We start from the raw sequence: 57671 nt of genomic DNA on the forward strand, positions 1-57671 counted from the left end.
TCTTTGGCGTTCGTGTTTGCGTCCTTGGGCTTAGTAAGCAAGAAATTTGCCACCTACACCTCGATTGCTAGCGCGTCGATTTTCCTAATCGGCGGAATTCCGGGTACCTTCCACCACCTCTATTTTGCGGGCACCACTACTCCGATAATGGCTGTGGGTGCGAGCTTCTCGGCGCTTGAGGTCGTGCCTTTGGTGCTTTTGGGTTCGGAAGCGTTTCATTACTACAAGCTTCAATTTGCGCAGGATTGGGCTAAGCGTCTAAAATGGCCGCTTTACTGCTTCATCGCCGTAGCGTTTTGGAATATGCTAGGCGCGGGCGTTTTCGGCTTTTTAATTAATCCGCCGCTTGCGTTATTTTACATCCAGGGCTTAAACACCACCGCGGTGCACGCACATACGGCGCTATTTGGCGTATACGGCTTTTTGGCGCTCGGCTTCGTATGGCTCGTGGCGCTGTATATCTACAGAGAAAAGAGCTTTGACGATACGCTGATGAAGATCGGCTTTTGGGCGCTTAACGCGGGTCTGCTTCTAATGGTGCTGATTTCGCTATTGCCTGTCGGAATTTTGCAGGCATTCGCGGCGATCGACGTGGGTATGTGGTACGCAAGAAGCGCGGAATTCTTGCAAAAAGACAGCCTCTACGGGCTTCGCTGGGCGCGCATCATCGGCGATACTATCTTTTTGGTAGGAAGCGTGTGCTTCTTGCTTCAAATCGTGCGAATGATATTCTCACGCGCTAAATAGAGCTTTCGCGAGCTCTTATCGCTTGTTTGCCTCGCAGGAATTTTATTCCTCGCGGGGCTTTTTAAATTTAGCGCACTTCGCGCGAGCTTTTTTCCGCAAAGGGGAGCTGCGCGCGAGTCTTTGCCGCAGACGGTACCTGCGGCTAGTTTTAAATTTAGCCGCAAATCGCGATCAATCTTTAAAATTTTAAAATTTCATCCCCTTAAATTTACCCGAGCCAAATTTTAAATTTGCTAAAATTACCGCCGAAATTTCAATCTAAAGGAGTGAAAAATGGGTGTGCGAGAGCAAATTTTAGAAGACATTAAAACGGCGATGAAAAGCGGCGATCACTTCCGCAGAGACAGCCTTAGGATGCTTAACGCCGCGCTTAAGCAGGTCGAGGTGGACGAGCGCATCAGCCTTAGCGACGAGCGCGTCTTTAGCATACTTCAAAGCGAGATCAAGCGCCGAAACGACTCCGCGGCGCAGTATCGCGCGGGCGGTCGCGACGATCTGGTGCAAAAAGAGCAGGGCGAGATCGAGATCATCGCGTCTTATCTGCCCGCGCAGCTAAGCGATACCGAGCTTGCCGCCGAGGTTAGCTCGCTAATCGCTAAGCTCGGCGCGAGCGGCGCAAAGGACATGGGGCGCGTGATGAAAGCCGCCAAAGAAGCGCTCGGCTCAAGCGTGGACGGCAAGCGGCTGAGCGAGGCAGTCAAAGCGGCACTGAAGTAGCCTGCGTTTGAGGCTAAATTTAAGTCCGGCTACGGCTAAATCGTATCGGCGCAAAATTTCGCTGCTGAAATTTTTTGAGATAGAGCTTTGGCTGCGGAATTTATACGCTAATTTAAAATTTTAAAGGATCATCATGAAAAAATTTATCGCGGTTTTACTAGCTGTCCTGCTTGTGGGGTGCCAGTGCAAACAAAACGTAGTGCCTGGGGCGAACGAAACGCCCGAAAAGATCACGGCATTTTTCATAAACGATGGCAAGGAATACATCGTAGGCGAGAAACTCAGCTATGTCCTAACGAACGGCTCGTCGCTTAAGAATATCTCGGAATTTTACGATGGCGGATACGCCAAAGGGCTTAAGCGCGAGTTTGTGCAGATCGAAGTAACCGATGCTAAAAACGGCGAGGCGCGCGGTAGTTTCAGCGCATTTTTGAATTCCGCAGCCGGTGCAGACGTCGCCAAAATCAAAGCTCTGGCGAACCGTATCGAAATCGATGAGAAAAAGGGCGAGATAGAAGCGATTTTCTACTTCGATGCGCGCGTCGTGCAGATCAAAAATCTGAGCGAAATAATGAAGCCAAGCGATAGGCTGCGCTCTCCGATCCCGGCAAATATCGAGGTTAAACCTGAACGCTGCGAGGGCAACGCCCTGCTGGATACGCTAGGCATCATCGTGGCTATACCAGTGGTAATCGTGGGCGTAGTGCTATTTCTGCCCGTCGGGGCGATGGAGGCACTGGCGATGCAGCATAGCTCGCGATAATAAAAGCCGTGAAATTGCGTATTTTGCAGCGAAACTTACAATGTAATGATCGATGAAGCTCGGCGAAATTTGGCATAACTTAGATCGTAAGTTCGATCTATTTATGATCGCATTTTATTTGGCGGCGATGTGGTACGGATTTCTTTTTAGCTTGAATCCTAAAAGCTTAGATGATCTGAAAATCGCAAATGGAATAATCATGGATGTCAGAAGCGATGATGGGCGCGAATATATGCAGATTTTTACGGATGAGCGCAAATTTATCAAAGTCTTTTTAAATGGCGATACGGATAACTTAACCTCTTTTTATAAAAATAAAATTTTGCTCAATGCAGCAATTGCTGAAGCTAATTTTAAGCGCTCAGGAGCGGACGAGTGGCAAGGTGTAAATATCAAGCCTTCTATCTCGCTAATCGCACACGAATGGCTGGAAGGCAAGCGAGTTAAAGCTTGGTATCAAAGCCGTCCGTTTCCGTTTCGGGGTCGCGGTACGGCATATCAGGTCTTATTTTTGGATTATAATGCGAGCGGCGATCCGCCGCAGCGCGAGTATCTGATGAAATTCAGATATGACAAATACGCTACGACGGATGATAAATTTACAGCTACGATATTTGGAGCTTTGACGCTCATTTTTCTTGCGATAATGGCGGGCAAATTTTATCAAGCATGGCGCCAACTGCAATAAACATTGCGCCGCGAAATTTTAATTAGCATCGGATAACCTGAAAACACGGCACGCAGTATTGATACGAAGCATTTTAAAAGGCGCTAGGCTTGCGGCGTGCATTTCATTGCGAATAGCGGCGCGAGCAGGATAAGCTTACGGCGATAAATTTAAATCGTCATCAAAAACAGATCGAAACGAGATTTAAAATTTTGATAAATAGCGTGCGCCGAGTTTTGAAATTTTGCGACTCTAGCTACCCCGGCTAGCGCTAAATTTTAAAATTTAAACTGCGCGAGATTTCAAAATTTCAAAATTTTAAATCTCGCGCTCGTTTAGCAGTATCCATAAATTCCAAACGCCAAATGGGAGCGAATGGGCTAAAATAGCCCATTTATCAGCCCTTTAATCGCGTCTGACTGCTCCTTTTTCGCGTCGTTTTTGCTGCTGTTATCGTCCTTTTTCACGCCGAAAAGCTTGTCGATGCCCTTGCCGATCTGTTTGTCGAGCTTGCCCTTTAGATAGTCTGATTGGATATTGTATTTCGGCTCTTTGATCGTGCCGGTGATGTTTATTTCAAGATCGGTTTTTTCGATGTTTGCCTTAACCGGCACCGAAATCGCGCCCGTTTTGCTATCCAGCGTGCCGCCTGTAACGTTTAGCTTGCTTTTTTGCGCGCTCATATCGGCGTTGAAATTGATTAAATTTTGCTTGATCGTGCCGTTTACTTTGGCGTCGTTATAGACCTCGCCGCCTAGATCGCGGCCTAAAATTTTGCCGATTTTATCGATCAATCCACCGCTAGGAAGGCGGCCGTTATTGATGATCGAGTCAAATTTTCCGCTGTGCGAGCTGGTATTATACGTAAGATTCGCATTGCCCGTGCCGTCGTAGACGTGATCGATATTTAAAAGCGTCGTAAGCTCTTTGACGATGAAATTTTGAATTTTAAAGCTTGCCTCATCGCCCGCGATCTGTCCGTTCAGCTCGCCGCCCGCGACCTTGGAATTTATGGTCGCAAACAGGCTCTTGCCGTCGTGCGAAAGCTCGCCGGTAGCGGCGATCTTGCCGTTTAGTCTGCGATTTAAGAAAAACTCCAGTCGCTGCAAGCTCGGGATCAGCAGCGCGTAGTTTGCCTTAAGCGCTTTGTTTTTAAGCTCGTAGGTGCCGTTTAGGCTCTGAAGCTGCGCCAGATCGGAGTTTACGCTAGCGCTAAAGGTCGCGACTGAGTTTTTGATATTTGTCTGCGCCTGCGCGTCCGCTTTTAGATCGCTCGGGAAGTTCTTGCCGCTCACGCCGTCTAAAAATTTCTTAAAAATCACGCCGTTAGCGAGCGAAATTTGCGCCGTGCCGTTAATGCCGTCCTTTAAGCTTAACTTCGCATCGCCGTTTATCGTGCCGTTTCCGATCGCGCTGCCGTAAAACAGAGCCGAAAGTACGACCAGATTTAGATTGCTCGCTTTAAGCTTAAGATCGCTTAAATTTCCGTTCGCATTCAGGTTGCCGCCCATCGCGTTTAGATTTAAGCTTAGATTTTTAAGCTCATTTTGCGCTAAAGCCGCGCTAAGCTCGCCGTTTGCCTTGCCTTGCAGCTTCACCCCCAGGACGTTTTGCAGCGCGGCTAGATCGTTTGCGTTTAGCTTCGCGGACAGCTCGCCGTTTTTGTTTTTAAGATCGTATTTAGCCTTCGCATCCGCTTTAAGCGCGTCTTTAAACGCCGAAATTTGCGAGTTTAAAAGCTCAAGCGTAGAAAAATCGGTCTTTAAATTTCCGTTTGCTTTAACGTCGCCAGAAATTTTGCGCCCGATAAGGCTTTCGAGTTTCGCTAAATCGGGCAAATTTAGATTAAAATCGGAATTTAAAGTTTTGTTTTTCAGATCAAATTCCGATTTTTCGGCGCTGATCTTGCCCAGCGTCGAATCGATCTTGCTTGCTGCTCGCAGGACGTCATTTTGCGCCGTGATGTCCGAGTTTAACGTGATCTGCACGCCCTTTGGGATGGAGATATTCATATCTTTAAACGCAGATTCGTTTAGGATCAAATTTGAGCTTTTGATGCTTGCGTTGCCCTCTGCGCCGCTACCACCGGCTTTGATATCCGAGAGCACGTCGATATTTCCTTTGGCGTATATCGGTAGCGAAGCCACGGCAAGGGCTTTTTCGACGTTTAGAGCTTTAGCGTCGATTTGTAGATCAAGCGGACTAAGGTCTTTTAAATTTGCTAAAAATTTTACGTTGCTATCAAAAATCCGCCCGCTGCCGTTGATGCCGAATTTGCTAAGATCGCCTAAAATTTGCCCTTTAAGGCTTAGCTCTTCGTCCATTTTTATGCCGAGCTTGGCTAGATCGTGCGCGTTTGCGTCGTAGCTAAGATCGAAGGAGCGCGCAAAAAGCGAGTATTTGCCCTTTACGTTTACGCTCGCAGCATCATTTACGTTGGCGCTAATATCCAAATCGCCGAAATTTAGATCGAATTTATCGAGCTTCACGTCAAGGCCGCTTTTTTCTTTGATCAAATTTTCTATGTAAGGCTTGGTGAGATTGTTGCCAAAATCGCTGAAAAATAGGCAGCCGGCGCCTACGATAAGCAGGATTAAAATTCCTGCGATTATGCCGAAAATTTTCATTTCGTCCCCTTAAAATTTAAAATTTGAAGGTATTATAGCCCTTAAAATTTAACGTTTGAAATCTCAATACTTGAGTTTAAATCACTAAAGTTTTATAAAAATTTTTCATAAACTATTGACAAGAATATAAATTTTGCATATAATCTTAGCACTCAAACACATTGAGTGCCAATTTTAGAAATCACAAATCAAAGAAAGGACTGAAATGAAATTTCAACCACTTGGCAAGCGCGTTCTAATAGAGCGCGAGGAGGAAACAAAAAAGACCGCTTCGGGCATCATCATCCCAGACAATGCTTCAAAAGAAAAGCCCTCAACTGGCAAAATCGTAGCCGTCGGCAGCGAATGTGAAGGCGTCAAAAATGGCGATATCGTAGCGTTTGCAAAATACGCAGGTAGCGAGATTAGCTTAGATGATAAGAAATTTCTTATCTTAAATTTAGAAGATGTTTTAGGCATAATTAAATAAAAAGGATTGAAAATGGCAAAAGAGATTATTTTTTCAGACGACGCAAGAAACAAGCTTTACGCGGGCGTTAGGAAGCTAAACGACGCTGTAAAAGTTACGATGGGACCTCGCGGTCGCAATGTCTTAATCCAAAAGAGCTTCGGTGCTCCGGCGATCACAAAAGACGGCGTAACCGTAGCTAAAGAGATCGAGCTAAAAGACACGCTAGAGAATATGGGCGCTTCTTTGGTGCGCGAAGTAGCGAGTAAAACCAACGATCAAGCAGGCGACGGCACTACGACTGCGACCGTGCTAGCTCACGCGATCTTTAAAGAGGGCCTACGCAACGTAACTGCGGGCGCAAATCCGATCGAAGTTAAGCGTGGTATGGATAAATTTAGCGCTGCGGTTATTGAGGAGCTAAAAAAATCCTCTAAAAAAGTAAGTGGCAAAAAAGAGATCGCTCAGGTCGCTACGATCTCTGCCAATAACGACAGCGCGGTGGGCGATCTGATCGCAGACGCTATGGAAAGAGTCGGCAAGGACGGCGTTATCACGGTAGAAGAGGCAAAATCTATTAACGATGAGTTAAACGTAGTCGAGGGAATGCAGTTTGACCGCGGCTATCTAAGCCCATATTTCATTACAAATGCCGAGAAGATGCTAGTCGAACTAGGCTCGCCGCTAGTTTTGCTATTCGATAAGAAAATTACAAATTTAAAAGACCTATTACCAGTTTTGGAGCAGGTTCAAAAAAGCGGCAAACCCCTTCTAATCATCGCCGAGGATATCGAGGGCGAGGCGCTTGCGACCTTGGTCGTAAATAAACTTCGCGGCGTGTTAAACATCTCTGCGGTCAAAGCCCCAGGATTTGGCGATCGCAGAAAGGCGATGCTTGAAGATATCGCGATTTTAACGGGCGGCACCGTCATCAGCGAGGAGCTTGGCAGAACGCTAGAAAGCGCTTCTATGGCTGATCTCGGACAAGCCGAGCGTATCGTGATCGACAAAGATAACACCACTATCGTAGGCGGCGCGGGCAAGAAAAAAGATATCGACGCGCGCGTTTCGCAGATCAAAGCTCAAATCGCCGAAACTACGAGCGATTACGACAAAGAGAAGCTTCAAGAGCGCATGGCTAAGCTTAGCGGCGGCGTTGCGGTCATCAAAGTGGGCGCTGCGACCGAAACCGAGATGAAAGAGAAAAAAGATCGCGTGGACGACGCCCTAAACGCAACCAAAGCAGCCGTAGACGAGGGTATCGTAATCGGCGGCGGCGCTGCGCTAATCAGAGCTGGACTTAGCGTAAAACTAGCTCTAAGCGGCGATGAGCTTATCGGTGCGGACATCGTTAAGCGCGCGCTTTTCGCTCCACTTCGCCAGATCGCAGAGAATGCGGGATTTGACGCGGGTGTCGTAGCAAATAAGGTCGAGCAGGGCTCAGACAAAAAATTTGGCTTCAACGCCGCAAACGGCGAGTATGTCAATATGTTTGAAGCAGGTATCATCGATCCGGTCAAAGTCGAGCGCATAGCGCTTCAAAATGCGGTCTCCGTCGCAAGCCTGCTTCTAACGACCGAAGCGACCGTCAGCGAGATTAAAGAGGAGAAACCTGCAATGCCTCCAATGCCTGATATGGGCGGAATGGGTGGCATGGGCGGAATGATGTAGTCCCATAGGAGCGTCATTCGGCGCTCCTATGCCATTACAACGGCGCTGTGAGATTTTGCAGCGCCGCGAAATGCTTTATGCGCGGCGATGCTTTTGCTGTGCGCCGTAAAATGCGATGTGCCGCGTTTTGGATATGTCTAAGGCGCGGCGATTTATTATGAATTAGCGATTAAGTGGTGTGATTTTTAGTCACTGCATGATCTCGCAAATTTCGTATCTCGCCGCAAATTTGCGGTCTTGCTGCATTATCCTTTAAAATTAAAAATTTTATCTGAGCTTGCTTTTTACCTTAAATTCTGACTTGCCGCTCAAAATCTAAGCGCAGAATTCTAAAACTTTAAAATTTTTCAGCTCTCCTTCTTAAACGCTTACAAGATAAAATTTTGCTGTGGCGTCATATTTTTAATGTGATAAAATTCTATTGCCAAACAGAATCCTAGCTGTGGAATTTTTACAGCTTAGCCTTTATCAATGTTTTTATTTGGCGATACGGCTTGGAATTAGAGCTGAAATTTCATAGCCTCACTCATTAAATTTAACGCGGCTTAATCTAAGCTTTGCTAAATTTCGCCTAAAATCCATGGAAAGGAAAACGATGAAAAATTTAGCTCGTATTTTTTTAATTGCGTTCATTTTGGCGAGTTTTTCTAGCGCTTTTGCCGCTCAGCAAAGCCATAAATCGCCCGCCGCGTTGCAAAACCATAAATATAAAATTTCATCTCAGAATTTACGAGCCAAAGATCATTCGAGCAAAAATATAGCGGCAAGATCCTCTGCCGAGCCGCATGCTAAAAAATCTGCAAATGCTAAAAGCCTTTCAAAATCCAAGCTCACAAAAAATACGCGTGCGTCTAGGAAATCCGCTAAAAATTTCACGCGAAAAAGTGCGAAAAATTTTACTAAAAATCCCGGGCAAAATTTCGCATCGCATTCTGCGAGAAATAAAGCATCTAGGCGCCCGACTAATCAATCAAGCAGCCAGAATGAAGCTAGCAAGAGTCTAGTTGCGACGCTGATGCGTTTGCCAAAGACCCGCATCTATGAGGACGAGGCGCCAAGCGCTCGCGATACGGAGCAAACTTACAGAGGCGCAGATATGCGGAGAAGCGTAAGCGCGCAAACTCACGGAGGCGCGGATGAGCAGACCGGCAAAACCGTAGACGCACAAGCTCGAAAATTAACGACGACTCGAATTGCACAGCCGCAAGCTCGCTACGGCTATAGTGCAACTCGTTCTGGCGCTATGGGGCATACAGCTGCATCTCATTCGAGCGCCACGAAGTATACGGCTCGTAAAAATGCCCGCGCGCCCTATCTTCCCACATCTGCTCGCTCTAGCCGTGCGATAGGGCGCTCTGGCGGTAGCGCGCTTGGTAGGATGCCGTCGCCAAAGCGGGGTAATGCGTTAGGACAAGGTGCTGCGATGCGTTATGATGAGCGTTGGGCGAAGCCCGCTCCACAGCCTTATGAGCCTGCGCCTGAGACTGAGAAAAAGCACGGGCTAATATTTTCGTCGCAGTGGGGCCCCGCCGCGACGAAAAGCAAGTGGCAGCAGCACGAAGCCCCGACGGATGATGCTTCGTCGCGCAATGAGTCGGTGATGGATATGCTGCAGGACAAGATGAGCAGGGTCAAGGTGAATATGGAGCTAGTGCGCTAGCCTAGGCGGCACGCTAGCGCAATTTATATGCATAGGCGGTTTAAATTTTGCTGCCTCTATAAGATCGCGATACTGGCGCGGTGTGCTAAACACGAACGGCTGACGTTTTTTCGGCTTTGCCGCCGTGCGAAACAATGCCCTAATGCTGCAATTAAAGATAGAATGTTCATATTTCATCTACTTGCTTTGAATTTCACGGCTGCATGCCGCGCTGCTAGGATAAACCATACTGCACTCGTTTTGTGCGAGTGAGCGCTGCGACGATACTGCGGTTAAAATTTCGCGGAAATTTCAAAAGCTTAATTTTGTAATTTTACGTCGCAGGACCTCGCTTACCTGCCAAGTTTGCGGAATTTTGCTTGGCTACGTGGTTTATTAAATTTCGCTTGCCATAAAATTTTGTATAGTTTTATTTGCTACCGGAATTTTTAGAATTTTATTAGATGGCGGAATTTTATAGAGCTCTATTCGCTAAAATTTCGCGGCGAAATGAAATTTTTCGTAAGTGCGAAAGCAAAATTTAGTGGGTAAAATCCTGCAGGCGAAATTCTACGGCGGCTAGCGAGTGCGAATTATTAAATTTTAACCCCGTTTTGAATAAAATAGCGCAAAAAATTCTAAAGGCTTAAATTTGAAAAATCGCTATCCGACCCGCCAAATCTCCGTCGGCTCCGTCAAAATCGGCGGCGGCGCGCCCATCTCCGTGCAGTCGATGAGCTTTTCTAAAACGAAGGACGTGGAGGGCACGCTAGAGCAGATAAACCGCCTGTATTTCGCGGGCTGCGACATCGTGCGCTGCGCCGTGCTCGATAAGGCGGACGCGGATGCGCTCGCACAGATCAAAAAAAGCTCGCCGCTTCCCATCGTAGCGGACATCCATTTTAATTTTCGCTTGGCGTTGCAGGTCGCGGAGTTTGTCGATGCCATCCGCATCAATCCCGGCAATATCGGCGGCAAGGAGCGTATTAAAGAGGTCGTGCGCGCATGTAAAGCTCGCAGCCTACCTATCCGCATCGGCGTAAATTTGGGCTCACTCGAGGAGCAGTTCGAGCAAAAGTACGGCCGCAGCGTGGAGGCGATGGTACAAAGCGCGCTGTATAACGCCGCGCTGCTGCAGGATGAGGACTTTAGCGACATCGCGATCTCGCTTAAGACCTCCGACGCGCCGAGCACGGTGGCTGCGTATCGCGCGCTGCGCCCGCTGTGCGAGTATCCTTTTCATCTGGGCGTGACTGAGGCGGGGACGAAATTTCACGCGAGCATCAAGAGCGCGATCGCGCTTGGTACGCTTCTAATGGAGGGGATCGGCGATACGATGCGCGTGAGTATCACGGGCGAGCTTGAGGAGGAGATCCGCGTCGCGCGTGCGATCCTGCAGGACGCGGGCGTGCAAAAAAGCGGCGTCAATATCATTTCGTGCCCTACCTGCGGGCGTTTGCAAAGCGATCTGCTAAGCGCGATCAAAATTGTCGAAGAAAAAACCGCGCATATCAAAACGCCGCTAAATATCAGCGTCATGGGCTGCGTCGTAAATGCGATCGGCGAGGCGAAGGGCGCGGACGTGGCGATCGCGTTCGGCAACGGGCGCGGCATCGTGATGCGCCACGGCGAGGTGGTCGCTAAACTCGATGAGAGCAAGCTTGTGGAGCGGTTTTTGCAAGAGGTCGAGGACGAGGTGCGGGCTCGCGAAGGAGCGTGAGAGCTGCGGAGCGTCTAGCCGGTTAAAGCGGTTAAAAGCCGCTACGGCGCGCGGCTCAGCCTCGCGGCTCGGCGTTTCAGCGCGCTGGACTCACTGCGGTTCGTTTAGGCTCATCAATACAGCGTGTCTTGGCGTAAAATTTTAAAATTTAATTCCGAGGCAGCGCTTTTAAATTTGAGTCTTTGGGAATGCGGCTTGGAATTCCGGATTTAAATTTTAACTCTGGAATTTTGTTTTTAAATTTTGGGTTTGAAATTTTAACTTTGCAATTCGCCGTGAAATTTTATTTTAAAATTTGAGCCTCGCGATTCGGTGCTAAATTTGCGGCGTGAAATTTCGATACGTAAAATTTTAAACCATAGAGCTCAGCGGCGTAAAATTTCAAGGCACGGCGCGGGAGTCGGGCCGCATTAAATTTAGCGTGACGGACGCACCGTTTGCGAAACAGCGAGCGAGCGTTAAATTTAAATGCCGCGGCATTTGGCTCATTGTTTAAGGCATTTGAAAAATTTCAGATCGCGACGCTCGGTTTAAGTTTAGAAAGGTTCGCTCGCCGCAGCTCGGGCGCAAAATTTAATGCCCGAGCCGGGGGCGCTAAATTTTAATAGGCGGGCTTAAAATTTTAAAAAATTCTAAGCCCTAGCGAAATTTCAAGCTCTATGAAATTTCAAAATTTTAAATCCGCCGCGGCAGCCTTTGGGCGCAGCCTTAAATCGCCGCAGTATATGCGGCATAAGAGCGTAGCGGCTTAAAATTGCGTGGCTTTTTGAAGCGCGAAATTTTCAAAGCTGCGATAGTTCTAAGGTCTCGCGACGAGCGTTCAAAGCCGCATCGCTTTTCAAAAGCGCGTACCGGGGCTGTGGATTAAAATTTACGATTTTATAGAGCTTAAAATTTAGACGCGCAAAAGCGCGCGAAACGAGGGGAAGCGATGGCAACGAAGCAGAATGTGCCTGCAAATTTATACGATCTGGATATGGAGCGCGCGATTTTAAGCTCGCTTTTGCAAAACGAGGACGCATACGGCGAGCTGAGCGAGATAATCTCGGTCGGCGATTTTTTCTACAAGCCGCACGCCGACATCTACGAGGCGATCGTCAAATGCTCCTCGCACAACGAGCCGATCGCGCCGAGCTTCGTTAAAAAATGGCTAGCCGAGCGCTACGACGATGGCGCATTTACCGAGGTCGTAGCCACCAGCGGCGTGGTCGATGCCCCAAAATACGCGCTCGAGCTGCGCGAAAAATCGATCAAGCGCTCACTAATCAAGGTCGCGCACGAGATCCCTTCGATGGTAAACGAAGCCGTGCGCAGCAAAGATACCGCCGATAAGATCAGCTCCAAAATTTACGAGCTCATCGACGAGGAGCGTCACGGCGGCATCAAAAAATCGCACGAGATCATCGCCGACGTGGTAGAGGAGCTGAAGCGCCAAAAGGCGCTCGCAGGCTCGGAGCTCGTGGGGCTGGATACCGGCTTTTGCTTCCTAAACGACTGCACGAAGGGGTTGAAACCGGGTGAGCTCATCATCATCGCCGCCCGCCCAGGTATGGGCAAGACCGCCTTTGCGCTAAATTTGATGATGAAAACGCTGCAAAGCGGCAAAGGCGTCGTATTTTTCTCGCTCGAGATGCCCTCCGTGCAGCTGATGTATCGCATACTAAGCGCGCTTAGCTCGATCCCGCTAAGCGACATAATGAGCGCCAAGCTTAGCGACGACGACTGGACGCGCTTCAACGACGCTTGCGACGCGGTGCTGAATATGCCGCTTTTCGTCTATGACAGCGGCTATGTAAACATCCACCAAGTCCGCACCCAGCTGCGCAAACTCAAATCCGCAGACGCCAACATCGAGCTTTGCGTGATCGATTATATCGGACTTATGACGAGCACGAGCAACTACTCCGAGCGCCACCTGCAAATCGCCGAAATTTCGCGCGGGCTCAAGCTTTTGGCGCGCGAGCTAAACATCCCGATCATCGCGCTGTCGCAGCTAAACCGCTCGCTCGAGGCGCGCTCGAACAAACGCCCGATGCTAAGCGATCTACGCGAAAGCGGCGCGATCGAGCAGGACGCCGACATCATACTTTTCGTCTATCGCGACGAGGTTTATAAAGAGCAGATGGAGCGCGAGCGCATTTCGCGGCTGGAGGCCGAGGGCAAGGACGCGGGCGAGCCCGTGTTTAGGCGTAATGACTATCAGGAAAAGGCCGAAATCATCGTCGGCAAAAACCGCTCGGGCGAGGCGGGCAGGACGATCGAGGTTGGCTTTCAGGGCAGATTTACCCGCTTTGTCGATACGAGCTTCGGCGGCGAGCCCAGCGAGAGCGCGATCTTTAACGAAAATGACAATCTCGACTACGTCTCGCAGCTGCAAGATCAGGGCTTTGAGGAGCCAGTTGGGCAGCATCCCGATACAGTGCAGAATTTGCAACAGAATTTAGCGCAAAGCTTTAACGGCGCGGAGAATTTTAACGAAGCGCAAAATAGCGGCGTAAATTTAAATACAAGCTCCGCTAGCGCTCGAAACCCCGGAGTAAATATCGATTTTGACGAGATGCCTAGCTTTGGCCAAAGCGGTGAGCAGGACAGCGAGGAGATAGACGGCGAGTCTAAGCTTAGCGCAGAGCAGGGCTTGGCAGAGGTACAGCGCGCGGCACAGAATGCACTGCAAAAACAAGAATTTGAGGAGCAAAATTTAGATGATACGAGAGCGGGCGGTATCGCACCTGAAATAGATGCGCATAAAAATTTAGCGGGCACTCCACGAGGCGTAAAAGACACATTGCGGGGCACGAAAGGTGCGCGGCAAGGTGCAGAGGGCGCATCGCAAGGCGCAGAGAACACGCAGCAAGAGAATGCTGCGTATTTTGAAAACGGCGATGGCGATGAGCCGCCTTTTGAAGCGCAAGAGGACGAGGCGAAATTTAAACCCGCGCCGCCTTTAAATATCGAAGAGATGGGCATTCCAAAGATCAATGAGGCAAACAGGCTCGATGACGACGACGCGCCGCTGGATCTGTGAAATAGCGCTTAGGCTAGCGCTGATCGTTAGCGTTTTTTGTTTCGCGCTTTACGCGCAGGATTTCAGTGACGCGGGCTTTTGCGCGCTGGCGACGTTTTGGGCTTATGCGCTATTTCGGGTGCTATTTAGCTTTTTTTACGAGGCGAAGCAGCGCGCCAATGCGGCGCTATTTCGCAGCAGCGGGACTTTGATTAAAATTTTTAGAGGCAGGCTCATAAGCGGGGTTTTAGCCTTCGCGGGCGCAGTCCTCTTGAGCGTCACTTTGGCGCTAGGCCTAGCGGATCTGCGCGGCGCGGAGCTATTCGTGACGCTCGCGGCGCTGCCTGCAGCTCTTGCTCTGATGCGCCTGGCGGTGCTGAAGCTCAGTCTAAAAGAGATTAAAAATCCTAGAATTTTATCGCTCAAACTTAGCATTTTGCTGCTCGCCGCGCTTGCCGTAGCGGTAAATTTCGCTATAAATTTAGCCTATTTGCAGCTTGCAGACGCTACGGGTTCAGCCGCACACTCTTTAAATTCCGCGATAAATTTTACTCCGCTTACCCGCACCGTTTCATTCGCCGAAGACTTCGCGAGGAATGACGCTTCCGCACCCGTCGGAAATTTAGCAGCAGATAATTCCGCTAAGAATTCCGCGGCGAACAACGCCGCCATGGTTGTGCGAAATTCCGAGACTGATAATGCCGTCAAGCCCGCGCCAGGTGCTGCCAAAAATCCTACCGCTTCGCCCGCAAATTTTAAAGCGGGCTCCGTCAGGGCGGTGCAGGTCTCGGCTGAAAATTCTAAGGCAGATCCCGCCGCTGCGCCGCAAATCAACGCTAAAAATTCTACGGCAAGCTCCGCCGCAGCGCAAAATTTAAATTTAGCTCCAACTCCCGCCACGCCGAACGCGTCCGCCGATAATTTGGCTGAAAAATCCGCGACAAGCTCCGCATCAATCCCTGAAATTTTTGAAATTTTAAAATCTACCGCGCCGCAAGCGCACTTCAGATCCGCTCTGCTAAATGAAATTTACGCTTTGAAATTTTACAAAAACGCGCTGTTTGATCTGGCGCTGTCGCAGAGCCCTAGCGCGCTAAAAATCGCTCTTTTGTTTCTGATCTGCGCGGGAGATTTCCTCTTTTACTGCGCGATTTTGCATCTTTGCGCCTTCGTGCTTTTTATGCCGCGAGCCACGTCCGCGCCCAAAATAGGGCGCTTTAGCGGCACGATCTTCGCGCTTGCCTACGTCACGCTGTGTTTGATCTGCGCCGCGCAGACGCGCACGGCAGGCAGCGGCTCGGAGAGTGTGTATCCTAAAAGCACGGTCGAGACGGGCGTACAGATCGTGCTGCAAAGCGGCGAACGGCTGATCTTAAGCGCGCGCGAGGCGGATGCGCTAAGAGGCGAGCTAAACGCCACGCGCTTCGCTGCGGAGGCAAATGCCGCATCCGCGCTAAATAGCTACATCGACGCCGTTTACGACGAGGGCGCGAGGCTTAGCGCACAGAAAATGGCCGATTTCAATTACTCGTTTCTGAGCGATTATCTGGTGCTGTGGCACGGCGTGTGGGACGATGACGCGGGGGCGTATCTGAATGAGAAATTTGCGGGCTTCGTAAGTGAAAGCTTCCCGAAAGATTTTGGCGAGAACATCGCTAAAATCGCTGCGGCAAACGTCAAAAATTATGAGAGCTCGCTAAATTTTACGCTCAAAAAATACGGCGCGAAAATCGATCTCAATGTCACGCAGAGCTTCAGCCTAAAAAGCAAGGCGTATCGCGCGAGCGGGACGGGGCTAGGGGCGCTGGGCGGCGTGCTGGGCGCAAAGCTGATAAGCAAGAGCCTCGCTAAAACTGCGGCTAAAACGGGCGCAAAGACTATTACCAAGGCGGGCGCCAGCGCGACTAGCGGTAGTGCGGGGCTCGTGTGCGGCCCGGGCGCGGTGGTATGCGTGCCTGCGTTTGCCGTGGCTACGTGGTTTGGGCTGGATTTTGCGTTTGCCAAGGGCGACGAGGCGCTCAATCGAGAGGAGTTTGAAGCTGCGATCGTGCGCGATATGATGGCGGCGAAAGAGGAGCTAAAGCGCGCGCTGGCGGAGGATTTCAACGCGACGATAGATGAAATTTCGAGTGAAATTTTAAATTTAGACGGGAAGTAGGGCGGCGTATTATGCCCGCGCAACTTAGATCCCTTGCGAGCGAAATTTAGCGGTGGATTATGGAGTTTTCGTGCGTAGCGGGCGGCGAAATTTTAAAATTTCATTTAAGTGTGGGCGGCGGGCGGGATTACGGCGCATTTATCGCGCCGCCGCGCTCCTTAAATTTAAGAGCTAACTAAAAATTTTTAAATATAATCGCCGCTTAAAACAAGGAGTGCTAATGAAAAAATTCTATCTTAAAATTTCGTTATTTACGTTTATAGCGGCATTTGCGGCGATCCCGGCTGCGGCAAAATTGATAAAGTTAGAGGATTTAAAGAACGAAGAACAAAGAGTGCTTTTTAAATCCTGCGATTACGGCGAAGGTAAATATAGCTCATGCAATAAACTCGTTGAAATTTTATCTAAAGAGTGCGAGGATGGTAATATGCGCTCATGTGCTACACAGAGTGAGCTTTTACTATCATTACGCCGAGTAGAGGAAGCTACGAAATATCTGATTAAGCTGTGTGATGCTGATAGTACATATCACTGTTTTATATTGGGTACGCTAATAAATATATATCTAAACGGTAATATGCAAGCAGCAATTAAAAGTCTTGAAAAAGTTTGTAATAGCGATCTTAAAGATAGAGATATAGTTTGCAAAAATATCGAGGAACTGAAAGCCTGCCTAAAAGACAAAGAGTGTAACCCTATAAAAAAAGGTAAAATTATTTTTGAAGGTGTCGAAAGGAAATTGTATGGGGAAAATTAATTTTGTATTTTATTCTATGATATTTTTAGCTTCTATCGTAATGGCTGGCAAGCCTACGGCTGAAGAGGAAAATCTTTATAACGAATGCGATAAAGGAAATGGCAAATATAGTTCGTGTACTAAACTAATAGAAATTTTATCTAAAAAATGCGATGGCGGAGATATGATCGGATGCTCGGATCTTGGTTATATATTAGGTCCTAAGCTTGGTATGCGTGAAGCTTCTATCACTCCTTATGAAAAATCTTGCAAGGCGGGTATTGCGGAGTCTTGTTTTGCTCTTGGAACACAAGACATAGGTTTAAGAGGCAACATTAAAAAGGCTGTTATAAATTACACTACGGCTTGTGAAAAATTTACCGATCAGAAAAAACTATTTAAACTAAGATCTTGCGCGTTGAAGACGGCTTTAGAAAACTGCTTACGAGATGAGGAGGAACACGATCCCGTAAAGTGTGCGCTAGAAGCATTTAAAGAAATAACTGATAAATACAACGCAAATTCAACAAAGGAGTAAAAGATGGCAAATCTGAAGGAGGCAAAGAGCGATAATGAAAGAATTTTATCCCGAGATTTCGACGCTTTTGATCTTAATGATGCCGGTCGCGGCAGAGTGCAATCAAAGTGTAGCCGCTAGTAAAAAGATAAAATTTACGTCGCCTGCCGATCTAAATTTAAATTTATATCATTCGTAAGGATTAAAATGAAAGCACTATTGTTTATACTCGCGTCGGTTCTGTTTTTAAAGGCTGAGAGCGTAAGCAAAATTTATTCTCTAGGGGTGCCTGCATGCGATACTTACGATTTAAATTTTAAGAAATGCAGTAGCGGCGACGGCAAAGCATGCTATTTGGCGGCTTTAATTCTAAATAATAGATCTTGCGCACAAAAAAACGACGATTTGGCATTGGAATTTTTTGAAAAATCATGCAGTTTGGGATATGCCAAAGGCTGCATTTTTATGGGACAAGCGTATTCGCTTACTTCTTTGGACGAAAAACACGCGAAAATCAAGACATATTACGAAAGAGCTTGCGAGCTGGACGCGAAATTTTGCGACGATTACGGGCTTTTATATTTTTACGGCGAGGGCGTAAAAAAGGATGAGCTTGCGGCAAAAGAGTATTTTAAAAAATCCTGCGATGCGGGAAATCCCGCAGGATGCGGGCACTTTGCCACATCGTTAAACAGAGAGAATGAGAATATAAATGAGGTTATGAAATTTTATGAAATCGGCTGCAACGGAGAGCATTACCCTTCGTGCTACGCTTACGGACTGCTGTTGTGGGCTAAAGTAGATAAAAATAAAGGCAAAAATTTTTGCAAGAAGGCTTGCGATAAGGGTAATATAAAGGAAGCGTGCAAATGGGTGCTTGATATGAGCGAGGAGGAGGAAAAGCAAATTTTATATTTGAGGCGGTATTTAAAGCTGGGCTGCAAAGACGGCGACACGCAAATGTGCAAGGATTTAGGAAAAATAGGGAATTAGGGCAGAATTTAAATTCTAAATTGCCCCACTTGCAAGCTCATAAAATTTGGGCTTTAAAATTTAATCTTAATTGGGCTATAATCTTAGAATTAATATTTAAAAAGGAGTTTTTATGCAAACACAAAATAATTTTATAAACCGCGAGCTAAGCTGGCTACGCTTCAATACCCGCGTGCTGGAACAATGCAAAAAGGATATCCCGCTAATTGAAAAATTAAAATTTCTAGCGATTTACAGCACTAATTTAGACGAATTTTATATGATCCGCGTGGCGGGTCTGAAGCAGCTTTTCACCGCCGGCGTTATAACCAGCGGCGATGACGAGATGACGCCTCTTGAGCAGCTACGCGCGATCCGCTCCTATTTAAGAAACGAACAAACCGAGCTTGAGCAGCAGTATTTCGGCATACAAAAGGAGCTTTGCAAAAACGGGCTTTTTATCAAAAGCTACGACGAGCTGCAGCCCGAGCTAAAGCCTGCGGCGGACGAGTTTTTTTTCTCGCAGATAATGCCCGTCATCGTCCCGATCGCAGTCGATGCGACCCATCCCTTCCCGCATCTAAACAATCTCAGCTTCTCCCTCGCAGTCAAGCTCTGCGATGAGGGCGCGTCCGAGTCGGTGCATTTCGGGATGATTAGAATTCCGCGCGTGATCCCGCGCTTCGTGCAGGTCGCGCAAAACACCTACGTGCCGATCGGCACTATCGTAAAGCGCCACGCGGAGGAAATTTTTCCGGGCTACAAGCTCATCAGCTCCGCAGCCTTCCGCGTCACGCGAAACGCAGATATCGTAATCGAGGAGGAGGAAGCGGACGATTTTATGATGATCCTGGAAGCGGGGCTTAAGCTGCGCCGCAAGGGGGCTTTCGTACGGCTTCAGATCGAAAAGGACGCCGATGCCGAGCTTTTAGAATTTCTAAATTCTCATCTTAAAATTTTTTACAAAGATATATATGAATGCGCCGTGCCACTTACGCTGGACGGGCTTTGGGAGATCGCCTCCAATAAGGATTTTTCCTTTCTAGCCCATCCTCAGTATCTGCCAAAGACGCTGCCCCCCTTTAACGAAAACACCTCCGTTATGAGCGCGATGGAGAAGGAGGATATCCTGCTGATCCATCCTTATGAGAGCTTCGATCCGGTGCAAAAACTCATCAAAGAGGCCGCAAAAGATCCAAAGGTCATCTCGATCCGTATGACGCTGTACCGGGTGGAGAAAAACTCCCCGATCGTTCAAAGCCTGATCGAAGCCGCAAGCGACGGCAAGCAGGTAACGGTGATGGTCGAGCTTAAGGCGAGATTTGATGAGGAAAACAACCTGCACTGGGCGAAAGCGCTCGAAGACGCCGGTGCGCACGTGATCTACGGCATCACGGGCTTTAAGGTCCACGCCAAGGTAACGCAGATCATCAAAAAAGAGGACGGCAAGTTAAAATTTTATATCCACCTAGGCACGGGCAACTACAACGGCTCTAGCGCTAAAATTTACACTGACGTGAGCTTTTTTACCTGCGGCGACCGCTTCGACAAGGATACGACGAATTTCTTCCACATCCTCTCGGGCTACAACAAAAACCGCAAGCTGGATAACCTCTCTATGTCGCCGATGCAGATCAAAGAGCGGCTCTTAGCGATGATAAAAAATGAGGAAAAGCAAGGCTCTGCCGGCAGGATCATCGCTAAGATGAACGCTCTTGTCGACGGCGATATGATCAAGGCGCTGTATAAAGCAAGTGCGGCGGGCGTGAAGATCGATCTCATCGTGCGCGGCATCTGCTGCTTGCGCCCGGCGCTAAAGGGCGTTAGCGAAAATATCCGCGTGATCTCGATCGTCGGCAAATACCTGGAGCACGCTAGAATTTTTTATTTCGCGCACGCGCAGCCCAGCCTATACATCGCGAGCGCGGATTGGATGCCGCGAAATTTAGAGCGCAGGCTGGAGCTGATGAGCCCAATTTACAACGAAAATTTGCAAAACAAACTCAAAGAAATTTTAAAACTTCAGCTAAGCGATAACGAGCTCGCATTCGAGCTGCAAAGCAGCGGCGAGTACCGAAAGATCGTGCCGAAAAAGGGCGAAGAGAAAATCGACGATCAGGAATTTTTAGAAATTTATTTCAATAAAATTTATAAAAATATCCGCAAACACGACGAAAGCGGCACGGCGCTAACCAAGCTTTTGAAGGAGAGCTAACGCAGTTCTGTTCGGCTTGTGCCAGGGCTGGCTGTGCACCTAGCCCGCGCGCAAGCCGAGCTTGTAAATGCTAAATGAGGAATTTTACGCCGCAAATGCGCGAGTAGATTTACAGAAATTTCAAAGGGATTAAATGAAAAGATATCTTTATCTAGCCGTTATAGCTATGTTTTGTATGGGCGGAGTCTTTGAAGACGCGGACAAGCTCTATGAGGACGGCGATTATTCTAAAGCGATAAAAATGTGGCAACGCAGCTGCGACGGCGGAGATACGCGAAGTTGCTATAGGCTTGGAAACTTATATCGATTCGGCAGGAACGTCACTCAAAAATATCAAAAAGCGGCGAATTTTTATCAAAAAGCCTGCGATGACGGAGATATGACCGGCTGCTATGAACTTGCAGGACTATACTTCGAAGGCTATGGCGTTAGACAAGATTATCAAAAGGCGGCGAGCCTGCACCAAAAGGCTTGCGACGGCGGTAATATGTTTTCGTGCAATTTGCTTGCAATTTCATACGAATCCGGTATCGGCGTCTCAAGAGACAGGCACAAGGCTATGGTTTTGCGTCAAATGATTTGCGATAACGGTGATGCAGATATGTGCAATAACCTTGCATATTTATATAAAAACAGCGACAAGGTCGAGCAGGACTTGCAAAAGGCGGAGAGCCTATATAAAAAAGCGGCTGTTTTGCACCAAAAGAAAGCTCAAATAAATCAAAAGAAATGCGATGAAGGCGACTTATATGAGTGCCAGCGCCTAGCGGATCTATATATAGACGGCAAGGGCGTAGAGAAGGATTTCAAAAAGGCTGCGGATTTATACCAGAAGGCTTGTGATGGCGGCAGGGCGGCGGCGTGCTTGATTCTGGGAGACTTATACAAAGCAAATAATTACCAAAAAGCAGAAAGCCTATATCAAAGCGGGCTAAATTTGCTTAAAAATACTTGCGAGAGCGGGGATGCGGACTCGTGTAGTTATCTCGGGGATTTATACAAAAATGGATGGCATATTAAACAAGATAGATCCTTAGCAAAAGAATTTTACGGGAAAGCATGCGATTTAGCAGAGCAGATCGGCTGCGACGAATACAAGCAATTAAACGAAGCAGAACTCATCGATGATAAGCACGGCATCGCACCGAGCGCGCCTTAATCCGTGAAGCTTGCATGCTTGCGCGCAAACAAGGCTACGCAATCAGCGAGCTATCAAATTTTTTAGAATTTTAAAATTCTAAATTTTATAAATTATCTTAGGCGCAGCTTCCTAGAAATACTAATTTGCCATGATGCCAGCTATATACTACGGGTAGATAAAATTCCGCTCACTTATGATAAAATTTTAAAATTTCTCAAGTTAAAATCTTAAAATTTACTCACTGTCTCATCGTTTGTATTTCATAAAAATACTTTTAAATTTAAAGTAAAAATTTGTAATTTTAAAAAATGTAAATTTAAGAGATAAAGACGTAAGCCTGGGAATTCTTTAAATTTAATTAAATTTTATAACTATAAATGATAAATAAATTCTTTTTAATTTAAATTTAAAGAATTTTTCACTAATATACTGCTCTTTTTAATAACGCCTATGAGAAATAGTATTATAAAAGGATCAAAATGAGCTTATTTAGGTTTTCCATTGCAGCGGCGGGAGCGCTTTGCTTATGCGCGGCCACTTTAGCTGCACAGGATGATAGCGAAGGTGGCTCCCAAAATTTAGGGCAGATCAATGTTACGGGAAACGTAGAAAGCGACCCGCTTACCAAAAAAGTCGGCGAAACCAAAAAGAGCGCCAAAACGCTAGAAAAGCAGCAAGTCTCCGACACTAGAGACCTTGTAAAGTATGAAACGGGAGTTAGCGTCGTAGAATCTGGCAGGATGGGCTCTAGCGGCTACTCAATCCGCGGAGTGGACGAAAATCGCGTCGCTATCACGATAGACGGACTTCATCAAGCGGAAACTTTAAGCTCGCAAGGCTTTAAAGAGGTTTTTGAGGGATATGGGAATTTTAACAACACCAGAAACGGCGTCGAGATGGAAAACGTCAAACAAGCGACCATTACCAAGGGCGCAGACTCGATAAAAGCGGGTTCTGGCGCACTTGGAGGCTCCGTTATGTTCGAGACCAAGGATGCACGGGATTATTTAATCGATAAAAATTGGTTTTACGGCTTTAAAGCGGGCATTTCCAGCAGAGATAAGGAAAAAATGAGATCTCATACTCTTGCTGCGAAAGTTAATTGGTTTGATTTTTTAGTAATCAGAACCGATAGAAATTCTCACGAGCTTAGAAACTACGGATACGGCACTTACGACGATAGCGTAAGAGGAAGGGAAAGGGAGCAAACCGATCCTTATACCATTAAAAAGGAAAGCACCTTAGTTAAAATAGCTTTTCAGCCAGATGAAGAAAATAGAATTACCCTTATGAACGACGATTATAAAGGTAGATCGAAAGGCAACGACTACTCATATACTCTCTATCCAAGATCAATCACCAATCCCGATTTTTTCGAAAGCAAGCTCGGAGAGAGATACACGGACGATCTTAGCAAGAGAGAAAATAGAGGTATCGCTTACGAAAATTTTATCGAAACGCCGCTTTGGGATAGCGTAAAATTCTCGTTCTCGAATCAAAGAATCAAACAAAGAGCAAGAACGGAAGAGTATTGCAGGGGCGATAATTGCGCAGAAATAGCAAACCCTATAATAAAAAGAGATGGCAACAATAATATAGTAGACTCAAACGGAAACGAATTTAACATAGATAGAGGCGGTCCGGGAGGAATGACGAGATTAATTGATTCAAATGGAAAAACGTATTTATCGGGTTATGCCATTCCAAATATAAGTAATATGAAATTAAACTGCGAAGAATTTAACTGTAACGGTCCGTTAACGCTTTATAGAATTCCCTTCAATTCTGATCCAATAGAAAAAATGAGTCTGCCTCTGAATAGTCCAACCTATAATTTTACGGGTTCAAATGGAAAGAATTATGAATTTGATATACACGAAGAGACCTTAAACGGAAAGAGATATAAGGTAATTAAACCTAGTTATACTAATGGCATAGTCAAACAAGATTCTAATGAATTTAATATGCTTTTACCAAACTCACAGGGCTATCTTGATAGAGACTGGAAAGAAAGGGATCTAAATACCGATACTAAGCAGTTTGATCTGGATTTTAGCAAAGATTTTAATTTTTTGAGTGTGGAAAATAGCCTTTCATATGGACTAAAATATATAAAAACCGATAAATCTATGGTAAATAGGGCGGGTTTTGACGCTACGAATCCTCAATGGTGGGCAGATACCGCTCCAGGTGACTGCCAAGGTGCAGATGCATTCAATGCACTGAAATGCCCTAAAACTGAGCCTGAAACATCATTTTTAATACCGGTCGAAAGCAAAAACGGAGTCTTTCACGTAGCGGACGACGTTATAGTAAATGACTTTTTTGATTTCAATCTAGCCTATAGATACGATAGAGTAAGATATAAACCGGGCTATGTTCCGGGCAAGACCCCAAAGATCCCCGACGGTATGGTAGAGGGTCTATTTATACCGCTTGCTAAAAATCCGCTTCCGGAGCCCAAGTGGAGCGACTATCCAAATTGGTCGGATTATGTGGCAGCCAGGAACGCATACCTAGCAAAGCAAGCCGAAGTAGATGCACTAAATGCAACGAATGCCGAGCGAAATATAGAGTATATGTCAAAGCCGAAGGAGTATAAAAACAACTCCTACGCCGTGGGTTTAAATTTTAATCCTCTTGAGTTTGTAAGAATTCAAACGAAGTATTCGAAAGCCTTTAGGGCGCCTACTACGGATGAGCTATATCTAGCGTTTAAGCATCCGGATTTTACGATAAAACCCAATGTAGATCTAAGGCCCGAAATAGCTAAAACCAAAGAGGTAGCCGTTACATTTCATAGTGAAAGCCAAAGTTATATTACGATTAGTAGGTTTAAGACGGACTATCAAGACTTCTTAGATCTGGAATACCAAGGCACAAAAAGGGTCAATACGAACGCGAATAGCGCGCTTGATTTCGATATGTATCAAAACGTAAACAGACAAAGAGCCAAGGTAAACGGCATAGAGATAAGCTCTAAATTTAACCTAAGCGATATCTCCGATAGTCTGGGCGGATTTTATGTAGGATATAAATTTACGAAACAAAAGGGAAAAATTTTAACCGATGATGACGGTTTAGTGCCGATGAATGCGATACAGCCAAAAACTTCGGTATATAACGTGGGCTATGCCGAGAAAAATGACAAATTCGGAGTTGATATATACCTTACGACCGTATCGGCTAAAAAGCCCGAAGATACCTACAATATGTTTTGGAAAAACGAAAAGCAAAGCGGAGATCCTATAAACGGACGCCCGGTAACCGATTACAGAGCGCACTGGCTAAGCTCTAGCTACAAAGTGCTAGACCTGGTAGCATACACCAAGCCTACTAAAAATTTAACCTTCAGATTCGGCTGCTACAACATAACTGACGAAAAATATCTAACTTGGGAATCGGCTAGATCGGTAAGATCTTTCGGCACCACAAATATGGTCCGCAAATCAGATAGTTTGGGCATAAACCGCTTCTACGCTCCGGGGCGAAATTTTAAGCTGACCTTCGAGCTTACCCTGTAAATTTCAATAAAATTTGGACTAAATTTAATATCTAGTCCAAATTTTGATCTTTAAAATTTTTAAACGGCTCGGTAAAACCGCAACTCCTTTTTAAGCGTATCAACAAGGGTATTGTTTATCAAATCTCCCGACTGCTTTCTAGATCGGCAAAAGTTTATATAAAAAGAGTGGGTCAAATTTTATTCTGCGACGATCTAGCGAAAAATTTATAGAATTTTACAAAGCACGTAACCACACAGATGCCGCTACGCTTTCGGTAAAGAAATTTTACCGCTATCTGAGGCTTGCCAATTACATGGTATCGTCTGATTTTGTGGTGTTTTTAAATTTTAAAATTTTACGTAGCGCGGCAGCCCAAAGGCTCATGTCTGCTATGATGTCAGCCCTGTAATTTTGCAATGACGCCCGCGATTTTTCCCTTGCTTCGAGATCGAATTTTTGCCCGTGTAAATTTACCGAGCCGGAAAACATAGCGCCCGTATGTGCTAAAAATTTCGCAGGCGCACAGCCCTGTACTACGCAAATCGCAGGGGAATTTTAATGCCGTAATCCGCAAGCGTATCATCTCGCTTCCAAGCGAAGATAGCCTTTTTGCGGCAATGTGCGCAATCTAGTTCTTTCGCTCTATCTCGCCCGCTTGTGACGACAAATCTTATAAACGCAGTGGTCTTTTAAAAAATTTAACTTCAAATTTTGCTCCGAAGCTCGCTAAATTTAAGGAAGAGCCCACACAGATAAATTGTTCTATTTTTATGAGGCGCACGAGGTTTTTAAATTTGCGGTGCCCGTATGAAGCTTTAAAGTTCGCTAAGTTTCGCCGTCGTTAGCACGCAAGGCTGATTCGGCTAGCGATCTTTTGTGCGGTTTATCTCCTTGTATTACTTGCTTAAATTCCCGCCGCGGTATATGTCGGCGCCGGACAAATCATAGCTTCGTTTTAAATTTAATACTCATATCCTCTAATGCTAATATGCCTTCCCTCTATCTTAGGAACTACGGGCTTCTTTTTAAGCTTAACGCCATACAAATTAATACCGTAAAGTTTGCTAAGGCGGATAAAATCGACGTTAAGCTCCTCTAAATCGGTATCGCGAAGATCAATGTATTTAAGGCTTGTCATATCGTTTATGCTCTGCGGTAATTTTTTAATTGCAGTCTCGGAGAGATCTAAAATTTCTAAATTTTTTAAATTTCCTACGCTTTCCGGGATCTGCGTAATATTTTTTCCGTGGATGTAAAGCTCCTTTAAATTATGTAGGTTTCCGATGCTCTCAGGGATTTTCGTAATGGCTTGGCTGTTAATTTTCAGCTCTTCCAAAGCATCAAGCATGCCGATGCTCTCAGGCAGACTCTCTTGCTTATATCTGCCAATATCGAGTTTCTTTAAGCTTTTTAATGCGCCGATACTTTCAGGAATTTCTTGTAAATTTTCAGACCAAATAGAAAGCTCCTGCAGATTATGCAAATCCCCTAACTCAGACGGGATCGTTTTGATATTTGAACTTATATGAAGCCTTTTGAGCGACGGGATTTTCACGGCGAGCCGTAATCTCTGCTCGTCCATATGACCCCACTCCTCAAGATTTGGTAAATTTACGATGTTTTCAGGAGGAGAGGTAAAATCTTCGCTTAGTTCCTTTAGACTCGGCATTCGCGAAACCTCATCGGGTAGCGCCTCTATATGCGTGTTCGTAAGATATAAAATTTCCAGGTTTTTCAGCTCTGCTAGATACGTAGGCAAAGTATGTAAAAAATTACAACTATAACAGTGGAGCTCTCGCAGCTTGCTCATCCCTGTAATCTGCGGCGGCAATTGCGAAATATGCGTTTCATCCAGTTCGAGATATTCTAAATTCTTTAAATTCGCTACATTCGCGCTCAACTCTTTTACGGGGCAACGATCCAAAATCAGCGTCTTAAGATTCGGAATTTTAGAGATATTTTCACTAATCTCCGTAAATTTAGTAGCACGTAAACCTAAATACTCGAGCTTTTGTAAATTTTGCACGCACGAAGGCAGATCCGAAACTCTCGTGCCTTGCAAATCGAGCTTTTTTAAATTTGAAAGCAAGCAAATCTCGGGCGGAACCTGCGTAACCTCATCCACTTTAATCGGCGAAACGGTCATAAAATTCGCGTTTCTGCCGAAGTCTAGTTCTTCAATGTCCGCAAGCTTTTCATACAAATCCCACGTCGTAGCGATATCGCTAAAGAAGCTTATACCATAGTAATTCTCTCGCCCTTTATCGCTAAAGCGTAAAAAATTCGCCAAGTTTTGCATCTGCGTATTTTGATCCTCGCTTAGCTTTGGGCTAAACTTCAGGCGGATGTCCTGCGCATCGTTTGGCATACTAATTTTAATGCCTTTAAAATCGAAGATTGATTGCATGCAGAGCGAAAAAGCAACTACTATAAATAGCGCGATATAAATCTTTTTCATTTGAGTCGCCTTTTTAAAATTTAAAATTTTAGTATCTAGCTGCGCGATATTTATAAAATTTAAGCGAGCGCTTTGCAAGCTTGATTTAAAAATCCTCACATCGCTCTGCGCTTCGCAAATTCCATCAAATTTTAAAATTTCGGAATTTCGCGCAGCGTCTTAAAGGCGGAGCGAAATTCCAAATCAAAGGACGCTTGTAAATTTTATTTATAAGCCTTGATCGCTTTGTCTAGGATTTTCTCGGCCTCGGCAGCGCTTGCAAAATCCTTTACTTTGACCCATTTATTCGGCTCTAAAAGCTTGTAGGTTTCGAAGAAATTTTTGATCTTATCCAGCGTCGCTTTAGGCAGATCGGAGACCCCTTTAATGCCCTCATATCGCGGATCGATCTTGCTAACCGGCACGGCAAGCAGCTTCTCGTCCATTCCGCCTTCGTCCTCCATCATCAAAACGCCGATTAGGCGGCACGGGATCACGCTGCCTGCGGCAAGCGGGTATTCGTTTAGCACCAAAACATCCGCAGGATCGCCGTCGTCAGCCAAGGTATTGGGCACGAAGCCGTAGTTTGCGGGGTAAAACATCGCGCCGTAGAGCACGCGATCTACGCAGAGCGCGCCGCTTGCTTTGTCGATCTCGTATTTGATGTTCGAGCCGTAAGGGATTTCGATCACTGCGTTGATTTTATCGGGGTTTGAGCCCACTTTTATCTTTGAAAGATCCATGGTTTTCCTTTATTTAGAATTTAAAATTTTGATATTTTTCACGTCTATCGTCGTTTTGGTAAAATCTTTGTCGATCTCGCCGCTAATTCGCACGAGCGTATTTTCATCTACGCTCACGTCGCGCCAAACGTCATCGTCGATCTCGACCTCGATGCTATCGCCGTTTTGATCCACAAATCTATAATGCTCGTGTTTGAGCTGAGATTTTATCTTGCCGTCTATTACGACAAAAGAATCATCTCTTAATTTAAGCGCTTCTTTGACGCTTGACGGTTGAGTTTGTGCCGTCGCGCCGCTTGGGGCGAACCCGCCCGCGGCGAATGCAGCCGCACATAAAGCCATGCTAAGTAAAAATTTTCTAACCATATCTATCCTTAAATTTTAATCTCTGTATCCGCAAACAGATCTGAAATTTCATTAAATTTAAAAGCCGCTCATATTTAACGCTCGCATTAAATTTGCGGCGCGAGCTTTTAAATTTACGCTTAAAATTTGGCTATTTAGCGCGACGGCAAGCTATAAATTTAAAGGCGCACTCGTACTAAAAAGCGCGTCTTAAATTTAAGCCGCCATCCAAGCGCGCTAGCCTAATTTTTCGATCTGCGCGGCGATTATAGCGTTTATGTCCGCTACGATCTCCTCGACTGTGCGCTCGCCGTTTACGCTGTAAAATACGCCCGCGTCGCCGTAAAATTTACGGATATCCTCGATCGGCTCTGAAAATACCGCCATGCGGTTTTTAAAGACCTCCTCGTTATCGTCTGCTCCGCGAGCGCGTCCTAAAACACGCTCCTTGGCGATTTCCTCGCTAACGCACACTTCGATGACTGCGCTAAGATTTACATCATCGTCGCCTCGCAGCACCTCGTCTAGTTTGCTCATCTGCTCGACACTCCTTGGATAGCCGTCGATGATGATGAAGTCTTTAGGCGAGCTTTTAATCGCGCTAACGATAGCATTTACGACGATATCAAGCGGCACGAGATTGCCTTTAGAAATGAAGCCATCTATCTGCCTGCCCAGAGCGCTGCCGCTTGCTACCTCGGCGCGTAGCAGATCGCCCGTGGAGTAGTGCTCGATGCTTTGATTCATCTGAGCGATCATACTCGCATCGGTCGTTTTGCCGCTGCCAGGAGCGCCGATGATTAAAAAAAGGCTTTTCATTTTTGCTCCTTCTTATGAAGCCTAAGACCTAGCTCGCGAAGCTGCTCGTCTGTAACGACGCTAGGGGCTTTGGTGAGCGGACACTGCGCGCGCTGCGTTTTAGGAAACGCGATAACCTCGCGAATACTGCTTGAGCCGGTAACCAGCATCATCAGCCTATCAAAGCCGATCGCGATACCTCCGTGCGGAGGCGCGCCGAAGCTTAGCGCATCAAGCAGGAAGCCGAATTTCTCCCTCTGCTCCGCAGGCTCGATCTTAAGCAACCTAAAGACCTTTTCTTGAATGTCCGCTTTGTGGATCCTGATACTGCCGCCGCCAAGCTCGATGCCGTTTAACACGACGTCGTAGGCGATCGACGTGATATCCTCCAAATCGGGCTCATCGGGATTGTTCGGCATAGTGAAAGGATGGTGCATCGCAGAGTAGCTACCGTCGTCGTTTTGCTCAAACATAGGGAAATTTACGACCCACAAAAACTCAAGCCTGTTCGGATCGATCAGACCAAGCTCGTTTGCAAGGAAAATTCTAAATCTACCCATATAATCAAGCACGATTTTCTTTTTGCCCGCGCCGAAAAATACGACGTCGCCGACCTTTAGCTCGCAGCGCTTGATGAGCTCATCGAGCTCACTTTTTTCAAAGAATTTTACCAGCGGCCCCTTTAGACCGTCCTCTTTTACTTGGATAAACGCAAGCCCTTGCGCGCCGAATTTTTTCACGTATTCCTCAAAACCTTGCATCTGGCGCTTGCTAAATTTCAGATCGCCGCCCTCGACTTTGAGCGCTTTTACGCGGTTAGCTTTGCGGTCTTTGGCTAAATTTGAAAAAATTTCGTTGCTCGATTTTTCAAAAATATCGGCTACGTCGATGAAAGGCATATCGTAGCGCAGATCGGGTTTGTCGCTGCCGTAAAGCTCCATCGCGTCTTTATACTCCATATGTCTAAAAGGAGTGACGATCTCGCGACCGCAGGATTTAAAAATATCCTTTAAAACCTCCTCGGCTACGCGCATTACGTCGTACTGGGTATTGAAGCTCATCTCGATATCGATCTGCGTAAATTCCGGCTGGCGGTCGGCGCGCAGGTCCTCATCGCGGAAGCAACGCGCGATCTGGAAGTATTTATCAAAGCCCGAGCACATCAAAAGCTGTTTGAAAAGCTGCGGACTTTGCGGAAGCGCGTAGAAACTGCCCGGATAGACGCGGCTAGGCACCAGATAATCCCTAGCGCCTTCAGGCGTCGCGCGCGTTAAGATCGGCGTTTCGACCTCCACAAAGCCTAGCCTATCAAGAGCATTTCGCGCGGCGATCGCAGCCTTGGAGCGCATCTTAAATTTATCGAAGCTCCCCTCGGCGCGCAGATCCAAAAAGCGATATTTTAGCTTCGTTTCTTCGTTAACGCTTTTATCACCGATTACGAAAGGAAGTGGCTTGCTTGGATTTTCGATCTCTAAGCTTTCTACCACGACTTCGATGTCGCCGGTTTTTAAATTTGGATTTTCCAGCCCCTCGCCGCGAGCTCGGATCTTGCCGACGGCTTTTAGAACGAATTCGTTTCGCACGGTATTTGCTACCTCGTATGCCGAGTGGCTATCTTTGGGATCACAGACTAGCTGTAAAAGTCCGCTTCGGTCGCGCAAATCTATAAAAATCACGCCGCCGTGGTCGCGGTAAGAATTTACCCAGCCGCACACGGTTACACTTTTGCCGATATCGTTTTTACTCAAATCGGCGCAATAATGACTTCGCAATTTTACTCCTTTAAATTTATTTGTAAAACGCAAGTATAGTTAAATTTTGCTTTTACAAAGCTAATTTTTTATAAAATAAAACTATGGAAAACAAAATTCATAAAAACCTTAAATTCGCGGGGCTAATAGCCAAAAAATCAGAAGAGATTCGCCCCGTCGTGGAGCAAATTTGCGAAATTTTAAAAGCGCAAGGTATCGAGCTTTTACTTGAAGAGGACGGAGCGGAATTTTTCGGCCTTAAGCCGCATACGCTTGCAGAAATTTTAAAAAAGACCAATTTTTTAATCAGTCTCGGCGGAGACGGCACGCTTATCGGACTTGCGAGGCTGCTAAGCGACAAAAACGCCTTTATTTTGGGTATCAACGCGGGCACTCTCGGGTTTTTAACGGACGTACAGCCGAGCGAATTCGCAAAATTTTTAAAGGAATTTCTGCGCGGCGAATACGAGATCGAGCGCCCGTTTTTACTCGAAGTGATACTGGAAAACGGCGGCGGTAAAATCGTCCGCAAGACCGCATTTAACGACGTCGTAATCACCCGCAGCCGCATCTCTTCAATGGCGAAGATCGACGCATTTTTAAATAGAAAATATTTCAACACCTACTACGGCGACGGCGTGATCGTAAGCTCCGCCGTGGGCTCGACCGCGTATAATATGAGCGCGAACGGATCTATCGTCTATCCGCTGTGCGACGTGTTTTGCGTCACGCCGATCTGCTCGCATAGCCTGACGCAGCGGCCTTTGATCCTGCCAAAAGAGTATCTTGCAAGCTTCAAAAACGCCGGAAGCTCCGAAGTTAGCGTCGTCATCGATGGACAAGACGTTTTTGATATGGCGGAATTTAGCAGCGTAAGCGTTAAAATTTCACACGCCAAGGTAAATTTAATAAAACGCAGAAGCTACGATTATTTCGACGTTTTAAAAGCCAAACTCAGATGGGGGCACGGCGGATGCTAGAAAGAATTTATATTAAAAGTAATCTAGGTTTTTGCGAGAGCGAGCTTAGTTTTGGCCCGGGACTTAGCGTATTTACAGGCATCAGCGGCGCGGGTAAATCGGTATTAATAGGTGCGATTTTAGCGGTGTTCGGTCTTAACGAATGCGAGGCTGAGCTCATAGAAGCGGACGTAGAGCATCAATTTGATATGGAAAATTTCGGTTTGATAAACGATACGCCGAATATTTTTCGCGTCCTAAAAGAGCGTAGCTTGCGATACTTTATAAATTCCCAATCGGTCTCGAAAAAAAATCTAAGCACGATAGCCAGCGAATACGTAAAATTTTTAGGCGCGAAAAACGCCGGCGAAATGAGTAGCGACAGCTTGCTAAAATTACTTGATTTTATCGCCGCGAAAAAAGATGCGGCGCACGCGCAAAGCCTATCGGAGCTTCAAAGCGCTTTTGTGGAATTTAGCCGCACAAAAAAGCAGCTGGATGAAATTTTAGATCAAGAGCGCAAGATTGAGGAGTTAAAGGAATTTGCTCGCTTTGAGATTGAAAAAATCGAGCGCGTATCGCCTAAGATCGGCGAATACGAGGAGCTTTTGCAGATCAAAAAAAAGCTTAGCAAAAAAGATAAGATCGAGGAACTTTGGGCTAGGGCGCAGGGCGTTTTTGAGCTGGAGCGCAGCGTCATCGAAGCGCTAAGTCTTAGCGGGCTGGATAGTGCGTTTTTTGAGGATGCAATGAACGAGCTGCGGCTAAAGCGAGAAAGCTTGAATTTAGACGAGCTAGAAAACATCGACATAGAGAAAATTTTAGATCGTATTGAAGCTCTTAGCGCGCTAAATAGGCGCTACGGAAGCGTAGAAGAGGCTTTAGCTACGCTTGAAGCGCGCAAGAAGGAGCTTGAGCATTACGATCAGTTAAGCTTTGAAAAAACCAAGCTACAAGCGGAATTTAAACGCCTTAGTGAAAGCACCGCTACCCTTGCCGAAAAAATCAGCGAGGCTCGCAAGGGCACTAAAAAACGGCTCGAGGATCTGATAAATTCCTATCTAAAGCAGCTTTATATGGACGGAGTGGAGCTTAGTTTTAAGCCTACGGTGCTTAGTGAGTGCGGCACAGACGAAATTTGCGTCAGCTTGTGCAAGACGGAATTTAAAAATTTAAGCTCAGGCGAAACGAACCGCCTACGCCTTGCTTTCATCGCGGCAAGCTTGGAGCTTACAAATAACGGCGAGGGAATTTTGATCTTAGACGAGATTGATTCAAATTTAAGCGGAAAAGAGGCGATGAGTATCGCTAACGTGCTGGTAAAAATTTCAAAATTTTATCAAATTTTTGCGATCTCGCACCAGCCGCAGCTTAGCTCAAAGGCTGCGTCACACTTTTTAGTAAGTAAAACGAACGGCAAATCTAGCGTGAGATTATTAAGCGAAAATGAGAAAATAACAGAGCTAGCTCGTATGATAAGCGGCGAGACTATTACTGCAGAAGCCCTGGAATTCGCTAAAAAACTAAGGCAAAGCTGAAGGAATTTTAAGCTTAAGTTTAAATCTGAAATTTTTTGCTACAATACCGCGTTTAATTTAAATTTAAGTGTGATTTTGCAAAACGACGTAAAATCCGCTTCGAAAAATTTTATCAAGTGAGTTTTATGATTATAGATACACATTGCCATTTAGACGATGCTAGTTTCGGCGCCGATTTGGACGCGGTGATTGAGCGCGCCACGATTGCAGGCGTGCGTAGCATCATCATTCCCGGTGCCGATGTAGCAGACTTAGATAAGGCATGTAAAATTTCGCATGCACGGGATAATGTGTATTTTGCCGTAGGGGTGCATCCATACGAGATAGATTCTTTCGATATGGAGGTGCTGAAGCGGTATGCTGACGATCCCAAATGCGTGGGCGTTGGCGAATGCGGTCTTGATTACTTCAGACTTAAGCAGCAAGAGAGCAAGGAAACCAAAGCCTTAGAAATCTCCCGCCAAAAAGACGCCTTCATCTCACAAATCGATCTAGCAGCACAACTTCAAAAACCACTTATAGTCCATATCCGAGAAGCAAACGAAGATAGCTTTGGAATTCTAAAAGATCGCGCCGGCGATTTATGCGGCGGTGTTTTGCACTGCTTCAATGCCAGCAAGCTTTTGCTAGGTCTTAGCGAATACGGATTTTACTTCGGTATCGGCGGAGTTTTGACATTCAAAAATGCAAAAAACTTAGCTGAGATCTTACCGCAAATTCCGCAAGAGCGCCTTTTAATCGAGACGGATGCACCATATCTAACCCCGCATCCGCATCGCGGCGAGCGCAACGAGCCTGCATTTACGAGACTCGTGGTAGAAAAAGTCGCGGAAATTTTAAGCCTAAGCGTAGAAGAGGTCGAAGCAATAACGACTCAAAACGCCTGTAGGCTTTTTGGCGATAAAATCAAAGGAGAGATATGAAAGCCATAAAATTTATACTGCTAGCCCTGCTTTTAGTGGGCGAAGCGTTTGCGAGCCAGCCCGGTCTGATGCGCGCAAATCACGACTATATTTTAAATCAATTCGGCATCGAAAATAACGAATCGAGCAAAAACGTAGTTGCGGGCATATTCCGTGCGATCAATGCAAGCGATCGCAAGCAGTTTAAGCATATCGTGACTTCGCAGTCGCACAATGCCTACTTAGTCAAATCCGAGGTCGATAACATCGAAGCTCCGGAATTCTTATTGTATTTGGCAATGGTAGAATCTCATCTTAAAAACACCGTAACTTCGGGCGCTAGCGCAGGTGGTATGTGGCAGCTGATGCCGGCAACTGCGAAAAATTTCGGTCTTAGAGTAGATAGCGCCGTGGATGAGCGTCGCGATCCCGCAGCCTCTACGGATGCTGCGTTTTCGTATATTTTGCATCTGAAGCAAAATTTTGGCAAGTGGTATTTAGCGCTAATGGCGTATAATTGTGGCGATCAAAAGCTTAAAAATGCGATTGCAGCTACTGGCAGCGATGATCTGGATCGCTTGCTAAAAAGTCCCGCACTTCCTAATGAGACTAAGAATTTTATCAAGCGCATTATTAAATACGCTTACATTGCTCAAAATGAAAATATGCGTAAAATTCTGCTTTTTGAAAGCGAGCCGTGGGGGCTAAAGCGTATCGCAGTAGCTCCAGGCACAAAGCTAAGCGCGGTTGCAAAACAGATCGGAATTTCGCCGTCGCAAATGCAGGATTACAACGCGCATATTAAAAACGGAATTTCGCCGCTTAACGGCAAGTACTTCTTTTATATCCCACAAAGCAAATATGCAGAATTTGTCGTAAATCAAGGCGCGTTTCAAGCGTATGAACCACGTCTGAAGCAGCGCAAGCCAGGACGCGTGTTAGCAGGTTTGGCGAACGAGCTTAGCCTCAAAGATAAAAACGAAATAGCGCTAAATAATATAAAATTCAACAAATAAGATCGGATCGTAGGTGTCGTACCAGAAAATCGCTCTTTTTAGTGCGCTTTTTGCGCTGATTCTTGCCGGTTGCTCGTTTCGCACCGCACCGTCGTCTAGATCGTCTACGGGCGGTGCGGGCAAGATCGGCAAAAACTCTCCCGCCACCATGCGCCCTTATAAAATTAACGGCAAAACCTACTATCCCGAACAAGTAAGCGTCGGTGACACTCAAATCGGCATCGCCAGCTGGTATGGGCCGAATTTTCACGGCAAATACACCTCAAACGGCGAAATTTACGATATGAACGGCATGACTGCCGCACACAAAACCTATCCAATGAATACTATGGTAAAGGTCACGAATCGCGATACCGGCGCTACCGCAACCGTGCGCATCAACGATCGCGGTCCATTCGTGGATGGTCGCATCATCGATCTTAGCAAAACAGCTGCTAATTTAGTGGGCGTATTTGCCAAAGGTACGGCGCCGGTAAAACTCGAAGTAGTGGGCTTTTATGGGCATACTATCGCCAAAGGCTCGCCGAAAGCAACCATTGTCGGCGGAAATTTTATGGTGCAAATCGGTGCGTTTAGAAACAGAAGCGGCGCACAAATTTATCAGCGCGATTACCACGGCACGGCGGGATATCCTGCGATCATCAAAGAATTTAGCATAGATGGCGCGCCAATTTATCGCGTCTTTTTAAGCGGATTTAAAAGCGAGGATGAGGCGAGAGATTTCGCGCATAATGGCAAGTTTACTGGAGCTTTTATCGTAAGGGAGTAGCAGTTTTATTTGACGGCTTTTACCTTCGTTTTTTGCTTGATAAGGGCTTTGTTAAATTTATTTGTGAGCTACTTGCAGTAAAATTTCTCGTCATCTAATAGTTATCTGCTTTAGCTGCGGCGGAGTGCGGGCTACTTGCAAGCTATTCGTAGCAAAAAGTGCACCTGCTTGCTTGAGCTTTGTTTTTTAATAGGGCGCCGCAGCTGATAAAATTTTATATTGCTAGGGGATAAAGCATGCAAAAATATCCGGAAGTTTATAGTTTAGAAAAGAGTTTGGCTATACTTGAAAAATATAAAGACGAGCTGAGCGCAGAACAATACGAGCAAAACGCATCTATCATCTGCAACCACGCGATAGAGGGTATGTTTGCAAACGAGCAAGATATAATCGATCTTATCAAGGTCGATAAGGGAGAAAAAACGCCCGATGAGATAATAAACGAATATAAAAAAGAGTGGGGCGTTTTATAGCGTAGTAGAAAATTTAAATTTGATAGTGAAATATCAGAAGTATTTTGGCGCAGCTCATCGTCTGTTTGAATTTTAATCATGCAGAAAAGTTACGACTTCATGTTCTTTTGGTAAAAATTTTCTGCCATCGATACCATCATCTCCGTATTCCAATAATGCTTCATTTAAAATTTCATAAATTTCATCCATTGAAATATCTCCAATGTCAGAATTTACGCTTTGGAATTTATATTTGATTTTAAATGGATTTTCCGTGAAATATTTACTCGTAGTTTCGTCATAAATTCGCCTTATATCAAGCTCGATATTTTTACCTCTATAATGCAGTAGCCAAATAACTTCTCCCGTAAGACCATCTCTTGGGTCTGGCAAAGGCACTCTGCAAACAAACATAAACCAGGCATCTCTTTGTCTATCTATAACCCAATCCAGCTTATCTAGGTAGTAATCATCATAGACTATTGAGCCATATTTTAGGCAACAATTATTTATAATATTTGCAACATTGTATCTTTCCAAATCAACTTTAGAAATATGCTCCGCAATAAACGCCATTCTCTCCTCCTTAAGGAATTCTATAATTTAAAGTAGCTCGCTCGTATACAGACCGAACAAAGATGAGATTTCAAATTTAATCCTTTTACTGACGAGAACTTATCGTTAAAGCTGCCAATTTATATGCGATTATCATCAATTCTTACTATAATTTTTCGTAAAATTCGTTATGAAATTTAAAAATTTCAAGTGCTTTGTCGCTCGCCACCTCTTTTAAATTTAGCGTCCAAAAATACGCAGAATTTCACGCCGTATAGGTAGAAAATCCAGCTTATGTAGATCCACAGAAAGAAAAATAGCGCGACCGAAAACGAGCCGTAGATGCTAAGATAGGTTTTGTTATAAAAGACGTATTGCGCAAAAACCAGTCTTGAAAGCCACCATAAAATCGATGCTACGAGCGATGAGGCAAGCACCGCTTTTGCGCGGATCTCGCGGTTGATCGCCGTAGCATAAGTAATCGCAAAGATCCCCCAAACGATTAAGTAGGGTAGAATTTTAAGCAAATTTATCCAGCTTGTAAGCTCGGTTTTATTTAGCAGCTCCTGGAGCTCGCCGCTGATATAAAACGACGCTCCAAGCCCCACAGGAGCGAGCGTCATCAGCGTCCAGTAGGTGCTTAGGCTCTTAAAAAAGCTTCGCTCGGGTGAATGCGAAATGCGCGCAATTATCGCTTCAAAATCTCCGAAAAACAGCACCGACGTAACTAACACTGCGCAAAAGCCCGTTACGCCAAGGCTTAGTCCGTTTGCCATAAATTCCTCGATATAGTGCGCCATGCTCGCTTGATTTGCAGGCAGGAAGTTTGAAAAGATAAAGCCCATAATCTTATCGTAGTAGCCTTTGAAGCTTGGTAGCTGCATAAAGACGCTAAGCGAGACCATCAGCACCGGCAGTAGCGCCAGAATCGTGTGAAAGCTAAGGCTTGATGCATGGTGCATGAGCTCGGTATCGTAGAGGCGGTGGAAGTTTTTAAGTCGGTTTTGTGCTTGCTTAAGCGCCGGTATTAGTTTTTTCATACGGGCGATTTTACATTAAAAATTTAGAATTTCATATAAATTTGCGCAATTTTTCTTTTGTATCTCAGTATATCGTCTATGAAATTTTAAACTGCAAAAATGCGACTACAAATATATAAATTTATATCTCGAATTTAGTCTAAATTTAGGAAAGTTTTTCTAATATGCTAAAAAATAATATTAAATATATCCATAACGAAGGGAAAATAATGGAACGAAGGAAAACGATGAAATTTAAAATTTCATTAGCGGCATGTATGTGCCTACTATGCGGTAGTTTGGCTGCAGCGCAAAGTGGCGGTAATTCTGCGCCTGAAAAGTCGCAGAATATGGGCGTAATCGAGGTAAATTCCGTCGGCGATAATATCAGCGAGAGCGGTATCGACGAGGGCTTTTTGAGCAAAAACGTGCAACAAGGCCTGCTTGCGGGCAAGCGCGCACTTGATCTTCCCTATCAGATCAACACGATCAGTAAGGAGATCATAAATCACCAAGGCGTCACCGGCTACGAGGAGGCGGTCAAATACTTCCCCTCCGCGCAGATTCAGATGCGCGGCGGCGCTACGGTCGGACGCCCGCAGACACGCGGCTTTGAGGGTAGCGTCGTAGGCAACAGCTTCTGGGACGGCTTTTATACGATTTCGACGACGGCGATTCCGATGGCGATGTTTGAGAGCTTTCAGGTGCAAAACGGCGTCGCAGGCTCGCTCTACGGCGCACAAAACCCGGTTGGCATTTTCAGCTACACGCGCAAGCGCCCGGTAAAAGATCAATACATAATTTGGAGCGATTATATGTCGCGAAGCAACCTAGGTCTTGGTCTTGATCTATCCGATAAATTTGAAAAATTCGGCTACCGCGCGGTATTTTACGGATCAAACGGCGACAGACAGCCAAAGGGTTCAAATTTACAGCGCCGCTTAGCCAGCGTCACGATGGAATTTTATCCGACGGGCGATCTAACGTTTGAAACCGCAGCGAGCTATTACGAGCACAATACTAAGGGCTTTGCAGGGCAGTTTGCTCTGGGCGTGCGAGACGGCAAGATCGTAGACGGCATGGAGCTTCCAAAGGCGGTGGATTCCTCAAAACGCGGTCTTGGGCAGAGCTTTGGAGGAATGCATCTAAAAACCACTACCGCAAGCGCGAAATTTAAATACTCACCGACGGATAGGCTATATTTCGAGGGCGGCTTTCAGTTTCAGCGTGCCGATCGTGATACTCACGGCGTCGTAAACTACATCTTGCCTAGCACGCATCCGCAATATACGAAGCCGGGTGATTATTATACTCAACACAGCGGCGGTGCTACGGCAGCATATAGATATGACCTGCCAAGCGGCTATCTCAAGGCCAACACGCAGTTTGACACGGGCAGCGTAGGGCACGATTTTAGCGTGCAGACCAACGGCTATCACTGGACGCAGGATAGATATAAGATCGCAAGCACCAACTACACCTCGCCTACCATCGGCAATATCTACGATCCTAAAATTCTAAATTACACCGGCGCTAGGCGCGGAAGCGGGTTATATCATTTCGCAGTCATAGATATGTATAACGTCTCGGTGCTAGACGATATTACGATAAACGATAAATTTGACGTGATGTTAAGCGCATCTAAGGCGTGGATGAGGCAGGAATCCTACAATAAAAACGAGCAAAGACTTGTCAAAGCCTATAGCGATTCGGGCTATAGCTGGGCGGGCAGCTTGATCTTTCATCCGATAGAGGACGCTAGCATCTACTACACTTACGCAGATAGCTTACAGCAGGGCTCTACCTATGTTTATCCGGCGAGCAGCCCATATGTGGGCGAGGTCGCCTCTACGTCGCCGTATCGCTCCAAGCAGCACGAGATCGGCGCTAAGATCCGCGTAGCCGATATGATCGATTTTAGCGTGGCGTATTTTGATATCCGCAGACCTATCGCGTATCTAAACAGCTCTACCGGAATCTACGGCATAAACGGAGAGCAGCGCAACCGCGGATTTGAGTTTATGAGCGGCGGACGAATTACGCAAAATTTAAGCGTGCTGGGCGGCTTTACCTACATCGATCCTAAGATGCATAACGTAAGCATCGCGGGCGCTAACCGCAAGGTCGCAAACGGCATCCCTAAACTAAATGCAAATTTAATGCTTGATTACGTGATCCCCGGCACCAATAAACTTGCGATCAGCACAAATTTCCACTACACCGGCAAGATGTATCTGGATGATCTAAACACCCAGAGCACGCCTAGCTTTTTCGTTACCGATCTTGGTATCAGATACACGAGCGAGCATCTTTTGGGCGATAAGACGACGCTGCGCTTCAACGCAAATAACGTATTTAACAAAAAATACTGGGCGGGAATGTATCCTGCGAGCGCCGACGGTGCGGGCGGTCTTAACGTAACTAGCGTGCTAGGCTCGGCAAACGGCGTAACGCTCGGCGAGAGCAGAAGCTTCATGCTCTCTGCGGAGGTAAAATTTTAAAATCTAGCGGGTTTAAAATTTCTAATTGAGCGGCGCGAATGATTATGGCGTCGCTTTTAAATTTATGAAATTTTATCGCTCTAAGCGGCGAGATTAAATTTAACGAGGCTTAGTTTTAATTCATTTTAAAATTTAAGCCTCGGATTTTGAAATTTTAAACCTTGATTTTAAAATTTAAATCTTTAAATTTTTAGATCGCCGCGCCTAAGCTCGCCCGCAAATTTTATCGCGCGGTTTAAAATTTAGCCGTTTTTGGTTATAATCTTTGCAAAACCACGAAACGGAGAGCAATGAAACAAGTTTTAATCATCGCAAGCGGAAAGTTTGCGCGCCATTTTTTATCCCAGGTTTATAAGATCAAAGACGTCGTACATAATTACCGCGTCGTCGCAAAAAGTGCGCTTAGCGTCCCCGAGGCGCTGCAAAAAGAGCAAAATTTCAGCATCGAAATTTTTGATCCCACGAGCATTGAGCGGCTACGCGTGGTGCTGAGCTTGGCGGAATTTGATCGCTGCATAATGATAATGGATGATGAGTTTGACGCCAAGGTGACGCTAGAAAATTTAAAGACGCTTGCTCCCGATCTGGAGCTTTACGCAGCCGATTTTTGGGGGCTTTTGCGCGAGAATAAAAACGAAGCTCACGTAAAAATCGTAAATACTCTCGCGTTAAATTCCTCGCGCTTCATCGGCTTTTTGCCGGACAGTCCCGTTTTTGCTGATAACATCGGGCTTGGACGCGGAGAGATAATGGAGGTAAAAGTGCCCGTAGGAAGCTCGTTCGCGTATAAAAAAATCAGCACGCTTTCTAATGCCAAATATCAAATTCCGATGATCTACCGTCACAATAATTACATCGTAACGACGCCCGGCTCGCGGATATATCCGAATGATACGATTTTAGTCGTTGGTGAGCCTAGTGCGCTGCGAGCGGTGTTTGCTGAAGTAAAAAAGCAAAGCGGGCAATTTCCATCGCCGTTTGGGCTAAATATTTTCGCGCTAATCGATATGAAAAAAATGAGCGGCGACGAGATAGCTAGGACGGTTAGGGCGCTTGAGTTTTTGGATTTGCATATTAGAAATCATAAAATTTATCTGCGAATTTTAAATCCTCTGCTAAACGACGCTTTTGGCGAGCTTAAAGCTCTGTGTGAGCGGGATAAATTTGAAATTCTCATCGATTACTCGGGCGAGCTAAATTTAAAGCGCGACGTGAGCGAAAATAAAGCGGGTTTGGTAGTTTGCTCAAGCGGAGTTTTCGAGGCGAAAAAAGCAGCACTTAAAGCGCTTGAAATTCCGGTGTTAAGCCTTGGAGAGGGCGAGCTAAAAGATGTGCGTAAAAGCGTCGTGCTAAGTGCCGGCGAGCGGCTTCGCGAGGAATCAAGTATCGTCTTTGACATCAGCTCGCAGCTAGGGCTAGACGTGTATTTGTATCTTTTCGGCGAGAGCGAAAAGGGCGAGTTTGCGCAAAGCTACGTGAGCTTATCGAAGCTTTTTAAGCAGAGTTTATTCGTGATTCCTTGCGAGCGACAAAATCCGATTTTAGCGTTAGGCAGCGAGCGAGATCTGCTGCAGTTCGTGCCATTTAATGATAGAATTTTGGCGCGCAAGCTCACATCTATTTTCAATCAGGATTTGGATCAGATGTATTTTAAACTCGGCAAAAATCATCAAATTTTTATCCCGAGCGATTACGGGTATGAAAAGTAATCGAAATTTATGTTACAATTACCCAAAAATCAAAGGCTAGCGTATGAAAATCGATCTTAATTTAGGTAAAAAATACAGCGTTTTTATCGACGAATTGCATAGTTTAAAACTTAGCGGTAAGGTCGCTATCGTGACAAATCCCAAAGTGGGGGGGCTGTGGCTTGATTTCTTACTGCAGCGGCTAGATTGCGAGCAAAAATTTATCATCACGATCCCGGACGGCGAGGAGTATAAAAATACCGCGAGCGTGGAGCAAATCTTAGAGCAGCTTTTCAGCTCCAAGCTTGACCGCAAAAGCACGCTCATTGCTCTTGGCGGCGGCGTCATCAGCGATATAACGGGCTTTTGCGCGAGCATTTATGAGCGCGGTATCGATTTTATCAATATACCTACGACCCTGCTAGCGCAAGTAGATGCAAGCGTCGGCGGTAAGACGGGCGTGAATAATCGCTTCGGCAAAAATTTAATCGGCTCATTTTATCAGCCGCGCGCGGTTTATTGCGAGAGTAAATTTTTATCGACGCTTCCTGCGCGGGAGTTTGTCGCAGGCGTTGCGGAGGCCGTAAAGATGGCGATATGCTTTGATGTCGAACTATTTAAATTTTTCGAGACTCACGATCTAAAAAGCGCCGATGAAATTTCGCACGTAATCGCTCGTTGCGTGGAGATTAAAGCAAACGTTGTAGAGCGAGACGAGCGCGAAAGCGGCGTGCGTGCGGTGTTAAACTACGGACACACCTTTGCTCACGCTATAGAAAAAATTACTAATTATAAAAAATTTTTGCACGGTGAGGCTGTAGCGATCGGCATGGTGATGGCAAATGCTTTGGCGCGGCGTCTCGGTAAACTAAGCGGCGAACAGGAGGAGCAGATCCGTAAAGTGCTTCAAAAATTCGCGCTTCCGATAAAATTTCACGTAAAGGATGCGGCGGAATTTTACGAGCTGTTTTTTCTTGATAAAAAAAGCGAAAATGGCAAGATAAAATTTATCCTGCCCGATGGTATTGGTAAATTCTACGCTTCCAAAGAGATCGCAAAAGATGAAGTAATCGCAACGCTGAAAGAGTTTGAATGAGAGCGCTTGCAGCTATTTTTTTGATTTTTAATCTTGCATTTTGCGAGGCAAATTCTACGCTCTCCGCCGCGCATACGCGCTTAGAATCTAACGCTAGCTCCGCCGCTAGTGAGAAGAAAGATGAAAATTCCAAGATATCCGCGTCGCTAAAAGATCAGATCCGTGTTATTGACGATGAGATCAAAAATAATATCTGGGTCTCTCGCTTTTCAAATTTCATCGGCTATCAAAATTTACAAAAGCAATCCAGCCAGCTCGAAGCGGAGCTAAAAAAGAGCGCCGGCACCGATAAGATCGCAGAGATTCAAAAAAGACTCCGCGCCGTAAAAGAGCAGCTCATACTGCTAAAAGAGTATGAAAAATCCCCGTTTTTAGATATCATCGCGATGCCCGAAACTCCCGAGCCCGCTCGCATTACAAATCCTTTTTCGATAATTTCGGGTTTTTCTACGATTAGAAATTTGCAAGCTCAAAAGATGGAGCAGAAAAACGCCATCGAAAATATTAAAGCTTTAATCGATAAACTTGAAGCAAAAAGGGCGCTATATGAGCGTTTGATGCAGATTGATACGGACGCAAGCGCCGCGGCGGAGCTTAAAAGCTTAGATTACGAGCTTAGCGAGTTTAGCTCCGCGTACGAGATCGCGCAGACTACATACGACGTTTACGAAAAAAAGATCAACTCCCAAATCGCCGTGCAGACTGCGGATATAAAAGCTCAAATCAAGCGCGCGGGAAACATCGCCGTATGGATACTCGTAGTCATTGCGCTGTCGTTTTTATGCAAGGTAGTGGCGAAAAAATATATCAAAAACGACGAGAATTTTTATATCGTAAATAAAGCTATCAATGTTTTAAATTTCACGCTGATTGCGCTGATACTGCTATTTTCTTACATCGAGAATATGACGCATTTCGTAACGGTTCTTGGCTTTGCCTCGGCAGGTCTTGCGATTGCGATGAAAGATATGTTTATGAGCTCTTTAGGTTGGCTTACGATCGTGCTTGGCGGCAGCTTTCGCGTGGGCGATCGCATCAGGGTGCATAAAAACGGCGAGACCTACGTAGGCGATATCATCGACATTTCGGTGCTTAGGATGACGATTTTCGAGGACGTTACTATGACTACGTGGAGAGAAAATAAACGCGCAGGCAGGGTAATTTTCATACCGAATAATTATATTTTTACCGATCTTATCTCAAACTACACCCACAGCGGACTTAAGACCGTCTGGGACGGCATTAGCATACTTTTAACATTTGATAGCAACCATAAAAAGGCGATGTATCTCATAAAAAACATCGTGCGAAAGTATTCCAAGGGCTACACCGACATCGCCAAAAAGCAGATGGGCAAGCTTCGTTCGCAATACAGCATCAAAAATCCAAACGTCGAGCCTAGAATTTTCAGCTTTTTTGAGCCATACGGCATTGAAATTTCGGTTTGGTATATGACGAACTCTTACGCGACGCTCGGGCTTCGCAGCAACATTTCGGCTGAAATTTTAGACGCCCTAAGAAGCGAGCCCGACATCAAGATCGCCTATCCTGCATACACGCTTTTTAATGGTAAAAACTATATGGCGGCAGGCGGAAATTTTGCGGCGCAAGATCTCGGCTCCGAGCAGCAAGGCTCACAAAATTTAAACGCAGCGGCACAGGGCGCGGGCTTTGCCACAGGAAGCGGATCCGGGAGCGAAATTTGAAAATTTATTTTAAAACGTTTGGATGCCGCACAAATATCTACGACACGCAGCTTATCAAAAGCAACCTCAAATCGGGCGAGATCACGCACGACGAGCAGGGCGCGGACGTCGTCGTGATAAACTCCTGCACCGTTACGAACGGCGCCGACGCAGATGTGCGAAACTACGTAAATAAGATGAACCGCCTCGGCAAAAAGATATTGCTAACCGGCTGCGGCGCGGTATCGCGCGGCGAGGAGCTGTATAAAAACGGCGCGGTTTTCGGCGTGTTTGGGATGTCGCAAAAGGAAAAGATCGACGAGTTTTTAGGCTCGGAGTCGAAATTTTACGATATCGGAGGTCTTGACGGCGTCGAAAAGAATCTGGTAAGCGACTACGAGGATCACACCAAGGCCTTTATTAAAATTCAAGAGGGGTGCGATTTTAACTGCAGCTATTGCATAATCCCCTCGGTGCGCGGCCGCTCGCGAAGCAGCTCTGAAGACGCGATCTTAAAAGAGGCGGCGAGCCTTGCCGCAAACGGCTTTAACGAGATCGTGCTAACCGGCACCAATATCGGAAGCTACGGCAAAGCCGCGGGCACGAGCCTGGGCGCGCTGCTTCAAAAACTGGGCGCGATACGCGGAATTCGCCGTATCCGCCTAGGCAGCATTGAGCCCTCGCAGATAGATACGAGCTTTCGCGAAATTTTATCCGAGCCGTGGCTCGAGCGGCATCTGCATATCGCGCTTCAGCACACTTCGCAAAAGATGCTAAGCATAATGCGCCGCCGAAATTCCGCGCTAAGGGATTTGGAGCTTTTTTGCGAGCTTACGGAGCGCGGATTTGCGCTGGGGACGGACTTTATCGTCGCGCATCCGGGCGAGAGCGAAGAAATTTGGCTCGAAGCGGTGGAAAATTTCAAAAAATTCCCGCTCACGCATCTGCATGCTTTTATCTTTTCGCCGAGGCAAGGAACCGCTTCGGCGTCGCTAAAAGGCCGCATAGACGGCAAAACGGCGAAGGCGCGGCTAAAGATGCTGCAGAACATAACGGCGCTGAATAATTATAAATTTCGCCTTTCGCACAAGGTACCGCTAAATGTGCTGATCGAGCGGAAAAACGGAGAGTTTTATGAAGGATATGATCAATTTTATGATAAAATTTGGATCAAAAGCGATGAGGATTTGTCGAAAAAATGGATGGAGATAAGAGATTATGAGGTTAAATTTGATGGAAATTTTGCATAAAATCAAAAAAAGCAAGCTAAATATAGTTCTGATTTTTTTAGTGCTGCTTATCGTTTTGCTCTCGATCGTTTATTTTAAAGACGATTCGCGATACATCACCGAGCGCGAATTTAGCGAGCTAGTCCGCACAGATCAGATCAAACGCGCGCATATCGAGGACGGCACGCTAAGCTTCGTTTACGACGGCAAACGCTATAAAATTTTAACCGATATCGTTAATTTAAAAGAGCTCTCCAACCACGCTTTGATTACTAAGGAAGAGGATAACGAAAGCGGCGGTATCAGCGCGATCTTGGTAATTTTTACGTTCGCATTTTTTCTCTTCGTGTATTATTTTGAAACCGTTTTGGCGCGGCGCCGCAGGATGGACGGCGTAGGCACTGCGCGTCAAGGCGGCGCAAATGCAGAGCTCGGCGATCTTTCGCCGAGCGTTAGCGACGTAAGATTTAGCGACGTCGCGGGCATCAGCGAGGTCAAGGACGAACTCATAGAGATCGTGGATTTTTTAAAAAATCCCGCAAAATACCGAAATTTCGGCATCAAGCTGCCGAAAGGAATTTTAATGATCGGCGAGCCGGGCGTCGGTAAAACGCTTATCGCAAAAGCCGTAGCCGGCGAGGCGGACGTGCCGTTTTTTTACCAAAGCGGCGCAAGCTTCGCCGAGGTCTTTGTGGGCGTCGGCGCTAGGCGGGTTCGCGAGCTGTTTGCGAAGGCCAAATCCTGCGCGCCTGCGATTATTTTTATCGACGAGATTGACGCGGTCGGCGGCAAGCGCGGTATCGGGCGCAACGACGAGCGGGAAGCGACGCTAAATCAGCTGCTGACCGAGATGGACGGATTTGAGGAAAACAGCGGCGTGATGGTAATCGGCGCGACCAATAAAATAAATTTGATCGACGATGCGCTGCTGCGCTCGGGGCGCTTTGATAGGCGCGTTTTCATCGGGCTTCCGAACTACAAAGACCGCATCGAAATTTTAAAAATTTATCTCGAGGGTAAAAGATGCAGCGCGAATATCAACAAAGTAAGTCGCCTCTGTGTGGGCTTTAGCGGCGCGGGAGTAGCGACGCTGGTAAATGAAGCTGCGATCAACGCTCTTAAGCGCGGCAGCGATACGATCGAGCTTAGCGATTTTGAAAATGTGCGGATGAGGGTCTTTTACGGCGTGCAAAAAAGTAGAATTCTAACCGAATACGAAAAGGAGATCCAGGCGTTCTATCAGGGCGCAAAGGCGCTTAGCGCGTATTGGTATTCGTTTGATTTCGAAAAAATAGAGCTTTTAAACGATAAATTTTTAAACGAGGATTTCGAGATCGAATCCAAAACGCAAATTTTAAATCAAATCAAAGTGCTTTTAAGCGGCATGGCGGCGCTACAAATCCATAAAAACGACGCTTTTTCAAATTCTGCTAGCGACGTAAAGCAGGCTATCGCGCTGGCGCAAAAGATGGTTTTTGAGCTCGCGATGGGCGATAGTTTCACCCCTAGCGCGCAGAGCGTGAATAAAATTTTGCAAGATTGCTACGACGAGGTAAGCGAGATAATCCGCACGATGCAGGATAAGCTAAATCAAATTTCAAAGCAAATTTTCGTCTATGAGTTCATAACTTTCGAGGATGTTCAAAAGATCTGCGAATCTGATGGTGTGGAGCAAGAAGGCGTCTCCGCGCAAGAGCAAGATTTGCAAAAGCTGGAAAAAGATAGCGAAAGCTCTGAAGAAAAGCCGCAAGACGGCACGCTAAATTTCGATTAAATTTTAAAATTCCAATAAAGGAGAGGAAAATGGTAAAAATAGGTGTTTTAACAATAAGTGATCGCGCTAGCGGTGGCATTTACGAAGATTTGGGAGGCAAAGAAATAATTGCCGTTATGGATGATTGGCTAACTTGCGAGAAAGAGTATTTTTATGAAATAGTTCCAGATGAGCTAGAGCTGATCAAAGATAAGCTGATTTATCTTTGCGACGAAGCGGGTTGTGATTTGGTGCTAACTACGGGCGGTACGGGCCCTGCTCCGCGCGATGTAACGCCTGAAGCGACCGAAGCGGTAAGTGAGAAATTAATGCCAGGCTTTGGCGAATTAATGCGCGCAGAGAGCCAAAAGATCGTGCCTACGGCAATTTTATCGCGTCAGATAGCAGCGATCCGCAAAAAATCTCTGATTATAAATTTACCGGGTAATCCAAAAGCGATTAAAGAGTGCCTTCTACCAGTGTTTCCTGCCGTGCCGTATTGTATTGATCTAATGGGAGGGAATTACATAACAGCGGATGAAAATAAGATAAAGATATTCCGTCCTAAACGCAAATAATTCGCAAAATTTAGCAGGAATTAAATGATTTATGATATTATTTGGGCACAAATTTAAGGAAAAATATGAAAATAAATCACAACGATATTTTGGAATTTCATAAATATTTTAGCAAAATCAGCCACAGCAAAGGTCGTATTCGCATCCGCGTAAGTCCTAAAATTAGGGAGTTGCGAGATAGCGTAAGCGAGGAGAGTCTGAAAGCTAAAATAGCTGCAATTCGCGGGATAAAAGAGTATAAATTTAACTCTCTAATCGGCTCGCTGACGATTCATTACGACGAAAATATTTTTCCGATGCACCTTTGGGAGCAGTTTTTAAGCGGCATCAGTTCGCCTGAGCTAATAGCGCTTGTAAATTCCAATATAGAGGCGATTTCTTGAGCGAAGAAGCATTACGTAGTACTAAAAAATCGCGCAAAATTTTTAATAAATCTCGGAATTTAAATGAGGCACAAATTGCAGATATCGCTCTTTTGCTTGAAAAAGAGGCGCAAATTTTGCAGTTTTATTCGCTGGGTGCAGTTAAATTTCAAGATAAAAAGTTAGGAGAAATTCTATCTTTACGAGCTGGATTACTTGAGCGGATGCTAGACTTTGCAAATTCTTGTGGGCTTGGCGCTATACCTCCTGAAAATAGCAGTGAGGCACTGGTTGCAAAAGGTATGAATGAGTTTTTGGCTTCGGCGCTTTTGATAGAAAAAAGCTCTATGATGTTTTATGACGATCTAATTAATTCGTGCAAGAACGCGGAATTTAAAGAGCTGCTGTATAAGGCACAGGCGGTTTCGTATAATGAAATTTTGCCGATTTTAAAAGAATTAAATTCTAAATGCGAGGCTGATTTAAATTCTTTGAATTTCGCTGATTTATTAAACGAAATTTTTAAAAATCCGCAGGAATTAGAGCGGATATTTCAAAAATACGATTTGCAAAATATCTTAAATAGCGCATTTTCCAATTTAATTAAAGGAATTTTGCAGAAAAATTAAATTAGGATTGCAAAAATCTAAAAAAGTCGCTATAATATCAAAATCTATGTAAAGTTGATAAAATGACTTTATAATCTTAACACAAGGAGAATGAAATGCCGATCCCATTTCTAGCAGGTTTTGCGCTTGGTTGCGCGGCGGTTTATGCTTATAACAATCGAGATAAAATTAAAGAAGGTGCGAATAAAATCGTGAGCAGTAAAAGCGTCGAGGAGCTGAAAAATAGCGTCAAAGGCGGAGCGGAAAAATTAAGCAAAAAATCGAAAGAAATTTTTGCGGAAGCCAAAGAAGGTCTAGACGATGTCGCTGAAGCGGTAAAAGGTAAAAGAAAGTCTGGCGGTAAAAAAGCTGCGACAAGTAGCGCCAGCACTGAGACTAGCACTGCAAAAAAAACTAGAAAAAAACCGGGACCGAAACCGGGATTTAAAAGAACTAAAAAATCCACTGCGAGCGCTAAGACTGGCGTAACACCGGTAGGTGAGACATCCGCAGCATCTGCTACTCCGCTTAATATCCCGCAGATCGTAAAAATGGACGACAATTCTTCGGCTAAATTTACGTCCGCAGACGACAAATCAGAAAAATAGAGGCCTAAATGAATAGATCACTTACGACACAGCGTTCGCCGCTGGATCACGTTTTAAGCGGCGCTATAGCAGGGGCGATCGGCGGTTGCGCCGTAGAGCTCGTTAAAGCCAAAGAAGGCAAGAGCAAATCTAAAGCGATTCGCGATGCGTTAGATATCGCGCTAAGCGGCGGTATCATCGGCGGCGGCGCGATTTACAGCGCAAATAAGCTCGTACAAGGCGAGTATCTACGCGCAGCGGCAGGCGTCGCAGTATGCGTAGGCGCGCTCATTGCGGGTAGAAATTTTATTCTTAAGGTAGGCAATGAGTAATCCATATATCACAAAAAAAGATTTGAAAGAAATTCTAGACGATTACGATTTTGGTGGCAACAAATATGCTGGCGGCTCTGCGGGTAGCTTTGCCGGCGATGAAAAGCTCGGCGGTTGGGCCAAATGGATAAACGAGCGGGTAAATTCTACACCTTTTAATAGCTCAGCCTCCGACAATGGCTCGGATAATAAAGATTCCGCCGCTCAAAGCTCAAGTGATGTAAATTCTACTCAGGGCTCCGCTTTCGGTGGAATTTTTAATTCCTTGGGTGGCAGGCAAAACGCGAACGGCTTATTCGGTAACAACTCATTTATCACAGGTATCGTTCTAGGGGCCGCAGCGACTTATTTTCTCACCGACGAAAATGCGCAAAAAAAGCTTTTTAAGCTCATCGCAAAGGGCACCGAGATGTTTCAGATGGGCATCGAAGAGATGAAGGAGCGATTCGAAGACGCCAAGGCAGAGATGCAAGAGTAGTCAATGCAAAATTTTAAAATTTTACATGAGACCAAAACTAGACTACGCATAAAGGTCGCGGGCTTTAAAGGGCTCGATACGAGTGCACTGCAAAGAGTCGCTGCGAGGCTTGAAGGCGTAACGGAAGCTAGATTTAACGCTAAAATCGGCTCTTTGATCCTTAGGCTTGACGCTGGTGCGAATAAGGCAGGAATTCTAAAGCAACTTGCGGCTTTAAATTTAAGCGAGCTAAAATCAATTATCCCCGCTAACCATAAAAATTTGCCAAGCAAAAATGAATTTATCTTAGCGCTTCTTGCGTTGGGCGGAAATTTAATCTTCCGCGCTTCGCCTTTAGCGCGCGCATTTAGCATCGTGGCGTGCATGCCTATTTTAAAAGAGGGCATTAAAGAAAGCTTTCATCACGGGCTTACTTCAAAGGGCTTGGAGGCTGCTGCTGTAGGGATTTCGCTCGCGCGCGGAGATATCTTTGCTGCAAACAGCACCAACGCGATGCTCGCTCTTGGCGAATACATGGAGGAAAGCACCGTTTATAAAAGCGACGATCTAATCCGCGAGCTAGCCCGCCCGGACATCGCCGAGGCGTGGGTCGAGATAGATCAAGACGGCAAAAAGATCGAAGTCAAAATCGCAACTTCCAAGCTAAAGGTGGGCGACATTGTGGTCGTGGGCGCAGGCGACGTCATAGCCGTGGACGGGCACGTCGTAAGCGGCGAAGCGATGATAAATCAAGCCAATATGACGGGCGAGTCGGTCGCGGTGAAAAAATCTCGCGGCGATAGCGTGCTAAGCGGCACGATCGTGGAGGAGGGCAGGATCCGTATCTGGGCGGAAAACGTCGGCGAAAACACCTCCACGCAGCGCATCAAGCACTACATCACGGCATCTCTTAACGAGCGCTCCAGCATCGGCATGCATACGACCCACCTAGCCGACAAGCTCGTGCCGGTAACCTTCGGGCTTGCGGGCGTGTCCTATCTGATAAATCGAAATTTTATGACCGTGGCTTCGGTGCTACAGGCGGATTACTCGTGCGCGCTTAAGCTACCTACGCCGGTTGCTTTTAAGTCAAGCATTTCAAAGGCGGGCAAAAACGGGATTTTGATCAAAGGCGCCAAGGCCCTTGAGTCGCTTGCGAGCGCCGACACCTTCGTATTCGATAAGACGGGCACGCTTACGTACGGCAATCTGGAGGTCGCAGAGATCATATCGTTTGACGAGAGCTTTAGCAAAAACGATATTTTAAATTTAACCGCGAGCGCCGAGGAGCATTACTTTCACCCCGTAGCCGAGGCGATCGTGGATGCGGCTAAAAAGCACGGCTTTATCCACAAGCACCACGACGAGGTGGAATTCGTCGTCGCTCACGGCGTAAAGACCAGTATTGAGGGCAAAAAGCTCATCATCGGCTCGCGCCACTTCCTGGAGGATGACGAGATGATCTCGTTTGCGGCGCATGAGCAGACCGTCGATCTTGCGATGCAAAAGGGGCTCGCGCTGCTTTACATCGCATTTGACGGCAGACTTTTGGGGCTCATCGGACTTAGAGACGAAGTGCGCGCAAACGCCTGCGCCGTCATCGCTAGGCTCCGCGAGTTGGGCGCTAAACAGATCGTCATGCTAAGCGGAGACGTAAAATCAAAAGCCCACGCCGTAGCCAAAAAGCTCGGCGTAGATCGCTATTACGGCGAGCTGCTGCCGACGCAAAAGACCGAAATTTTAGAGCAGTTAAAAGCCGAGGGGCGAAAGGTGGTCTTCGTGGGTGACGGCATAAACGACGCGCCGAGCCTGATGAAGGCGGACATCGGCATCAGCATGCTAAACGGCGCAGAGATCGCCAAGGCTTCCGCGCAGATCGGACTTTTGAAAAACGACATCGAGGGCGTCGCGCAGGTAAAGGCGCTGGCTAACGACACACTGCGGCTCGTAAATCGAAATTTCAACGCCACCGTGGGGATAAATTCGATCATTTTATTTTTGGCGACCTTTGGCGCGCTAAGTCCCGTAGCTACGGCGCTGCTGCATAACGGCACGACGATAGGCCTACTACTGAATTCTATCAAAGGGGTAAAATTTGAGCATTGAAGATAAAATTTTGGATCTAAATTTTCAGCGCAAAGCAGCTAAAACGGCGCTCGGAGTGAGTATGGGCATCACGGCTCTAACCGCGCTGAATATGAACTCGCGCATGTCACAGCTGCATAAAATTTCCGGGCTAGTGATGCTGGGATGCGCGATCTGGCACGCTAGCCTTTACGGCTCGCCGTACAGCGAGTTTTTGCAAAATAGAAAAGCAAAGAGTCAGGGCAGAAAGAGATCCGTAGCAAATTTAGCCTTGGAAAATCTGCCGGACGGCAAAAGCGCTCCTGCAAAAAGTGCTCCCGCGAAAAGAAAGCCTCGCGTGCGCAAAAGCGCCTAGCGGCATAGTGCGTCGCGGCTTTTGAAAGTGCAAAGATAAACTCTAAAGCCGCTAAATTTCTTTAAACGCAGCCGCCGAATGAAACGTCGCAAGCGGTGAAATTTGCGCCGTTTGCGACTAAATTTACTATTTTATTAATTATTTATCTATTTATCCATACAATTCCATCAAAATTTTAAGGAGAGACGATGAAATTAGTTTTATTGTTTTCGATATTGGCTAGTCTTGCTTTGGGGCTTGATTGCAACGCCAAGACCTATTGCTCGCAGTTTAGCAGCTGCGAAGAGGCGACGCGGTATCTGCGAGAGTGTGGCAGGGCTCAGGAGGGCGGCACCCAGCATACCGATGGCGACGGCGACGGCGTGCCGTGCGAAAAACAGCTGTGCGGCCGTAATGGTCATAAATTTAGCGGATTTTCTAGCGCGCGCGATGAAAAGAGCGAAGTTTCAAATTTAAAGGGCGCTGCCGACTCATGCGGTGCGGAGAAATTTAATGGTAGCGTTATAGCTATAAAATTTGCTTCATAAGTGCGAAATTTTATCTCGGCGCATCTTTAAATTTATAATATAAAGCGCGCCGCGATCTAATGCCGCTGTCCCGTCAAATTTGCATCGCTAGATTAAATTTCATTATAAGCGGGCCGATAAATTTTATGTTTATCGGCTGCGGGCAGTATCCGTTACCGAAATTTTGATCCCAAACGCCTCATAAATCCTTATAAATTTACCAGCCTTTACCTGCCGCAAATTTAAATTTCGCTACAATCGCTTTTTAAAATTTTGCGCCGAGTGCGCGCAAGAAGCAAAATTTAAAGGATCAAGATGGATTTTACGATAGACGCCGCGGACGGCGCGGCGCGCGCCTGCACGATCCGCACGGCGCATAGCACGATCCGTACCCCCGTTTTTATGCCGGTCGGCACCGTGGGCGCGGTCAAGGCGCTCGATGCGACGGACGTAGAGCGGCTCCTGGACGCGCAGATCATCCTCGCCAACACCTATCATATGTATCTGCGTCCGGGCTCGCGGATAGTGGCGGAGTTCGGCGGGCTGCACGGATTTACGAAATTTCCCCGCAGCTTTTTGACCGACAGCGGTGGCTTTCAGGCTTTCAGCCTGCGCGCAAACACCAAAAACGACGAGGGCGGCATAAAATTTAAAAGCCACATCGACGGCAGTATGCATTATTTCACGCCGCGCTCGGTGCTGGATACGCAGTATGAGCTGAATTCCGATATTATGATGATTTTGGACGATTTGGTGGAGCTGCCGCGCGAGCCTGGCGCATTGAGCTGCGATGATAGATCGCGGCTTAAAAAGCGGGTCGATCTAAGCGTCGCGCGCACGATAAAATGGGCTCGCGAGGCGATAGATTATCACGAGACCATGAAATCTCGCGGTCTGCACGCGCATCAAAACATCTTCGGTATCATCCAAGGCGGCACCGACCCGCAAGCTCGCAAATTTTGCGCCGAAGCGCTGTGCGAGATGAGCTTTGACGGGCTTGCTATCGGAGGGCTCAGCGTGGGCGAGAAAAACGAGCTGATGTACGACACGGTAGAAGCTATGATGCCATACGTCGATGCGGCGCGCCCGCGATATTTGATGGGGGTCGGCACGCCCGAAGATCTCGTCGAAAACGTCGCTCGCGGCGTGGATATGTTCGACTGCGTGATGCCTACGCGAAATGCGCGCAACGGCACGCTATTTACGAGCTTCGGCAAGATCAGCATCAAAAACGTGGGCTTTATCAGCGATCACGATCCGATCGATCCGCACTGCGACTGCTACACGTGCAAGCGCTTCAGCCGCGGCTATCTAAATCATTTATTTCGCGCGCGCGAGCTTAGCTTTTACCGCCTCGCGAGCATTCACAATCTATACTATTACCTGCGCCTTGCCGCAGATATGAGAGAGGCGATCGTGCAAGGGCGGTTTGCGGAGTTTAGGCGTGAATTTTACGCCGCACGAAGCACGGCGCGAGATTAAATTTCAGCAGGCGAGGGCGTTTAAATTTGATATGCTAGTCAAATTTTACGCCGTAGCTGCGGTGACGGGGCGGAATTTAATACGGCGTGCGGGCAGCTAAATTTAAACGCGACAAGATGCGCGGGCGATGAAATTTAATTAGCTGCGGAGCGAGGAGCTTATAGCGCGAAATTTAAAATTTTAATGAAGCGGGGCGTGCCGGTAGGCTTTTTGAAATGAACCGCGTTAAGGCAAAATTTAGCCCCAGTTAAAATTTAGAGGGCTAAATTTAAATTTCATGAATCTATGGGCGGCAGAAACTCTCGCTCCACTAAATTTAAAAGGCTAAATTTAGTTGCGCGAGCGCTAGCTTAAATTTTAGCCTTTTTTATGCGGCGCAAACAGATGAACGAAAATATATAAAACGGCGCGGAGATTGCGAAAATAACGATGTGTTTCCACGCCATAGTATTAAAATCTATGCCGGTGCTTTGCGCGATCTGTGTCGGAAGCCCCGCAAATGCATCCATTAAGCCGATTGCGATAATAGCGCAAAGCTCCACCGCAAGCGCGATGAGAAACGGCAAGGAGCCCTTGGTCGTGAAGATGAGATACAAAAACGCCTTGAGCTTATAGCAATACGACAGCAGCCCAAACAGCGCCACGGCGATGCTAAAGATCGCTATGTAGGCGTCAAGTCCTATGGTTTCGTTCTGCAAAACCGTGGCGACGACGCAGATTATCAAAAATATATTGTAGCTCGTGATCTGCCGCACTGCGTATTGATCGTGCCTGGCGGCCGACAGGAAGATAAATACTTGATTTAGCGGCAGGATGTAGCTTAGCGCAAAAATCAGATATATAAACAAATCAAAGGTAAGCGAGACGGTGTTTTGATTGACATACTCTTCGATCTGCTTAAAAGACAGCAGCGACTCGGTGATCTGGGCCCTAAAAATCAAAGCGATGCCGATTAAAATAAGCGGCATAATGTAGGCCTTGATACCGCTCATCCGGATAGGGTTGGTGTAAATTTTACTTTCGAGGCTCTCGCCCTCGCGTAGATCATCGGTTTGGACGAACTCAAATCCAAAGAATTTCGGTTTTTTTGCACTAGCAGGCTTAGCTTTGCGGTTAAATTTAAATTTATTAAATTTTTTTGCGACCTTCGTTTCTTTTACGGCAGATATATCGTTTGCAATATTTTCGGTAGAGCTTTGAAAGAATGGCGCTTCGGATACATTGTTTTCTGCGGAATTCTTATCGCCAAAAATTTCATCGTTTTGCTTTGCAGATTCTTTTGGCTGTGGGGCTACTTTTTGCGTTACGCGGTCTTTGGATTTAGAGCCCTCGACGCGCTTTATATTTATCGCGCTGGATGCTAGCGTGTCGAAGCTTACTTCATCGCCGTCGGTTAGGCTAGGATCGCGCTCGCCTAGCATTTCGTAGCTATACTCGACCCCGCCCGTGGCGACTATGACATTTTCACCTCTGATAAATCCGATAAGTCTCATATACTAACATTCCCCGATTTTTTAATGAGAAATATTAGTCAAAATGAACTTAAAAAACGATTATTCTACGGTGACGCTTTTGGCTAAATTTCGCGGCATATCCACGTCATTGCCAAGTCTGACGGAGATTTCAAGAGCTAGAATTTGTAAAATTATCATCATCTCAAAAAACTCGCTCATCGCGTGGCTCTGCTCGCTCGTTTTGATAAAATCATCCGCGATCTCTGGTTCTTCCGGGCTGATGGCTAAAATATACGCATCGCGCGCGGCAAGCTCTTCAACATTGCTTTTGGTTTTTTCGTAGAGCAAATGCTTTGGCATCAGCGCAACCGTAAAGAGATT

The 57671-nt window shown here is 46.3% G+C and carries 49 protein-coding genes (2 of these 49 cut by a window edge); 39 read left to right on the forward strand and 10 right to left on the reverse strand.

Going from position 1 to position 57671, the window contains the following annotated elements:
* The 4 genes from Q0224_RS03850 to Q0224_RS03865 form a co-directional block, all read left to right on the forward strand.
* On the forward strand, positions 1–747 hold the final stretch of the coding sequence (locus Q0224_RS03850; protein ID WP_297949230.1) for a nitric-oxide reductase large subunit. Its footprint begins 1491 nt before the window's first position; 747 of the gene's 2238 nt are visible here — the last part of the coding sequence; its start codon lies beyond the left edge, outside the window; its stop codon occupies positions 745–747.
* A gap of 273 nt (positions 748–1020) precedes the next feature.
* On the forward strand, positions 1021–1464 hold the full coding sequence (locus tag Q0224_RS03855) for a GatB/YqeY domain-containing protein (RefSeq protein WP_297949232.1): 444 nt from the start codon (positions 1021–1023) through the stop codon (positions 1462–1464).
* A gap of 133 nt (positions 1465–1597) precedes the next feature.
* Complete coding sequence (locus Q0224_RS03860; protein WP_297949234.1) at positions 1598–2227, forward strand: hypothetical protein; 630 nt, start codon at positions 1598–1600, stop codon at positions 2225–2227.
* 52 nt (positions 2228–2279) lie between these two features.
* On the forward strand, positions 2280–2915 hold the full coding sequence (locus tag Q0224_RS03865; protein WP_297949236.1) for a hypothetical protein: 636 nt from the start codon (positions 2280–2282) through the stop codon (positions 2913–2915).
* A 359-nt stretch (positions 2916–3274) separates the two neighbouring features.
* Here the strand turns inward: Q0224_RS03865 and Q0224_RS03870 are convergent, their stop codons facing one another.
* Entirely contained in the window at positions 3275–5521 is a 2247-nt protein-coding gene (locus Q0224_RS03870) for a hypothetical protein (protein WP_297949238.1), read from the reverse strand.
* Positions 5522–5726: 205 nt separating this feature from the next.
* Between Q0224_RS03870 and groES the strand changes: the two genes are divergently transcribed.
* From groES to Q0224_RS03935, 13 genes are all read left to right on the forward strand, one after another.
* On the forward strand, positions 5727–5990 hold the full coding sequence (groES, locus tag Q0224_RS03875) for a co-chaperone GroES (protein ID WP_297893655.1): 264 nt from the start codon (positions 5727–5729) through the stop codon (positions 5988–5990).
* A 12-nt stretch (positions 5991–6002) separates the two neighbouring features.
* The gene (groL, locus tag Q0224_RS03880) at positions 6003–7640 is read left to right on the forward strand and encodes a chaperonin GroEL (protein WP_297949240.1); all 1638 of its coding nucleotides are present in this window, start codon (positions 6003–6005) and stop codon (positions 7638–7640) included.
* Positions 7641–8235: 595 nt separating this feature from the next.
* Positions 8236–9300, forward strand: a complete 1065-nt coding sequence (locus Q0224_RS03885) for a hypothetical protein (RefSeq protein ID WP_297949242.1) — start codon at positions 8236–8238, stop codon at positions 9298–9300.
* Positions 9301–9931: 631 nt separating this feature from the next.
* Entirely contained in the window at positions 9932–10999 is a 1068-nt protein-coding gene (ispG, locus tag Q0224_RS03890; RefSeq protein WP_297949244.1) for a flavodoxin-dependent (E)-4-hydroxy-3-methylbut-2-enyl-diphosphate synthase, read from the forward strand.
* Between the two features lie 931 nt (positions 11000–11930).
* Positions 11931–14024 carry a replicative DNA helicase gene (locus Q0224_RS03895; protein ID WP_297949246.1) on the forward strand — a complete coding sequence of 698 codons (2094 nt, stop codon included), beginning with the start codon at positions 11931–11933 and terminating at the stop codon, positions 14022–14024.
* Complete coding sequence (locus Q0224_RS03900) at positions 13978–16161, forward strand: hypothetical protein (protein WP_297949247.1); 2184 nt, start codon at positions 13978–13980, stop codon at positions 16159–16161. The genes Q0224_RS03895 and Q0224_RS03900 overlap by 47 nt, the downstream gene beginning before the upstream one ends.
* A gap of 220 nt (positions 16162–16381) precedes the next feature.
* The gene (locus Q0224_RS03905) at positions 16382–16918 is read left to right on the forward strand and encodes a hypothetical protein (RefSeq protein ID WP_297949249.1); all 537 of its coding nucleotides are present in this window, start codon (positions 16382–16384) and stop codon (positions 16916–16918) included.
* Complete coding sequence (locus tag Q0224_RS03910; protein WP_297949251.1) at positions 16905–17435, forward strand: hypothetical protein; 531 nt, start codon at positions 16905–16907, stop codon at positions 17433–17435. The genes Q0224_RS03905 and Q0224_RS03910 overlap by 14 nt, the downstream gene beginning before the upstream one ends.
* Before the next feature lie 34 nt (positions 17436–17469).
* Entirely contained in the window at positions 17470–17613 is a 144-nt protein-coding gene (locus Q0224_RS03915) for a hypothetical protein (protein ID WP_297949253.1), read from the forward strand.
* 8 nt (positions 17614–17621) lie between these two features.
* Positions 17622–18407, forward strand: a complete 786-nt coding sequence (locus Q0224_RS03920; RefSeq protein WP_297949255.1) for a tetratricopeptide repeat protein — start codon at positions 17622–17624, stop codon at positions 18405–18407.
* Between the two features lie 112 nt (positions 18408–18519).
* On the forward strand, positions 18520–20601 hold the full coding sequence (locus Q0224_RS03925) for an RNA degradosome polyphosphate kinase (RefSeq protein WP_297949257.1): 2082 nt from the start codon (positions 18520–18522) through the stop codon (positions 20599–20601).
* A gap of 133 nt (positions 20602–20734) precedes the next feature.
* Positions 20735–21760, forward strand: a complete 1026-nt coding sequence (locus tag Q0224_RS03930) for an SEL1-like repeat protein (RefSeq protein WP_297949259.1) — start codon at positions 20735–20737, stop codon at positions 21758–21760.
* Between the two features lie 461 nt (positions 21761–22221).
* A complete protein-coding gene (locus tag Q0224_RS03935) occupies positions 22222–25266 on the forward strand; it encodes a TonB-dependent receptor (protein ID WP_297949261.1) in 3045 nt (1014 codons plus the stop codon).
* 943 nt (positions 25267–26209) lie between these two features.
* Here the strand turns inward: Q0224_RS03935 and Q0224_RS03940 are convergent.
* The 5 genes from Q0224_RS03940 to aspS all read right to left on the reverse strand — a co-directional run bounded on the left by Q0224_RS03940 (position 26210) and on the right by aspS (position 31343).
* Complete coding sequence (locus Q0224_RS03940) at positions 26210–27706, reverse strand: hypothetical protein (RefSeq protein ID WP_297949263.1); 1497 nt, start codon at positions 27704–27706, stop codon at positions 26210–26212.
* A gap of 203 nt (positions 27707–27909) precedes the next feature.
* Positions 27910–28428, reverse strand: a complete 519-nt coding sequence (gene ppa / locus Q0224_RS03945) for an inorganic diphosphatase (RefSeq protein ID WP_297949265.1) — start codon at positions 28426–28428, stop codon at positions 27910–27912.
* A 9-nt stretch (positions 28429–28437) separates the two neighbouring features.
* Positions 28438–28794 carry a NirD/YgiW/YdeI family stress tolerance protein gene (locus Q0224_RS03950; protein WP_297949267.1) on the reverse strand — a complete coding sequence of 119 codons (357 nt, stop codon included), beginning with the start codon at positions 28792–28794 and terminating at the stop codon, positions 28438–28440.
* Between the two features lie 216 nt (positions 28795–29010).
* Complete coding sequence (locus Q0224_RS03955) at positions 29011–29592, reverse strand: adenylate kinase (protein ID WP_297949269.1); 582 nt, start codon at positions 29590–29592, stop codon at positions 29011–29013.
* The gene (aspS, locus tag Q0224_RS03960) at positions 29589–31343 is read right to left on the reverse strand and encodes an aspartate--tRNA ligase (RefSeq protein ID WP_297949271.1); all 1755 of its coding nucleotides are present in this window, start codon (positions 31341–31343) and stop codon (positions 29589–29591) included. The genes Q0224_RS03955 and aspS overlap by 4 nt, the downstream gene beginning before the upstream one ends.
* 83 nt (positions 31344–31426) lie before the next feature.
* Here aspS and Q0224_RS03965 point away from each other — a divergent pair, with 83 nt between their 5' ends.
* The 6 genes from Q0224_RS03965 to Q0224_RS03990 all read left to right on the forward strand — a co-directional run bounded on the left by Q0224_RS03965 (position 31427) and on the right by Q0224_RS03990 (position 36979).
* Positions 31427–32302: an NAD(+) kinase gene (locus Q0224_RS03965; RefSeq protein WP_297949273.1), complete on the forward strand. Its 876-nt coding sequence runs from the start codon at positions 31427–31429 to the stop codon at positions 32300–32302.
* Positions 32296–33819 carry an AAA family ATPase gene (locus tag Q0224_RS03970; protein ID WP_297949275.1) on the forward strand — a complete coding sequence of 508 codons (1524 nt, stop codon included), beginning with the start codon at positions 32296–32298 and terminating at the stop codon, positions 33817–33819. Before Q0224_RS03965 ends, Q0224_RS03970 begins: the two co-directional genes overlap by 7 nt.
* 125 nt (positions 33820–33944) lie before the next feature.
* Positions 33945–34742 carry a TatD family hydrolase gene (locus tag Q0224_RS03975; protein ID WP_297949277.1) on the forward strand — a complete coding sequence of 266 codons (798 nt, stop codon included), beginning with the start codon at positions 33945–33947 and terminating at the stop codon, positions 34740–34742.
* Positions 34739–35737, forward strand: a complete 999-nt coding sequence (locus Q0224_RS03980; protein WP_297882548.1) for a lytic transglycosylase domain-containing protein — start codon at positions 34739–34741, stop codon at positions 35735–35737. Before Q0224_RS03975 ends, Q0224_RS03980 begins: the two co-directional genes overlap by 4 nt.
* 13 nt (positions 35738–35750) lie before the next feature.
* Positions 35751–36506 (forward strand): septal ring lytic transglycosylase RlpA family protein, encoded by a 756-nt coding sequence (locus Q0224_RS03985; protein WP_297949280.1) that lies wholly within the window; start codon positions 35751–35753, stop codon positions 36504–36506.
* Between the two features lie 236 nt (positions 36507–36742).
* A complete protein-coding gene (locus Q0224_RS03990) occupies positions 36743–36979 on the forward strand; it encodes a hypothetical protein (RefSeq protein WP_297949282.1) in 237 nt (78 codons plus the stop codon).
* Between the two features lie 72 nt (positions 36980–37051).
* On the opposite strand, the gene Q0224_RS03995 is transcribed toward Q0224_RS03990, so the two are convergent.
* The gene (locus Q0224_RS03995; RefSeq protein ID WP_297949284.1) at positions 37052–37534 is read right to left on the reverse strand and encodes a hypothetical protein; all 483 of its coding nucleotides are present in this window, start codon (positions 37532–37534) and stop codon (positions 37052–37054) included.
* A 185-nt stretch (positions 37535–37719) separates the two neighbouring features.
* The gene (locus tag Q0224_RS04000) at positions 37720–38553 is read right to left on the reverse strand and encodes a YihY family inner membrane protein (RefSeq protein WP_297949286.1); all 834 of its coding nucleotides are present in this window, start codon (positions 38551–38553) and stop codon (positions 37720–37722) included.
* Between the two features lie 227 nt (positions 38554–38780).
* On the opposite strand from Q0224_RS04000, the gene Q0224_RS04005 reads away from it, so the two are divergent.
* From Q0224_RS04005 to tgt, 16 genes are all read left to right on the forward strand, one after another.
* On the forward strand, positions 38781–41033 hold the full coding sequence (locus Q0224_RS04005) for a TonB-dependent siderophore receptor (RefSeq protein WP_297949335.1): 2253 nt from the start codon (positions 38781–38783) through the stop codon (positions 41031–41033).
* A gap of 290 nt (positions 41034–41323) precedes the next feature.
* Positions 41324–42742, forward strand: a complete 1419-nt coding sequence (locus tag Q0224_RS04010) for a TrkA C-terminal domain-containing protein (RefSeq protein WP_297949288.1) — start codon at positions 41324–41326, stop codon at positions 42740–42742.
* Positions 42743–42785: 43 nt separating this feature from the next.
* Entirely contained in the window at positions 42786–43817 is a 1032-nt protein-coding gene (gene aroB, locus Q0224_RS04015; protein WP_297949290.1) for a 3-dehydroquinate synthase, read from the forward strand.
* Positions 43814–45523 (forward strand): mechanosensitive ion channel family protein, encoded by a 1710-nt coding sequence (locus Q0224_RS04020; protein ID WP_297949293.1) that lies wholly within the window; start codon positions 43814–43816, stop codon positions 45521–45523. Before aroB ends, Q0224_RS04020 begins: the two co-directional genes overlap by 4 nt.
* Positions 45520–46752, forward strand: a complete 1233-nt coding sequence (gene mtaB, locus Q0224_RS04025) for a tRNA (N(6)-L-threonylcarbamoyladenosine(37)-C(2))-methylthiotransferase MtaB (protein ID WP_297949295.1) — start codon at positions 45520–45522, stop codon at positions 46750–46752. The genes Q0224_RS04020 and mtaB overlap by 4 nt, the downstream gene beginning before the upstream one ends.
* Positions 46721–48505, forward strand: a complete 1785-nt coding sequence (locus Q0224_RS04030) for an AAA family ATPase (RefSeq protein ID WP_297949297.1) — start codon at positions 46721–46723, stop codon at positions 48503–48505. The genes mtaB and Q0224_RS04030 overlap by 32 nt, the downstream gene beginning before the upstream one ends.
* A gap of 29 nt (positions 48506–48534) precedes the next feature.
* Positions 48535–49062: a molybdopterin adenylyltransferase gene (gene mog, locus Q0224_RS04035; RefSeq protein ID WP_297949299.1), complete on the forward strand. Its 528-nt coding sequence runs from the start codon at positions 48535–48537 to the stop codon at positions 49060–49062.
* 65 nt (positions 49063–49127) lie between these two features.
* The gene (locus tag Q0224_RS04040) at positions 49128–49445 is read left to right on the forward strand and encodes an HMA2 domain-containing protein (protein ID WP_177386684.1); all 318 of its coding nucleotides are present in this window, start codon (positions 49128–49130) and stop codon (positions 49443–49445) included.
* The gene (locus Q0224_RS04045) at positions 49442–50053 is read left to right on the forward strand and encodes a hypothetical protein (RefSeq protein ID WP_297949301.1); all 612 of its coding nucleotides are present in this window, start codon (positions 49442–49444) and stop codon (positions 50051–50053) included. Before Q0224_RS04040 ends, Q0224_RS04045 begins: the two co-directional genes overlap by 4 nt.
* Positions 50054–50148: 95 nt before the next feature.
* Complete coding sequence (locus Q0224_RS04050; protein WP_297949303.1) at positions 50149–50640, forward strand: hypothetical protein; 492 nt, start codon at positions 50149–50151, stop codon at positions 50638–50640.
* An 8-nt stretch (positions 50641–50648) separates the two neighbouring features.
* The gene (locus Q0224_RS04055) at positions 50649–50951 is read left to right on the forward strand and encodes a Cys/Met metabolism pyridoxal-phosphate-dependent enzyme (protein ID WP_177386687.1); all 303 of its coding nucleotides are present in this window, start codon (positions 50649–50651) and stop codon (positions 50949–50951) included.
* On the forward strand, positions 50944–51429 hold the full coding sequence (locus Q0224_RS04060) for a hypothetical protein (RefSeq protein WP_297949305.1): 486 nt from the start codon (positions 50944–50946) through the stop codon (positions 51427–51429). Before Q0224_RS04055 ends, Q0224_RS04060 begins: the two co-directional genes overlap by 8 nt.
* Positions 51430–51432: 3 nt before the next feature.
* The gene (locus tag Q0224_RS04065; RefSeq protein ID WP_297949307.1) at positions 51433–53514 is read left to right on the forward strand and encodes a heavy metal translocating P-type ATPase; all 2082 of its coding nucleotides are present in this window, start codon (positions 51433–51435) and stop codon (positions 53512–53514) included.
* Complete coding sequence (locus tag Q0224_RS04070; RefSeq protein ID WP_297949309.1) at positions 53504–53848, forward strand: hypothetical protein; 345 nt, start codon at positions 53504–53506, stop codon at positions 53846–53848. Before Q0224_RS04065 ends, Q0224_RS04070 begins: the two co-directional genes overlap by 11 nt.
* A gap of 188 nt (positions 53849–54036) precedes the next feature.
* Positions 54037–54375 carry an excalibur calcium-binding domain-containing protein gene (locus Q0224_RS04075; protein ID WP_297949311.1) on the forward strand — a complete coding sequence of 113 codons (339 nt, stop codon included), beginning with the start codon at positions 54037–54039 and terminating at the stop codon, positions 54373–54375.
* 294 nt (positions 54376–54669) lie between these two features.
* Complete coding sequence (gene tgt, locus Q0224_RS04080; protein ID WP_297949313.1) at positions 54670–55836, forward strand: tRNA guanosine(34) transglycosylase Tgt; 1167 nt, start codon at positions 54670–54672, stop codon at positions 55834–55836.
* A gap of 350 nt (positions 55837–56186) precedes the next feature.
* Here the strand turns inward: tgt and Q0224_RS04085 are convergent, their stop codons facing one another.
* Positions 56187–57329 carry a hypothetical protein gene (locus Q0224_RS04085; RefSeq protein ID WP_297949315.1) on the reverse strand — a complete coding sequence of 381 codons (1143 nt, stop codon included), beginning with the start codon at positions 57327–57329 and terminating at the stop codon, positions 56187–56189.
* Positions 57330–57389: 60 nt separating this feature from the next.
* A protein-coding gene (gene glmS, locus Q0224_RS04090; RefSeq protein ID WP_297949317.1) for a glutamine--fructose-6-phosphate transaminase (isomerizing) crosses the window boundary here: on the reverse strand, positions 57390–57671 show its final stretch. The gene runs 1536 nt beyond the window's last position; only the last 282 of its 1818 coding nucleotides appear in the window; its start codon lies off the right edge, out of view; its stop codon occupies positions 57390–57392.

The organism is uncultured Campylobacter sp., from assembly GCF_938002845.1.
Taxonomy (GTDB): Bacteria; Campylobacterota; Campylobacteria; order Campylobacterales; family Campylobacteraceae; genus Campylobacter_B.

Bases quoted from the DNA above. Each gene is read 5' to 3' on its own strand.
- Q0224_RS03855 (WP_297949232.1), top strand. From the start codon at position 1,021: ATGGGTGTGCGAGAGCAAATTTTAGAAGACATTAAAACGGCGATGAAA.
- Q0224_RS03860 (WP_297949234.1), top strand. From the start codon at position 1,598: ATGAAAAAATTTATCGCGGTTTTACTAGCTGTCCTGCTTGTGGGGTGC.
- Q0224_RS03865 (WP_297949236.1), top strand. From the start codon at position 2,280: ATGAAGCTCGGCGAAATTTGGCATAACTTAGATCGTAAGTTCGATCTA.
- Q0224_RS03870 (WP_297949238.1), bottom strand. From the start codon at position 5,521: ATGAAAATTTTCGGCATAATCGCAGGAATTTTAATCCTGCTTATCGTA.
- groES (WP_297893655.1), top strand. From the start codon at position 5,727: ATGAAATTTCAACCACTTGGCAAGCGCGTTCTAATAGAGCGCGAGGAG.
- groL (WP_297949240.1), top strand. From the start codon at position 6,003: ATGGCAAAAGAGATTATTTTTTCAGACGACGCAAGAAACAAGCTTTAC.
- Q0224_RS03885 (WP_297949242.1), top strand. From the start codon at position 8,236: ATGAAAAATTTAGCTCGTATTTTTTTAATTGCGTTCATTTTGGCGAGT.
- Q0224_RS03895 (WP_297949246.1), top strand. From the start codon at position 11,931: ATGGCAACGAAGCAGAATGTGCCTGCAAATTTATACGATCTGGATATG.
- Q0224_RS03900 (WP_297949247.1), top strand. From the start codon at position 13,978: ATGAGGCAAACAGGCTCGATGACGACGACGCGCCGCTGGATCTGTGAA.
- Q0224_RS03905 (WP_297949249.1), top strand. From the start codon at position 16,382: ATGAAAAAATTCTATCTTAAAATTTCGTTATTTACGTTTATAGCGGCA.
- Q0224_RS03910 (WP_297949251.1), top strand. From the start codon at position 16,905: ATGGGGAAAATTAATTTTGTATTTTATTCTATGATATTTTTAGCTTCT.
- Q0224_RS03915 (WP_297949253.1), top strand. From the start codon at position 17,470: ATGAAAGAATTTTATCCCGAGATTTCGACGCTTTTGATCTTAATGATG.
- Q0224_RS03920 (WP_297949255.1), top strand. From the start codon at position 17,622: ATGAAAGCACTATTGTTTATACTCGCGTCGGTTCTGTTTTTAAAGGCT.
- Q0224_RS03925 (WP_297949257.1), top strand. From the start codon at position 18,520: ATGCAAACACAAAATAATTTTATAAACCGCGAGCTAAGCTGGCTACGC.
- Q0224_RS03930 (WP_297949259.1), top strand. From the start codon at position 20,735: ATGAAAAGATATCTTTATCTAGCCGTTATAGCTATGTTTTGTATGGGC.
- Q0224_RS03935 (WP_297949261.1), top strand. From the start codon at position 22,222: ATGAGCTTATTTAGGTTTTCCATTGCAGCGGCGGGAGCGCTTTGCTTA.
- Q0224_RS03940 (WP_297949263.1), bottom strand. From the start codon at position 27,706: ATGAAAAAGATTTATATCGCGCTATTTATAGTAGTTGCTTTTTCGCTC.
- ppa (WP_297949265.1), bottom strand. From the start codon at position 28,428: ATGGATCTTTCAAAGATAAAAGTGGGCTCAAACCCCGATAAAATCAAC.
- Q0224_RS03950 (WP_297949267.1), bottom strand. From the start codon at position 28,794: ATGGTTAGAAAATTTTTACTTAGCATGGCTTTATGTGCGGCTGCATTC.
- Q0224_RS03955 (WP_297949269.1), bottom strand. From the start codon at position 29,592: ATGAAAAGCCTTTTTTTAATCATCGGCGCTCCTGGCAGCGGCAAAACG.
- Q0224_RS03965 (WP_297949273.1), top strand. From the start codon at position 31,427: ATGGAAAACAAAATTCATAAAAACCTTAAATTCGCGGGGCTAATAGCC.
- Q0224_RS03970 (WP_297949275.1), top strand. From the start codon at position 32,296: ATGCTAGAAAGAATTTATATTAAAAGTAATCTAGGTTTTTGCGAGAGC.
- Q0224_RS03975 (WP_297949277.1), top strand. From the start codon at position 33,945: ATGATTATAGATACACATTGCCATTTAGACGATGCTAGTTTCGGCGCC.
- Q0224_RS03980 (WP_297882548.1), top strand. From the start codon at position 34,739: ATGAAAGCCATAAAATTTATACTGCTAGCCCTGCTTTTAGTGGGCGAA.
- Q0224_RS03990 (WP_297949282.1), top strand. From the start codon at position 36,743: ATGCAAAAATATCCGGAAGTTTATAGTTTAGAAAAGAGTTTGGCTATA.
- Q0224_RS03995 (WP_297949284.1), bottom strand. From the start codon at position 37,534: ATGGCGTTTATTGCGGAGCATATTTCTAAAGTTGATTTGGAAAGATAC.
- Q0224_RS04000 (WP_297949286.1), bottom strand. From the start codon at position 38,553: ATGAAAAAACTAATACCGGCGCTTAAGCAAGCACAAAACCGACTTAAA.
- Q0224_RS04005 (WP_297949335.1), top strand. From the start codon at position 38,781: ATGAAATTTAAAATTTCATTAGCGGCATGTATGTGCCTACTATGCGGT.
- Q0224_RS04010 (WP_297949288.1), top strand. From the start codon at position 41,324: ATGAAACAAGTTTTAATCATCGCAAGCGGAAAGTTTGCGCGCCATTTT.
- aroB (WP_297949290.1), top strand. From the start codon at position 42,786: ATGAAAATCGATCTTAATTTAGGTAAAAAATACAGCGTTTTTATCGAC.
- Q0224_RS04020 (WP_297949293.1), top strand. From the start codon at position 43,814: ATGAGAGCGCTTGCAGCTATTTTTTTGATTTTTAATCTTGCATTTTGC.
- Q0224_RS04030 (WP_297949297.1), top strand. From the start codon at position 46,721: ATGAGGTTAAATTTGATGGAAATTTTGCATAAAATCAAAAAAAGCAAG.
- mog (WP_297949299.1), top strand. From the start codon at position 48,535: ATGGTAAAAATAGGTGTTTTAACAATAAGTGATCGCGCTAGCGGTGGC.
- Q0224_RS04040 (WP_177386684.1), top strand. From the start codon at position 49,128: ATGAAAATAAATCACAACGATATTTTGGAATTTCATAAATATTTTAGC.
- Q0224_RS04050 (WP_297949303.1), top strand. From the start codon at position 50,149: ATGCCGATCCCATTTCTAGCAGGTTTTGCGCTTGGTTGCGCGGCGGTT.
- Q0224_RS04055 (WP_177386687.1), top strand. From the start codon at position 50,649: ATGAATAGATCACTTACGACACAGCGTTCGCCGCTGGATCACGTTTTA.
- Q0224_RS04060 (WP_297949305.1), top strand. From the start codon at position 50,944: ATGAGTAATCCATATATCACAAAAAAAGATTTGAAAGAAATTCTAGAC.
- Q0224_RS04065 (WP_297949307.1), top strand. From the start codon at position 51,433: ATGCAAAATTTTAAAATTTTACATGAGACCAAAACTAGACTACGCATA.
- Q0224_RS04075 (WP_297949311.1), top strand. From the start codon at position 54,037: ATGAAATTAGTTTTATTGTTTTCGATATTGGCTAGTCTTGCTTTGGGG.
- tgt (WP_297949313.1), top strand. From the start codon at position 54,670: ATGGATTTTACGATAGACGCCGCGGACGGCGCGGCGCGCGCCTGCACG.
- Q0224_RS04085 (WP_297949315.1), bottom strand. From the start codon at position 57,329: ATGAGACTTATCGGATTTATCAGAGGTGAAAATGTCATAGTCGCCACG.